Annotated in this window: 47 protein-coding genes; 23 read left to right on the top strand and 24 right to left on the bottom strand. The window is 51.3% G+C overall.

The window, feature by feature from the left end; all coding sequences use genetic code 11:
- The first annotated feature begins 1 nt into the window (after window position 1).
- Window positions 2-1426: a 6-phospho-beta-glucosidase gene (locus OGY33_RS15570; RefSeq protein WP_191238184.1), complete on the top strand. Its 1425-nt coding sequence runs from the start codon at window positions 2-4 to the stop codon at window positions 1424-1426.
- A gap of 172 nt (window positions 1427-1598) precedes the next feature.
- Window positions 1599-1838, top strand: coding sequence for a SymE family type I addiction module toxin (locus OGY33_RS15565; protein WP_008785630.1), 240 nt, complete (start codon window positions 1599-1601; stop codon window positions 1836-1838).
- Window positions 1839-1894: 56 nt separating this feature from the next.
- Here OGY33_RS15565 and hycI read toward each other — a convergent pair whose 3' ends face one another.
- From hycI to hycA, 9 genes are all read right to left on the bottom strand, one after another.
- Window positions 1895-2365: a hydrogenase maturation peptidase HycI gene (gene hycI, locus OGY33_RS15560; protein WP_003037382.1), complete on the bottom strand. Its 471-nt coding sequence runs from the start codon at window positions 2363-2365 to the stop codon at window positions 1895-1897.
- Window positions 2358-2768 carry a formate hydrogenlyase maturation HycH family protein gene (locus tag OGY33_RS15555; RefSeq protein WP_003037385.1) on the bottom strand — a complete coding sequence of 137 codons (411 nt, stop codon included), beginning with the start codon at window positions 2766-2768 and terminating at the stop codon, window positions 2358-2360. The genes hycI and OGY33_RS15555 overlap by 8 nt, the downstream gene beginning before the upstream one ends.
- The gene (gene hycG, locus OGY33_RS15550) at window positions 2765-3532 is read right to left on the bottom strand and encodes a formate hydrogenlyase subunit HycG (protein WP_149607933.1); all 768 of its coding nucleotides are present in this window, start codon (window positions 3530-3532) and stop codon (window positions 2765-2767) included. Before hycG ends, OGY33_RS15555 begins: the two co-directional genes overlap by 4 nt.
- Entirely contained in the window at window positions 3532-4074 is a 543-nt protein-coding gene (gene hycF, locus OGY33_RS15545) for a formate hydrogenlyase subunit HycF (RefSeq protein WP_038633082.1), read from the bottom strand. Before hycF ends, hycG begins: the two co-directional genes overlap by 1 nt.
- Window positions 4075-4083: 9 nt before the next feature.
- Window positions 4084-5793 (bottom strand): formate hydrogenlyase subunit HycE, encoded by a 1710-nt coding sequence (gene hycE / locus OGY33_RS15540; RefSeq protein WP_048215684.1) that lies wholly within the window; start codon window positions 5791-5793, stop codon window positions 4084-4086.
- Between the two features lie 17 nt (window positions 5794-5810).
- Window positions 5811-6734 carry a respiratory chain complex I subunit 1 family protein gene (locus tag OGY33_RS15535; RefSeq protein WP_003825914.1) on the bottom strand — a complete coding sequence of 308 codons (924 nt, stop codon included), beginning with the start codon at window positions 6732-6734 and terminating at the stop codon, window positions 5811-5813.
- A gap of 2 nt (window positions 6735-6736) precedes the next feature.
- Entirely contained in the window at window positions 6737-8563 is a 1827-nt protein-coding gene (gene hycC, locus OGY33_RS15530) for a formate hydrogenlyase subunit 3 (RefSeq protein WP_003825912.1), read from the bottom strand.
- The gene (hycB, locus tag OGY33_RS15525; protein ID WP_003825909.1) at window positions 8560-9171 is read right to left on the bottom strand and encodes a formate hydrogenlyase subunit HycB; all 612 of its coding nucleotides are present in this window, start codon (window positions 9169-9171) and stop codon (window positions 8560-8562) included. Before hycB ends, hycC begins: the two co-directional genes overlap by 4 nt.
- Window positions 9172-9314: 143 nt before the next feature.
- A complete protein-coding gene (gene hycA / locus OGY33_RS15520) occupies window positions 9315-9773 on the bottom strand; it encodes a formate hydrogenlyase regulator HycA (RefSeq protein WP_008785633.1) in 459 nt (152 codons plus the stop codon).
- Window positions 9774-9971: 198 nt separating this feature from the next.
- Here hycA and hypA point away from each other — a divergent pair, with 198 nt between their 5' ends.
- From hypA to OGY33_RS15485, 7 genes are all read left to right on the top strand, one after another.
- Complete coding sequence (gene hypA, locus OGY33_RS15515) at window positions 9972-10343, top strand: hydrogenase maturation nickel metallochaperone HypA (protein WP_008785634.1); 372 nt, start codon at window positions 9972-9974, stop codon at window positions 10341-10343.
- A 103-nt stretch (window positions 10344-10446) separates the two neighbouring features.
- Window positions 10447-11319: a hydrogenase nickel incorporation protein HypB gene (hypB, locus tag OGY33_RS15510; RefSeq protein ID WP_003037409.1), complete on the top strand. Its 873-nt coding sequence runs from the start codon at window positions 10447-10449 to the stop codon at window positions 11317-11319.
- Window positions 11310-11582, top strand: coding sequence for a hydrogenase 3 maturation protein HypC (gene hypC / locus OGY33_RS15505; RefSeq protein WP_191238183.1), 273 nt, complete (start codon window positions 11310-11312; stop codon window positions 11580-11582). Before hypB ends, hypC begins: the two co-directional genes overlap by 10 nt.
- Entirely contained in the window at window positions 11583-12704 is a 1122-nt protein-coding gene (gene hypD / locus OGY33_RS15500; RefSeq protein ID WP_191238182.1) for a hydrogenase formation protein HypD, read from the top strand.
- A complete protein-coding gene (hypE, locus tag OGY33_RS15495) occupies window positions 12701-13711 on the top strand; it encodes a hydrogenase expression/formation protein HypE (protein ID WP_191238181.1) in 1011 nt (336 codons plus the stop codon). The genes hypD and hypE overlap by 4 nt, the downstream gene beginning before the upstream one ends.
- Before the next feature lie 218 nt (window positions 13712-13929).
- Window positions 13930-16008, top strand: coding sequence for a formate hydrogenlyase transcriptional activator FlhA (gene flhA, locus OGY33_RS15490; RefSeq protein WP_032944751.1), 2079 nt, complete (start codon window positions 13930-13932; stop codon window positions 16006-16008).
- Window positions 16009-16052: 44 nt separating this feature from the next.
- Window positions 16053-16481: a TOBE domain-containing protein gene (locus tag OGY33_RS15485; protein ID WP_003825890.1), complete on the top strand. Its 429-nt coding sequence runs from the start codon at window positions 16053-16055 to the stop codon at window positions 16479-16481.
- A 122-nt stretch (window positions 16482-16603) separates the two neighbouring features.
- Here OGY33_RS15485 and OGY33_RS15480 read toward each other — a convergent pair whose 3' ends face one another.
- The 3 genes from OGY33_RS15480 to dcuC all read right to left on the bottom strand — a co-directional run bounded on the left by OGY33_RS15480 (window position 16604) and on the right by dcuC (window position 20148).
- Window positions 16604-16948, bottom strand: a complete 345-nt coding sequence (locus OGY33_RS15480) for a nitrous oxide-stimulated promoter family protein (RefSeq protein WP_003825888.1) — start codon at window positions 16946-16948, stop codon at window positions 16604-16606.
- Window positions 16949-17034: 86 nt separating this feature from the next.
- A complete protein-coding gene (locus OGY33_RS15475) occupies window positions 17035-18729 on the bottom strand; it encodes an NAD-dependent malic enzyme (RefSeq protein WP_048215679.1) in 1695 nt (564 codons plus the stop codon).
- 51 nt (window positions 18730-18780) lie between these two features.
- Window positions 18781-20148: a C4-dicarboxylate transporter DcuC gene (dcuC, locus tag OGY33_RS15470; RefSeq protein ID WP_003825883.1), complete on the bottom strand. Its 1368-nt coding sequence runs from the start codon at window positions 20146-20148 to the stop codon at window positions 18781-18783.
- Between the two features lie 354 nt (window positions 20149-20502).
- Here dcuC and OGY33_RS15465 point away from each other — a divergent pair, with 354 nt between their 5' ends.
- The gene (locus tag OGY33_RS15465; protein ID WP_003825882.1) at window positions 20503-21396 is read left to right on the top strand and encodes a MurR/RpiR family transcriptional regulator; all 894 of its coding nucleotides are present in this window, start codon (window positions 20503-20505) and stop codon (window positions 21394-21396) included.
- Between the two features lie 46 nt (window positions 21397-21442).
- Here the strand turns inward: OGY33_RS15465 and OGY33_RS15460 are convergent, their stop codons facing one another.
- Entirely contained in the window at window positions 21443-22813 is a 1371-nt protein-coding gene (locus OGY33_RS15460; RefSeq protein ID WP_191238180.1) for a class-II fumarase/aspartase family protein, read from the bottom strand.
- A 406-nt stretch (window positions 22814-23219) separates the two neighbouring features.
- Between OGY33_RS15460 and OGY33_RS15455 the strand changes: the two genes are divergently transcribed.
- From OGY33_RS15455 to OGY33_RS15420, 8 genes are all read left to right on the top strand, one after another.
- Window positions 23220-24260 (top strand): porin, encoded by a 1041-nt coding sequence (locus OGY33_RS15455; RefSeq protein WP_032944758.1) that lies wholly within the window; start codon window positions 23220-23222, stop codon window positions 24258-24260.
- Between the two features lie 10 nt (window positions 24261-24270).
- Complete coding sequence (locus OGY33_RS15450) at window positions 24271-25044, top strand: SGNH/GDSL hydrolase family protein (protein ID WP_191238179.1); 774 nt, start codon at window positions 24271-24273, stop codon at window positions 25042-25044.
- Window positions 25045-25226: 182 nt separating this feature from the next.
- Window positions 25227-26144, top strand: a complete 918-nt coding sequence (locus OGY33_RS15445) for a metal ABC transporter substrate-binding protein (protein WP_136392282.1) — start codon at window positions 25227-25229, stop codon at window positions 26142-26144.
- A complete protein-coding gene (sitB, locus tag OGY33_RS15440; RefSeq protein ID WP_003825870.1) occupies window positions 26141-26956 on the top strand; it encodes an iron/manganese ABC transporter ATP-binding protein SitB in 816 nt (271 codons plus the stop codon). Before OGY33_RS15445 ends, sitB begins: the two co-directional genes overlap by 4 nt.
- 2 nt (window positions 26957-26958) lie before the next feature.
- Window positions 26959-27816 carry an iron/manganese ABC transporter permease subunit SitC gene (gene sitC, locus OGY33_RS15435; RefSeq protein WP_008785642.1) on the top strand — a complete coding sequence of 286 codons (858 nt, stop codon included), beginning with the start codon at window positions 26959-26961 and terminating at the stop codon, window positions 27814-27816.
- Entirely contained in the window at window positions 27813-28664 is an 852-nt protein-coding gene (sitD, locus tag OGY33_RS15430) for an iron/manganese ABC transporter permease subunit SitD (protein WP_032944764.1), read from the top strand. The genes sitC and sitD overlap by 4 nt, the downstream gene beginning before the upstream one ends.
- A gap of 163 nt (window positions 28665-28827) precedes the next feature.
- Entirely contained in the window at window positions 28828-29550 is a 723-nt protein-coding gene (locus OGY33_RS15425; RefSeq protein WP_191238178.1) for a cysteine hydrolase family protein, read from the top strand.
- A gap of 94 nt (window positions 29551-29644) precedes the next feature.
- Complete coding sequence (locus OGY33_RS15420; protein WP_048215675.1) at window positions 29645-31267, top strand: serine hydrolase; 1623 nt, start codon at window positions 29645-29647, stop codon at window positions 31265-31267.
- Window positions 31268-31326: 59 nt separating this feature from the next.
- Here the strand turns inward: OGY33_RS15420 and OGY33_RS15415 are convergent, their stop codons facing one another.
- Genes OGY33_RS15415 through OGY33_RS15375 form a run of 9 tightly spaced genes read right to left on the bottom strand, consistent with a single transcriptional unit; the run spans window position 31327 to window position 43068 of the window.
- Window positions 31327-31686, bottom strand: a complete 360-nt coding sequence (locus OGY33_RS15415; protein WP_191238177.1) for a hypothetical protein — start codon at window positions 31684-31686, stop codon at window positions 31327-31329.
- Window positions 31670-32194: a chemotaxis protein CheW gene (locus OGY33_RS15410; protein ID WP_032944769.1), complete on the bottom strand. Its 525-nt coding sequence runs from the start codon at window positions 32192-32194 to the stop codon at window positions 31670-31672. Before OGY33_RS15410 ends, OGY33_RS15415 begins: the two co-directional genes overlap by 17 nt.
- 11 nt (window positions 32195-32205) lie before the next feature.
- On the bottom strand, window positions 32206-33882 hold the full coding sequence (locus OGY33_RS15405) for a diguanylate cyclase (RefSeq protein WP_128316621.1): 1677 nt from the start codon (window positions 33880-33882) through the stop codon (window positions 32206-32208).
- A 17-nt stretch (window positions 33883-33899) separates the two neighbouring features.
- Complete coding sequence (locus OGY33_RS15400; RefSeq protein ID WP_008785648.1) at window positions 33900-34259, bottom strand: response regulator; 360 nt, start codon at window positions 34257-34259, stop codon at window positions 33900-33902.
- 22 nt (window positions 34260-34281) lie between these two features.
- Window positions 34282-36414 (bottom strand): hybrid sensor histidine kinase/response regulator, encoded by a 2133-nt coding sequence (locus OGY33_RS15395; RefSeq protein ID WP_191238176.1) that lies wholly within the window; start codon window positions 36412-36414, stop codon window positions 34282-34284.
- 11 nt (window positions 36415-36425) lie between these two features.
- Entirely contained in the window at window positions 36426-37838 is a 1413-nt protein-coding gene (locus tag OGY33_RS15390) for a CheR family methyltransferase (RefSeq protein WP_032944776.1), read from the bottom strand.
- Window positions 37835-38902, bottom strand: a complete 1068-nt coding sequence (locus tag OGY33_RS15385) for a chemotaxis protein CheB (RefSeq protein ID WP_057068084.1) — start codon at window positions 38900-38902, stop codon at window positions 37835-37837. The genes OGY33_RS15390 and OGY33_RS15385 overlap by 4 nt, the downstream gene beginning before the upstream one ends.
- On the bottom strand, window positions 38899-40989 hold the full coding sequence (locus tag OGY33_RS15380; RefSeq protein ID WP_048215671.1) for a methyl-accepting chemotaxis protein: 2091 nt from the start codon (window positions 40987-40989) through the stop codon (window positions 38899-38901). Before OGY33_RS15380 ends, OGY33_RS15385 begins: the two co-directional genes overlap by 4 nt.
- Window positions 40990-41034: 45 nt before the next feature.
- Window positions 41035-43068: an EAL domain-containing protein gene (locus tag OGY33_RS15375; RefSeq protein WP_240498915.1), complete on the bottom strand. Its 2034-nt coding sequence runs from the start codon at window positions 43066-43068 to the stop codon at window positions 41035-41037.
- Between the two features lie 786 nt (window positions 43069-43854).
- Between OGY33_RS15375 and OGY33_RS15370 the strand changes: the two genes are divergently transcribed.
- Genes OGY33_RS15370 through OGY33_RS15350 form a run of 5 tightly spaced genes read left to right on the top strand, consistent with a single transcriptional unit; the run spans window position 43855 to window position 50488 of the window.
- On the top strand, window positions 43855-46047 hold the full coding sequence (locus OGY33_RS15370) for a putative bifunctional diguanylate cyclase/phosphodiesterase (RefSeq protein ID WP_191238175.1): 2193 nt from the start codon (window positions 43855-43857) through the stop codon (window positions 46045-46047).
- On the top strand, window positions 45950-46972 hold the full coding sequence (locus OGY33_RS15365; RefSeq protein WP_231912258.1) for an amino acid ABC transporter substrate-binding protein: 1023 nt from the start codon (window positions 45950-45952) through the stop codon (window positions 46970-46972). The genes OGY33_RS15370 and OGY33_RS15365 overlap by 98 nt, the downstream gene beginning before the upstream one ends.
- A 7-nt stretch (window positions 46973-46979) precedes the next feature.
- The gene (locus OGY33_RS15360) at window positions 46980-47849 is read left to right on the top strand and encodes a transporter substrate-binding domain-containing protein (RefSeq protein ID WP_286571921.1); all 870 of its coding nucleotides are present in this window, start codon (window positions 46980-46982) and stop codon (window positions 47847-47849) included.
- 2 nt (window positions 47850-47851) lie between these two features.
- The gene (gene lapG, locus OGY33_RS15355; RefSeq protein ID WP_410739370.1) at window positions 47852-48544 is read left to right on the top strand and encodes a cysteine protease LapG; all 693 of its coding nucleotides are present in this window, start codon (window positions 47852-47854) and stop codon (window positions 48542-48544) included.
- Between the two features lie 9 nt (window positions 48545-48553).
- Entirely contained in the window at window positions 48554-50488 is a 1935-nt protein-coding gene (locus OGY33_RS15350) for a bifunctional diguanylate cyclase/phosphodiesterase (protein ID WP_048215666.1), read from the top strand.
- A gap of 77 nt (window positions 50489-50565) precedes the next feature.
- Here OGY33_RS15350 and OGY33_RS15345 read toward each other — a convergent pair whose 3' ends face one another.
- Together OGY33_RS15345 and OGY33_RS15340 are read right to left on the bottom strand one after the other, a co-directional pair.
- Complete coding sequence (locus OGY33_RS15345) at window positions 50566-50841, bottom strand: hypothetical protein (RefSeq protein ID WP_048215665.1); 276 nt, start codon at window positions 50839-50841, stop codon at window positions 50566-50568.
- A 62-nt stretch (window positions 50842-50903) separates the two neighbouring features.
- The gene (locus OGY33_RS15340; protein ID WP_286571867.1) at window positions 50904-57656 is read right to left on the bottom strand and encodes an Ig-like domain-containing protein; all 6753 of its coding nucleotides are present in this window, start codon (window positions 57654-57656) and stop codon (window positions 50904-50906) included.
- Between the last annotated feature and the right edge of the window lie 15 nt (window positions 57657-57671).

Genomic DNA, 57671 nt, shown 5'->3' with positions numbered 1-57671 from the left:
TATGTCTGTTTTTCCGCAAGGATTTTTATGGGGCGGCGCACTGGCCGCCAACCAGTCTGAAGGGGCATACCGGGAAGGCGGCAAAGGGCTGACTACCGTCGATATGATCCCCCACGGCACACACCGCATGCCCGTCAAACTGGGTCAGGAAAAGCGCTTTACGCTGCAGGATGACGAATTTTATCCCAGCCATCAGGCGATCGACTTTTATCATCGCTATAAAGAAGATATCGCGCTGATGGCGGAAATGGGGTTTACGGTTTTTCGTACTTCCATTGCCTGGAGCCGCCTCTACCCTAACGGCGACGAGCTGACGCCGAATGAAGACGGAATCGCGTTTTATCGGGCCGTGTTTGCCGAGTGTAAAAAATACGGTATTGAGCCATTAGTCACGCTGTGTCACTTCGATGTGCCTATGCATCTGGTCACCGAGTACGGCTCCTGGCGTAACCGCAAAATGGTGGAGTTCTTTACCCGCTACGCCCGTACCTGCTTCGAGGCCTTTGACGGTCTGGTGAAGTACTGGCTGACGTTCAACGAAATCAACATTATGCTGCACAGCCCCTTTTCAGGCGCCGGGCTGGTATTTGAAGAAGGTGAAAATCAGGATCAGGTGAAATATCAGTCCGCTCACCACGAACTGATAGCCAGCGCCCTGGCGACTAAAATAGCCCATGAAATTAATCCGCAAAACCAGGTCGGTTGTATGCTGGCTGGCGGTAATTTTTATCCTTACTCGTGTAAGCCGGAAGATGTGTGGACCGCACTGGAAAAAGACCGTGAAAACCTGTTCTTTATTGATGTGCAGGCGCGCGGGGCCTACCCGGCTTACTCTGCCCGCGTGTTTCGCGAAAAAGGCGTGGTAATCGAAAAAGCCCCGGAAGACGACGACATCCTGAAAAACACCGTCGATTTCGTCTCTTTCAGCTATTACGCATCGCGCTGCGCCTCCGCTGAAATGAACACGGGCAATACCTGCGCTGCCAACGTGGTGAAGTCGCTGCGTAATCCGTACATTGCCGCCAGTGAATGGGGCTGGGGAATCGATCCGCTCGGCCTGCGCATCACCATGAATATGATGTATGACCGCTACCAGAAACCGCTGTTTCTGGTGGAAAACGGGCTGGGAGCGAAAGATGAAATCGATGCTAACGGTGAGATCAATGACGACTATCGCATCAGCTATTTACGCGAACATATTCGCGCCATGGCAGACGCGATTGAAGATGGCGTGCCGCTGATGGGTTACACCACCTGGGGCTGTATCGATCTGGTTTCTGCCTCAACCGGTGAGATGAGCAAACGCTACGGTTTTGTCTATGTGGACCGCGATGACGCGGGCAACGGCACGCTGGCACGTACACGCAAGAAATCATTCTGGTGGTACAAAAAAGTCATCGCCAGTAACGGTGCCGATCTGGCATGACGAATCTGCCGGAGGGGGTTACAGCCTTCCGGCAGAAGTGCTTATTTTCATTTCATTTATTACATTCCAGATTTGGAATCGTCCTTCCAGTTTCAGGTTTGCCCTCCCCCTTTTTTACTGGCATTTTATTCAGTAGTTTTTAATCCAGGCCGTTCACCACAAGGAAGCGTGCATGTTTGATAAAAAGGGCAAAACAGCGGTGGCAATCACCAAACCGGTACGTCGCTTGAAAGTCAGCTATGTCAGAAAACGCCATGAAGATCCAAAAACGGGTTATACGCGACGAATCAGTCGTCACGCCTCACTCACGCTGAACGGCGACTGGCTGGAACAAGCTGGATTTCCGACCGGTACAGCAGTGAATGTATCAGTGATGCAGGGGAAATTAATTATTGAGCAGGCAATTGAATGACGAGGATACACTGGGAAAACAGGCCGGATGTCGTTCACATCCGGCACTGATACGGTTTACTCTTCTGGTGCTTCCAGCTCGGAGAATCCACCGTGTCCTTCCCAACCGGCTAATCGCTGATAGACGGTATCAACAGCATCTTTGATCGGCTGTGTCATCGGGTAGTAAAAACCGACGATGTCCGGTTGAATGCCGAGGAAAATTACCTCACCAACATCGTCTTTCAGCTGATCTACCAGGTAGTTCAGCGGCATGTTGTGGGTGGTCATCATGAACATCTCGGCAATGTCATCGGGATCGATAATGCGGATTTCACCGGGGTTCAACCCCATATCGGTGGCATCAACAATCAACAAACGCTGCGGACGCAGTTCACGGATGGCGACAATATCGTTCTCCGGCGCGCTACCGCCGTCGATGACAACCCAGTTGCCTTGAGGATTTGCAGCACACATTTCAGCCAGCAGCGGGCCCGCGCCGTCATCGCCCATCATGCTGTTACCCACACATAATAAAACGTCAGTCACGGTGTCTCCTCACCATCAGATAGATGGCGCTTTCCTGGTGTATGTCGTGCAGCATGCTAAGCATCAGCTTGCTCCACTCCTGCTGCTGAGGAGTCTGCACGGCACGCGCATCATCGAACGCGCGCGCCAGCATTTGTACATGGTTGAAATCGATAACGATCTCGCCGTATTTCGGCACGCCTTCCATTTTCCGGCGGGCTTCGCTTCCCTCTGCAAGGGTAGCAATCCATGCCAAATATTCGTCCCATGGACAAGTTAACGCCGCTTCCAGGCAATCGATGATCCCAAGGTGGTGACCAATCGCCAGGCTGTAATAGACAACCTGCTGCGCCTCAGCGGGCGTCGCATCGTTCTCATCAATAAATTTACGGCTCAGTTGACTGAACACCACCGTTTCACTCATCGGATACGCGCCTCTTCGACAACATGGTTAAGATGCGCGACGATCTCGGTCAGACGCGGATCGTTTTCCGCTTCCAACCAGCGCGCCACTTGATGCTCGCCCTGCCCTAACTGCGTCATATAGTCATCAGCAATCTGGCGACCATAGCGGTATCCCGCCAGACGGCGAGCCTCGCGGTCTACCTTGACGCGCAGCGGCTGAACCATATCCGGATGCAGAATTTCCGCCGGCTGTTCGTCCAGTTCACCCGGCGCACGCGCGTGAATTTTTTGCTCCAGCAGACCCAGCGCCATGGCAAAACCATACAGCGTTGCCGCAGGCGTCGGCGGACAACCTGGAATATACACGTCCACCGGTACGATTTTGTCCGTGCCGCCCCATACGCAGTATAAATCGTGGAAGATACCGCCGCTGTTCCCACAAGCACCGTAAGAGATACAAATTTTCGGATCTGGCGCAGACTGCCAGGCACGCAGCGCCGGAGAGCGCATGGCACGGGTTACCGCGCCGGTAAACAGCAGAATATCCGCATGGCGCGGTGACGGTACGACTTTGATGCCAAAACGTTCGGCATCAAACAGCGGAGAGAGCGTGGCGAAAATTTCGATTTCGCAGCCGTTGCAGCCGCCGCAGTCCACGCGGTAAACATACGCTGAACGCTTGATGCTTTTCAGCAGCGATGCTTTCATGCTGGCAATGGATTCATCCACCGTCATCGGTACCGGAATACCGTTGGCGTCACGTGGGCCTAATAAATTGCTCATCAGCTGGCCTCTTTCATATGGCGAGTCAGTTCAATACGGTCAGACGGCACCAGGCATTTCTGGCGCTTACAATCCGGGCAGGTCTCAAAGCTTTCACGGTGGTTTTCCGCGCGGCTATCACCGTTGTGCTTAAGCAGCGCAATGGCGTAATCAATCTCTTTTTGTACCGCGAACGGGCGGTTACAGACGCGGCAGTTACACAGCGAAAAGCGAGACTGCTGCAGGAAATCTTCTTTCTTCCATACCGCCAGCTCATATTCCTGCGACAGCTTGATCGCCGCCGTCGGGCAAACTTCTTCGCAGCGGGCGCAGAAAATGCAGCGCCCAAGGTTGAACTGCCACGCCAGCTCATTGGTAACCAGATCGGTTTCTACCGTCAGAGCGTTCGACGGGCACGCATTGACACAGGCCGCACAGCCGATGCACTGCTGCGGATTGTGCTCGGGTTTACCGCGGAAATTTTTATCGACCGCAATCGGCTCCAGCGGATACGACGACGTCGGCGCCCCGGTTTTGATGACTTTTTTGATAAAGGTAAACATGGCGATTCCTTATTTCAGCGGCGAGTTTTTACGCTCGATGCTGTAGCGCTCAAGTTCTTTGTACGGCACGACTTTGCTCTTCTTCTTACGCACATCGACCACAGTCATACGGTCAGTACAGGAGTAGCAAGGATCGAGGCTACCGATAATCAGCGGGGCATCGGAAACGGTATTGCCACGCAGCATGTAGCGCAGCGTCGGCCAGTTGGCGTAAGTCGCCGCACGGCAGCGCCAGCGATAGAGTTTCTGGTTATCGCCGGTCATGCTCCAGTGGATGTCATCCCCGCGCGGCGCTTCAGCAAAGCCCAGTGCGAAACGGTGAGGAATATAGGTAAAGCCTTCCACCGCCAGCGGTCCGCCCGGCAGGTTGTCCAGACCAAAGTCGATCATGTTCAGTGCGGTATAGACTTCATTGATACGGACTTTCAGGCGAGAAATAACGTCGCAGCCCTGCTCGCTGTGAACTTCCATCGGCAGCAGGCCATAGCCTACAAACGGGTGATCGGCGCGGGTGTCACGCGCGTGACCGCTGGCGCGAACCATCGGACCGACGTTACTAAAGTCGCGAGCGATTTCTGGATCCAAACGACCAATACCCACGGTACGCTGTTCCATGTTCGGCGTACTGAGCAGCATATCGACCAGTTCCTGCACCTCACGACGCATCTGCTGCGCCAGTTGACGGGTCTGGATCATATCGTCTTTCAGCAGGTCACGACGGATACCGCCGATCAGGTTCATACCGTAAGTTTTACGCGCCCCGGTGAGGATCTCCGCCATCTTCATCGACGTTTCACGCACGCGGAAGAACTGCATAAAGCCGGAGTCAAAACCGGTGAAGTGACAGGCCAGGCCGAGGTTCAGCAGATGCGAGTGCAAACGCTCCACTTCCAGCAGAATGGCGCGGATCATCTGCGCGCGTTCCGGCACCACGATACCCATCGCATTCTCTACGGAGGTGGTATAGGCGGTGCTGTGGGCAAAACCGCAGATGCCGCACACGCGGTCCGACAGGAACGTCACTTCGTTGTAACCCATACGGGTTTCCGCCAGTTTCTCCATGCCGCGGTGGACATAGAACAGACGATAGTCGGCGTCGATGATGTTCTCGCCGTCAACAAACAGGCGGAAGTGACCGGGTTCATCGGAGGTGACGTGCAACGGGCCAATCGGCACCACGTTATTTTTCTTGTCGCCCAGTTCGTTGATGAACTCGTAGGTTTCAGCATCGGTAGTCGGCGCTGGGCGCTGACGATAATCCATGCTGTCTTTACGCAGCGGATAGAGTTCGTCCGGCCAGTCATCCGGTAACACCAGACGGCGCTCATCCGGTAAACCAACCGGGATCAAACCGTACATGTCGCGCACTTCACGCTCGCCCCAGACTGCTGCTGGAACGCGCGGCGTGACGGACGGGAACTCCAGTTTATTGGCATCGACTTCAACGCGGACGGTGATCCAGCACTTGGTGCCCTGCTCCATCGACATCACGTAATAAACGGCGTAATGACCGCACAGCTGACGTTCGTCGTTACCAAACAGCACGGACAACCAGCCACCCTGTTTGTAGTACAGGAACTCAACCACTTCCGGCAGGTAGTTCACCTTGACGGTGATAGTCAGCTGATCTTTAGTCTGCCAGGCTTCATCCAGCACCACGCCCGGAAAGGCCTGATGCAGCGCAGCGAGATATTGTTGACCTAATTTTTCTTCAGACATGCTCAAACTCTCTTAAATCACGCCACCAGCAAGGAGACGAACGCTAAAAACGCAAACCCAAAACCGGCCCAGGTCACGCGTGAAGTGGCGCAAAAACGCAGACGCGCCATGCTGTTTTCGAACAGGGCGATGACCAGCACGCCGAGGACCAGCTTGACGACGGCAATCACCAGCGCCAGCAGCAGTCCACCGGCGGTGAAGGTTTCCATCTGTCCCCACGGCAGGAACACGCCAACGAACATTTGCAGAACGACCAGCTGTTTGAGGCTAATGCCCCACTTCAGCACGGCAAAACCGCTGCCGCTGTATTCAGTCAATGGACCTTCCTGCAGCTCCTGCTCTGCTTCCGCCAGATCGAACGGCAGTTTGCCCATTTCGATAAAGGTGGCGAAAGCACAGGCGCACAGTGCCAGAATCAGCGGGATGCTGCGCGCAGCAGGCCAGTGGTAAATGGTATCGGCGATATTGCTGATATGGGTTGAACCCGCAACCTGTGCCGCTACCCACAGCCCCAGCAGCAGGATAGGTTCAACCAGCACACCGAGCATCGCTTCACGGCTGGCGCCAATGGCGGTAAACGGGCTACCGGTATCCAGTCCCGCGATAGAGAAGAAGAAACGGGCGATGGCGAACAGGTAAATTAAGGTGATCAGATCGCCAAGTTGTGGCAGCGGCGAGCCAACGGTCACTACCGGCAACGCAGTGGCGATAGTCAGCATCACGCCCACCATCACAAACGGCGTCAGGCGGAAAACCCAGCTGGAATCCGCAGGCGCAATGCTCTGACGGCCCAGCAGTTTGATAATGTCGCGGTATTCCTGCAAAACGCCCGGACCGCGGCGATTGTGCAAACGCGCACGCGCCACGCGGGTAACACCGGACAGCAGCGGCGCAACGGCAAACAGCACCAGCGCCTGAATTAACGGATATAAAACACTCATTCTCAGGCTCCTCGAGAAACCACAATCACCACCAGCACCGCCAGCTCAATCAGTGCCAGGCGACGGAACAGCACCGGTGCAGCCGCATTCTGCCAGCCCGGAACCAGTGATACCGGGTTCAGCCATTTACGCAGTTTGAGTACTGGGGCAAAGGCTTCTTTCACCGGCATGGCAAAACCGTGCGCGGTAATCACCATTGACTGCTCGTGATCGTAACCACACACCCATGCCGCACCGCGTGAACGCGACGGCAGACGATTGCCTTTGAAAATGGCCATGATGATGAACGGCAGCAGCGGACACGCGATCAGCAGCAGCGTGATCATTGGCTGAGAAACGGTGGTGTTCGCGGTTTCCAACGGCAGCGGAACGGCGGAGGAGATCATCGGCAGCAGCCACGGCGCAGCAACGCCGCCAATCACGCAGCAGATAGCCAGCGCGACGACGCTCACTCCCATCAGGATTGGCGCGCAGCAGGCATTTTCAGCTTCCTTCGTGCGCGGTGCGCCAAGGAACGTAACGCCATAGACTTTCGCCATACACATCACCGCCAGCGCGCCGGTAATTGCCAGCCCTACCGCCAGCAACGGCCCTAACAGGCTACCGACAAACGCGCCGCTGTTGCCAAGCTTAAAGAAGGATTGGTAGATAACCCACTCACCGGCAAAACCGTTCAGCGGCGGCAGTGCGGCCATCGCCATCAGACCAACCAGCATCGCCAGCGAGATAACCGGCATACGTTTACCGATACCGCCCAGTTTTTCGATATCACGATGACCGGTACGGAACCAGATGCTGCCTGCACCCAGGAACAGAACGCTTTTGAACAGGCTGTGGTTTACCAGGTGGTACAGACCGCCGGTCAAACCCAGCGCAATCAGCGCCGGTTGATTCAGGGAAATTCCGGTCACGCCAGCGCCCAGACCCAGCAGAATAATGCCGATGTTTTCCAGCGTGTGGTACGCCAGCAGGCGCTGGATGTTGTGTTCCATCAGCGCATACAGACCGCCAACAAACGCGGTGATCATGCCCAGCACCAGCAGCGTAATCCCCCACCACAGCGGCGCGTTACCGCCCAGCAGCGACAGGGAGAGAATACCCAGCAGACCAACCTTCATGACGACGGTAGAGAACAGCGCCGCAGCCGGTGCGCTGGCATTGGCGTGTGCCTGTGGCACCCAACCGTGCAGTGGAATAATCCCGGCCAGCAGGCCAAAACCTGCCACACCCAGCAGCCAGATGTCAGACCCGAGCGGCAGCTCCTGGGTGCGCAGGTCTAGCAGACGCAGCTCCAGAGTGCCGTAACGTTGCCACACCAGGTAGCAGGCGACCGCCAGCAGCAGCGTACCAATACGCCCCAGCGCAAACCACAGTTTGCCTTCTTTACTGCATCCGGTAAGGAACACGGCACACAGCGCCATGATTTCCGCCATCACCACCAGCGTACCAAGGTTGCTGGCAACCACCGCACATACCGCCGCGGCCATCAGCAGATTCACCAGCAGGCCGTTAGCTTTCACCTGCGGATGACGATGCCAGTCAATGTTGTACAGGCTGACAAACAGGCCGCACAGGCCCAGTGTAATCAGCCAGATAGCATTCAGCGGAGTAATTTGCAGACTGTGACCAATAAACGGCATCACGCCGCTCACTGCCAGCGCATTAGTCAGAACGGTAAAACCCGCGGCTGCCGTACACAGGCTGCCGACCGCACCGCCAACCCCAGCAATCCAGCCGCTCAGCGATTTATGAAATGAAAACAGAAATGCCAGAACCGCAGCCGCTGTAAACCAGGCCACGCCGCTGTTAATCAGTGAAATTGCGCTCATTTTGCATCCCCACTCTGAGCCTGCTGAAACAAGGTGAGATCGCCGAAATCGGTATTGAAAGTCAGCTCACGCTTACGTTTGCTGGCGCGGGCGATATCCATGTTGCTCACCAGATGCAGGGCTTTGGTCGGACACATGCGCACGCAGGCAGGACCTTGCTCGTCAAAACTACACAGATCGCATTTCACCGCGATGGCACGAACGCCAGGAACCCAGTCCAACAGCGAACTCACGCGAGCAGGCGCTGGCGGAGCCGGAGGCGCTTTTGGCGTATTGGCGTTTGCCGGAATGTGTAGCGGACGGCTACCGGAAAACTCTATCGCGCCAAACGGACAAGCGATCCCGCACAGTTTGCAGCTTACGCACAGGCTTTCGTTCAGCTGTACGGCACCATCAACGCGGTTAATGGCATTAACCGGACACACGGTGGCGCAAGGCGCATCTTCACACTGGTGGCAAAGCTGCGGCGCGGATTCTTTTTCATTTAACATCACTTTCAGGCGCGGCATTGACTGCAGGCCATGCTGGCGATGTGTCTCTGAGCAGGCGGCTTCACAGGTGTGGCAGCCAATACAAAGAGTGGAGTCAGCAATTACAAAACGATTCACCAGGCATTCCTCAGGTGATAGTCATTTTTGACGAAAACATGTCTACCAAATGTCATTTCGACATTTTTCGACATGCCCATTCCCTAAAACGTCGTGACGCAGTATGTAGACCGCACCATGACAAAGTGGGCAGCACCCGAGGCTTAAGCCGGGCTATGTCCCTCAACCAGCTGGCTTAAATTCACCGGCATATTGTTCTCAACCGCGGTGTACAGGCTGTCGTAGACGGTGGCGATTTTTTCGAGATAGTGCTCCAGCACCTGCTCGCGATCGCGGTTGCTAATACGCTCATCGACCTTACCGTCGATAGTCAATTCTGCCTGTGCAATCAGCTGCTTATCATCACCGTCTTTCGTTTCGACGTAGTATTCGATGGTATGGCTGTTAAAGCCGTCCGCCAGCGTGACGTAGATAGTGAAGTGTTCAAAAAGGACGAAGCAAAGATCCTTGTCCGGTGCGCAGCTCATCGCATGATGCAAACGCGCTTTTGACAGGGTGATCCCCTGAACCAGCGAGTTGCAGTAAATACGCCACTGGTCCTGTAGGCGACGATGCCGTTCAGCGATGTAATCGGCTTTTTCGCTTATTTCCCAAATAGTCATGTCAGGTTACCCGTTTAGCAGAGATGAACAGCCTTAAGCACATTTCATGCCAAAATTAAATCACTTAATTTTCATATAGATAAAAAATCAAAGGCGGGTGACGACATGTCATTTCGTCATCGTCGTCATTGTCACGAATGAAAAAAATCAACCTGGCATGCTTATTGCTTTTACTACGGCAACTTCACAGGAGGCGGTATGCACGAAATAACCCTCTGCCAACGGGCACTGGAATTGATTGAACAACAGGCCACGCAACACGGTGCTAAGCGAGTAACTGGGGTCTGGCTCAAAATTGGCGCATTTTCTTGCGTAGAAACCAGCGCTCTCTCCTTTTGTTTTGATCTGGTATGCCGCGGGACCCTTGCAGAAGGTTGTAAACTCCACCTCGAAGAACAAGAAGCCGAATGTTGGTGCGAATCTTGTCAGCAATACGTCACGTTACTGACGCAACGCGTGCGCCGATGTCCGCAATGCAACAGCGATATGCTGAGAATTGTGGCCGATGACGGCTTACAGATTCGACGTATTGAAATAGATGAAACTCCAGCGCCGGATGGCGACGCTTAAGCGTCTTATCCAGCCTACAGAAAGAGCTCGTTTGTAGGCCGGATAAGGCAACGTAGACATCCGGCAACAGATGTATCGCAAGTAAAAAGATCAGGAGTGAGCGATGTGTACGACATGTGGTTGCGCTGAAGGCAACCTATATATAGAGGGTGATGAGCATAATCCCCACTCGGCGTTTCGCAGCGCGCCATTTGCCCCGGCGGCTCGTCCGGCGCTGAATATTACCGGTGTGAAGACCTCAAATTTCACACCGAGCCAGACCGAAGAAGGCGATTTGCACTACGGTCACGGTGAGGCCGGAACCCACGCACCAGGTATGAGCCAACGCCGTATGCTGGAAGTGGAAATTGACGTACTGGACAAAAACAACCGCCTCGCCGAGCGCAACCGTGCCCGCTTTGCGGCCCGTCAGCATCTGGTGCTGAACCTTGTTTCAAGCCCGGGCTCTGGTAAAACTACCCTGCTGACCGAAACGCTGATGAAGCTGAAAGATAGCGTGCCGTGCGCCGTTATCGAAGGTGACCAGCAGACGGTGAACGATGCCGCCCGTATTCGCGCCACAGGCACGCCCGCCATTCAGGTCAACACCGGTAAAGGTTGCCACCTTGACGCACAAATGATTGCTGACGCCGCGCCGCGTTTGCCGCTTGACGATAACGGTATTCTGTTCATTGAAAACGTCGGCAACCTGGTCTGCCCGGCCAGCTTCGACCTCGGCGAGCGCCATAAAGTGGCCGTGCTTTCAGTAACCGAAGGTGAAGACAAACCGCTGAAATACCCGCATATGTTTGCCGCCGCATCGCTGATGCTGCTCAACAAAGTGGATCTACTGCCGTACCTCAATTTTGACGTTGAAAAATGCATTGCCAGCGCCCGGGAAGTGAACCCGGGGATTGAGATTATCCTAATTTCCGCCACCAGTGGTGAAGGGATGGATCAATGGCTCTCCTGGCTGGAGACGCAGCGATGTGCATAGGTGTTCCGGGTCAAATCCGCACCATTGATGGCAACCAGGCCAAAGTCGACGTTTGCGGTATTCAGCGCGACGTCGACCTGACGCTGGTCGGTAGCTGTAATGAACATGGCCAACCGCGTCTCGGCCAGTGGGTACTGGTCCACGTCGGTTTTGCTATGAGCATCATTAATGAAGCTGAAGCGCGCGATACGCTCGACGCGCTGCAAAACATGTTTGACGTTGAGCCGGATGTCGGCGCGTTGCTGTACGGCGAGGAAAAATAAATGCGTTTTGTTGACGAATACCGCGCACCAGAACAGGTGATGCAGTTGATAGAGCACCTGTGTGAACGTGCCGCCCACCTCTCCTACACGGCCGAACGCCCGCTGCGGATCATGGAAGTTTGTGGTGGTCATACCCACGCTATCTTCAAATTCGGGCTAGACCAGTTGCTACCGGAAAACGTGGAGTTTATTCATGGTCCGGGTTGCCCGGTTTGCGTTCTGCCGATGGGCAGAATCGACAGCTGTGTAGAAATTGCCAGCCATCCAGAAGTAATTTTCTGCACCTTTGGCGACGCTATGCGCGTCCCGGGTAAGCAAGGCTCCCTACTGCAAGCCAAGGCGCGTGGTGCGGATATCCGCATCGTCTACTCACCGATGGATGCACTGAAGCTGGCGCAGGAAAACCCAACGCGTAAAGTGGTGTTCTTTGGCCTGGGTTTTGAAACCACAATGCCAACGACCGCTATCACCCTGCAACAGGCAAAGCAGCGTGACGTGCAGAACTTTTACTTTTTCTGCCAGCACATCACGCTTATCCCTACGCTGCGCAGCCTGCTGGAACAGCCGGACAACGGTATCGACGCCTTTTTAGCGCCGGGCCACGTCAGCATGGTGATTGGCACCGACGCCTACAACTTCATTGCTTCAGATTTCCATCGCCCGCTGGTGGTCGCCGGTTTCGAACCGCTTGATCTCCTGCAAGGCGTAGTGATGTTAATTGAGCAGAAAATTGCAGCCCTAAGCCAGGTAGAAAACCAGTACCGCCGCGTGGTACCGGATGCCGGTAACGCGTTAGCGCAACAGGCCATTGCCGAGGTGTTCTGCGTCAATGGTGACAGCGAATGGCGCGGTCTGGGCGTTATCGAATCCTCTGGCGTTCACCTGACGCCGGACTATCATCGCTTTGATGCCGAAGCACATTTCCAGCCAGCGCCGCAGCAGGTATATGACGATCCGCGCGCGCGTTGTGGGGAAGTGCTGACGGGCAGATGTAAACCACATCAGTGCCCGTTATTTGGCAAAACGTGTAACCCGGAGACCGCGTTTGGCGCCCTGATGGTCTCCTCAGAAGGCGCATGTGCCGCCTGGTATCAGTATCGTCAGCAGGAGTGTGAAGCATGAGCAGCGTACAACTCGCCCACGGTAGCGGCGGTCAGGCTATGCAGCAGTTGATCAACAGTCTGTTTATGGAGGCTTTCGCGAATCCGTGGCTGGCGGAACAAGAAGATCAAGCGCGTCTGGAACTGGCACAACTGGTGGCAGAAGGCGACCGTCTGGCGTTTTCAACTGACAGCTACGTTATCGATCCGTTGTTCTTCCCCGGCGGCAATATCGGCAAGCTGGCCATCTGTGGTACGGCTAACGATGTCGCGGTCAGCGGAGCTATTCCACGCTACCTCTCCTGCGGTTTTATCCTCGAAGAGGGTTTGCCGATGGAGACACTGAAAACCGTTGTTAACAGCATGGCAGCAACCGCGCGCGAAGCAGGCATCGCCATCGTGACTGGCGATACCAAAGTCGTGCAGCGTGGTGCAGCAGACAAACTGTTCATTAACACTGCCGGAATGGGGGCAATTCCCGCCAACATTCACTGGGGTGCACAGACTCTCGGCGTGGGTGATGTGCTGCTGGTCAGTGGTTCGCTTGGCGATCACGGCGCAACCATTCTTAATCTGCGCGAGCAATTGGGTCTGGATGGCGAACTGGTCAGCGACTGCGCGGTGTTAACACCTCTTATCCGGACGCTGCGTGATATTCCTGGCGTGAAGGCGCTGCGTGACGCCACCCGTGGCGGCGTGAATGCGGTGACGCATGAGTTTGCCGCATCATGTGGATTTGGTATTGAGCTGTCTGAAGCGGCCCTGCCCGTGAAGCCTGCGGTGCGTGGCGTTTGCGAGCTGCTGGGTCTGGATGCGCTCAACTTTGCTAACGAAGGCAAACTGGTGATTGCCGTTGAACGCCAGGCCGCTGAAACCGTGCTTGCCGCGCTGCGCGCGCATCCGTTAGGGTGCGATGCTGCAATGATTGGTGAAGTGGTCGAACGCAAAGGTGTTCGTCTTGCCGGACTCTACGGCGTGAAACGAACCCTCGATTTACCACACGCCGAACCATTACCTCGTATATGCTAGCAGCCGGTTGGCAGCATGCTGTAGGCCGGATAAGACGCATTTGCGTCACTATCCGGCATTAACGCTGCATAACGCCTGATGGCGCTTTGCTTATCAGGCCTACGGATTGCGTGACCAGCGAGTTTGCGGTCAGCCATCCGGCAATAATTTACGACTTATACCTATAATTCATTTACCGTTTTCGCACCGTTCTGCGGTGCTTTCCCTGGAAAAGCAATATGTCGTATACACCGATGAGTGACCTCGGACAGCAAGGCCTGTTCGATATTACTCGTACATTATTACAGCAGCCCGATCTCCCGTCTCTTAGCGAGGCGCTTTCGCAGCTGGTCAAGCGTTCAGCGCTGGCCGACTGCGCGGCTATTGTCTTATGGCAGGCACAAACGCAACGTGCGCGTTATTTTGCAACGCGTGAAAATGGTAAACCCATCGATTATGAAGACGAAACGGTGCTGGCACATGGTCCGGTACGCCGCATTTTGTCTCGCCCTGATGCGTTGCACTGCAACTATCATGAGTTTACGGAAACATGGCCACAATTGGCTTCAGGTGGACTATATTCTGAATTTGGCCACTACTGCCTGCTGCCACTGGCGGCAGATGGGCGCATCTTTGGCGGTTGCGAATTCATCCGTAACGAAGACCGTCCGTGGAGTGAAAAAGAATATAACCGTCTACAGACCTTCACTCAGATAGTCGGCGTCGTTGCTGAACAAATTCAAAGCAGAGTCAGCAACAACGTCGATTACGATCTGCTGTGTCGTGAGCGTGACAACTTTCGCATCCTGGTCGCCATCACCAATGCCGTGCTCTCCCGACTGGATATTGATGAGCTGGTCAGCGAAGTCGCCAAAGAGATCCACCACTACTTCGACATCGATGCCATCAGCATCGTGTTACGCAGCGATCGCAAAAATAAACTCAGTATCTATTCCACTCACTATCTGGATGAACATCATCCGGCACACGAACAGAGTGAAGTGGACGAAGCGGGAACGCTCTCTGAACGGGTCTTCAAAAGCAAAGAGATGCTGCTGATCAACCTGAGCGAACGTGACATCCTTGCCCCTTACGAACGCATGCTGTTCGAAACCTGGGGCAACCAGCTACAAACCTTGTGTCTGCTACCGCTGATGTCCGGCAATACTATGCTCGGCGTACTCAAGCTGGCACAGTGCGAAGAGAAAGTTTTCACTACCGCCAACCTCAAGCTATTGCGCCAGATTGCCGAGCGTGTGGCAATTGCCGTGGATAACGCGCTAGCCTACCAGGAAATTCACCGCCTGAAGGAACGTCTGGTCGATGAAAACCTGGCGTTGACTGAACAACTCAACAACGTAGAGAGTGAGTTCGGCGAAATCATTGGTCGCAGCGAAGCGATGTACAGCGTACTCAAGCAGGTCGAAATGGTGGCGCAAAGCGACAGCACCGTCTTGATTCTGGGTGAGACCGGAACGGGTAAAGAGCTGATCGCACGAGCCATTCACAACCTGAGCGGACGTAACGCCCGCCGGATGGTGAAGATGAACTGCGCGGCAATGCCTGCCGGATTACTGGAAAGCGATCTGTTTGGTCATGAGCGTGGCGCGTTTACCGGTGCCAGCACGCAGCGGATTGGTCGTTTCGAGCTGGCAGATAAAAGTTCGCTGTTCCTCGATGAAGTGGGCGATATGCCGCTGGAGCTTCAGCCTAAGCTACTGCGGGTTCTGCAAGAGCAGGAATTTGAACGTCTGGGCAGTAATAAGCTGATCCAGACCGATGTCCGTTTGATCGCCGCCACCAACCGCGATCTGAAGAAGATGGTTGCCGATCGCGAATTTCGTAACGATCTGTATTACCGACTGAACGTCTTCCCGATCCATCTGCCGCCGCTGCGTGAGCGCCCGGAAGATATTCCGCTGCTGGTAAAAGCCTTCACCTTTAAAATTGCTCGTCGGATGGGACGCAATATCGACAGTATTCCCGCCGAGGCTCTGCGCACGCTGAGCTGTATGGAATGGCCGGGTAACGTGCGTGAGCTGGAAAACGTGGTAGAACGTGCGGTTCTGCTTACCCGGGGCAACGTGCTGCAACTATCCCTTCCGGATATTGCCCCTTTGACGCCGTCTACGCCTCCGGTGGCAACCGAAGTCGCGCAGGACGGTGAAGATGAATACCAGTTGATTATGCGCGTACTGAAAGAAACCAACGGGGTGGTTGCCGGTCCCAAAGGCGCGGCACAAAGGCTGGGGCTGAAACGTACAACGTTACTCTCACGCATGAAGAGATTAGGCATTGATAAGGATGCACTGGTTTAGCCAGTGTGGCTATACTGGGTGATATCTCAACGAAAGGAGGCAGTATGGCGGTATCAGCACGTAATCAATTAACCGGTACGGTGAGCGCAGTCGCTACGGGCGCAGTGAATGATGAAGTTGAACTGACGCTGGCTGGCGGCGCAAAACTGGTCGCGATTGTAACCCATAGCAGCCAGCAGGCGCTGGGTCTGGCGAAAGGGAAAGAAGCAATTGCCCTGATTAAAGCGCCATGGGTGACGCTGGCAACTGAAGACTGTGGTCTGAAGTTCTCTGCCCGCAACCAGTTTGCTGGCAGTGTTTCCCAGGTCACAGAAGGCGCAGTCAACGCCACGGTACATATCAAAACTGACGCAGGCTTCGAGATTGTTGCCGTCGTCACCAACGAAAGTCAGCAAGAGATGAAACTGAGTCAGGGAAGCCGTGTTGTTGCGCTGATCAAAGCCTCAGCTATTCTGATTGCCACCAAAGCGTAGTCGCCATTCATCACCACATGGCTAAGTTGCCCGATGGCGCAATGCGCATCGGGCCTACGCGACAGATGCACTTATTCTCGTAGGCCAGATAAGGCGCAGCCGCCATCCGGCGCACAGCGACCTTATTTTTTCCGCTGGTACTTCTCGGGTAACTCCGGCACTGGGCGTTTGTCATCAATCAGGTGACGTACGGTCAGAATCGGGTGACGCCAGAGCATTCTCGGCCCAGCCCAACGCATAATTTGCTTCATCTCTTCGCGTTTAGCAGGTTGATAACAGTGCACAGGACACTGTTTACAGGCCGGTTTTTCCTCACCAAATACGCACTTGTCGAGGCGTTTTTGCGCATAGGCAAATAACGCATCGTAATGCCCCGGCTCGTCTGAAGCCTGCGGACACTGGCTCTCGTAGAGCGAAATCATTCTCTGGATCGTCATTTTTTCACGTGCAATGCGTTTGCCGGACATGATGCCTCCACAATTAAGTTGCATAAATAATACACCTTAATCATGAAGGCAACCAAGACCCGAGTACCACTTACTCGTCACAACGGCTAAATTGCCCTGCGTTTATAAGGACGGTAGTGTGGTAACCAAAAGTTATCTTTTATGCTTTGCAACAGCGCGTCGTCGCTCATCTTCTCTGCCACGCCCGACAGCTGCGCTGCCTTACCGACCTCAAAGGCAATGCTGCGGGTCACCTCACAGATTGTCTCAATCTCCGGCAACAGAGCACCTTCCCCGTTACGCACCAACGGGGAAGCATCGGCTAGCGCACGGCTTGCCGCCATCAGCATAGCCTCTGTTACGCGTGTCGCACCACTGGCGATAGCCCCCAGACCGATGGCCGGGAAAACATACACGTTATTACACTGCGCCACCGGAATGGAGCGTCCATTAAATTCAATCACACCGCAGGGACTACCGGTCGCGATAATGGCCTGTCCCTCGGTCCAGCGAATGATATCTTCTGGTCGCGCTTCCATTCTCGAAGTGGGATTCGACAACGGCATAACGATCGGGCGGCCGCAGTATTGGTACATCGTGCTAATGACCTCCTGCGAGAACAATCCAGCCTGACCCGACACACCCAGCATCACCGTGGGTTTGGCATTGTGGATAACCTCCAGTAGCGACGGTGCCAGCCCCTCAAACTGCCAGTCAGATACGGCCTCGGGAGACTGCGCCAGCGGTTGCTGGAAATCAGCTAAGGCATTATTGGTGGTCATCACCAGACCGTCGCGATCCACCATAAAAATGGTCCGTCTGGCTTCGGCCTCGCTCATTCCTTCACTGATGCGGCAGGCAATAATATGCCGGGCGATCCCACATCCTGCAGCCCCCGCCCCCACAATTACGATTGATTGCTGACGGAAGTCACGACCGCTGCCTCGGCAGGCCGCAACCAGAGTCGCCAGAGCCACCGACGCCGTGCCCTGAATGTCATCGTTAAAACAGCACATCTCATCGCGATAACGGTCCAGCAGCGGCACCGCAGTATGCTGGGCAAAATCTTCAAACTGCAGCAGAACGTTAGGCCAGCGCCGTTTTACGGCGGCAATAAACATTCCAATAAATGCGAAATAGTCTTCACCAGTTATGCGCGGATGACGCCAGCCGATATAGCGCGGATCGTCCAGCAGTCGCGCATTATTCGTGCCGACATCCAGTAAAATAGGTAGCGTATTCGCCGGATTTACCCCGCCACAGACGGTATAGAGCGACAGTTTCCCGATAGGAATCCCCATACCGCCAACGCCCTGGTCACCTAGCCCCAGAATGCGCTCACCATCAGTGACGACGATGACCTTGATATCGTGCCGTGGAATATCATGCAAAATATCGTCAATACGATCGCGATCGGGCCAGGAGATAAAGACACCGCGTGCACGACGATATATCCACGAGAATTTTTCACAGGCGGCCCCGACTACCGGGGTATAAACGATGGGCAGCATCTCTGGAAGATGCTTTTTCAACAGGTAATAAAATAACGTTTCGTTAGTATCCTGGATATTACGCAAGTAAATATGTCGAGCGTTGTGGGATTCAGCCTCAAGATATTGTTGATACGCCCGTTCGGCTTGTTCATCAATATTCTCAATGGCACAAGGCAGTAGCCCACTCAGGTTAAAGTCATACCTTTCTTGCTGCGTGAAGCTGCTTCCCTTGTTTAATAACGGAGATTCAAGCAGTAACTTCCCCGTAAACGGGACGTATAAAACATCGTTTGTCACGTTGCCATCCATAAATTACAACCAGATAAAAAATAAGAGCCTGCATTAGCAGGCTCCAGGGATTCAAATCAGGACATAGTTGGCAACCAGCATCGCCGCGATACCGGCCAGCGCTGGAAGCAGCGTTCTTCTGACGATCATAAACGGTGAACATTCTCCTGCTTTACTCACCGCAATAATGATTCCAGCCACTGGGGACATTGAGCGCCCCATTCCCGCCATTAACTGCATAGGCAGGATCATATTGACTGCACTCTCACCAAATTTTGCTGCAATGGAGGGGGCCAGGCCGGAGAAGGAGAAAAAGGCGGCAACGCCAGAGCCCGTCAGGACGGCGGTTACACCCACCAGTGCGGTCATCACCAGGGTCATGCTGGTAAAGCCCAGTCCTGCGTTTTGCACTGACTGTAACAGGTAGTCCACCGCACCAATTTTCTGCAGCCCCTGGGCATAGATATCCGCACACACCAGCAAGGAAACGATGCTGGTAAACATGCTGCCCATCCCTTTGAAAAAGACCTGTATCCCTTTGCAGCAGCTTTTGAAATCTCGGGTAGCCACCAGTTCAAAGAAAAATGCGACGACAGCGCCAAGGATCATCGCCGTGACCACGTCTATTTTGATGGACTTGATAACCAAAGGGCTAAAGACCAGCACCAGTACGACAGGCAGGACGGGTAACAGCGCGTAAATAGCGGGTACCTTTCGGCCTTCTTCTTCCGCTTGCGCCACGCTTTGCGCCCCCGGTACGAAGCCATCTTTTTTGTCGAAATACTTCGCGGTAAAGTAAATCACCACCGCAACGGCCAGCATCACCACCACCGCCACCGGCATCTGGTAATGCGCAAAGTAGATCGCGCTTTCCATGCCAGCATGTTTAGCCGCCAGATTCGCAGTACCTACCGCGGGCCCTAGATCCATAAACGCGCACAGACCAATCATCGCGGCCGCAGAGGCTTTACTGACCCCCAGACGAACCAGAACCGGGAAGAATGTCACCAGCAGCAACATCGCCAGTCCCGCCGCACTTGAAATTGCCACATGCAGAAGCTGTGCGCAGATATACCCCAGCGCAAGGATCAGGTAAGGCGCTTTAATCACCTGCAGCGGTCGAATGCACATATTGACCATCGCATTCGACGCTTTAATGTGATCCATATAGCTGGCAAATCCACCCGCAGCCATGATGATAAGACCAATACCTGCAATTTGTGTGGTGAGCGATTCTTTTGCAAAGCTAAAGATATCCAACCAGGTTGACCCCGTGGATTTTGCTTTATCGTAGAGAATGCTGTTTTCAGGATAAAACAGTACGGTAATGGTCAATAATGCCAGTCCAGCGAGTAATAAAACAGTTTGCGGCTGATAATTTTTCACAATTAACCATGCAGCAATAACTGTTATCACTATTGCTATAATAAACGCTGTCATAATAACAATTCCTATGCCATACAAATCGGGTAGGGTTACCTGTCATATCATCATAGCTTATATAGGATAGTAAAAAATCACTCCCATATATAAGCAGCTATAATATGTACGTAAATTTATCGTATTACATACTCAAATATTGAGATTTAATTGTAATGGGTTGTGTGGTTGTAAAATACGGGAAAGGTGTTTTCCCACCTCTTTTTGTGAGTAAGATCGCAACTACATCTGAATGTAGTCGCAGACCTCAGAAAAGGCTGGATGCGGGTTTCCAACATATTCATTCTATGATTGACGTCGAAAGTGTATTACCCTATAACAACGTTGATATACAATAGTCATCGGGTGTTATCCATGTACAAAAAAAACACGTTAAGTCTGGATGAGTATAACTTACTTACTCTTAATATGGGTGATCTAACTGAATCTGAGTGCCGACTCAATGAGTACATTAATAAACACTTCAATGAACTTCCCTATCATGGCATTGTTGACCTCTCGCAAAATGCGATGGTAAGCAAAGCAACCATTGGCCGATTTTTAAATAAGATTGGGTTTACGGGTTACGCCGCTTTTCGCAAAGCATTAGACATTACGCTGTCAAAAAATAAAATATCCGCACCTTTTGAGAAAAACATCAAACTACGTAACAATCCCAGCATTACCACTGAAAGTATCGTTACTGATTTCACCCATAAAGTATCAGAATTATTTAATCAATTTAAAAATAATATCGACATTGAAAGCCTTAATGCGTTTATCGATCTAGTACTGAACAATCAACGTCATATTTATGTCGTCGGTCCGTCATCATCTCATGCAATGGCAACGCATTTTTGTACACTGTTAAAGTACTTTCGCAGTGACATCACCCTTTTACCGACGGACATCAGCGAACTCCCCAAATGTCTCATCAATATTGAGGAAGAGGATGTCCTGATTGTGTTCTCCTACTATCGATTTAATCGGGTTGCCCTCAATATTGCAAAGTGGTTCAGAAAAAAGAACGCCGTCGTGGTACTGGTTACCAACTCAGAAGCGAACCCTTACGGTAAATTTTGCGATCTGCAGTTTGTTCTTCCCAGCGACGTACAGTCCATTTTTCAAAGCCGTATACTCGGCTTCTTTTTTATCGAACTCATATTGCATCTGGCTTATGAGAAAGGAGATAACGAGGGGAATTTTGCACAACTGGAAGAGTTATTTGTCTTTTTCGAAACGTTTTCTGCATCAGCACACAACACTTAGCACCGCCAGCCGCCAGGAGAGTTATCCCTCCCGGCAGCAAGACAAATCAGGCAATCTCTACCGTTTTCACGCGCTCGAACTCAGCTAAAGTTTCAGCGATTAGCGCGTCGTTAGCCCCGATATATGACAGCGGCTCGCAGGCGGCGGTAATTTCCTCTACAGACAATGATGCGCGGATTTCCGGGCTAGCCTGCACGATCTCCATGAAGCTGTGCTCTCCAGTTGCATGCTTTAGCAGGTTTTTCACTAAGTTATAGGCGGACTCTCTGCCGATTTTGGCGGCAAGTCTCATCGTCAGTGATTCCGACATAATAAAGTGCTTTGAGCAATCGAAATTAGCACGCATCTTCTCTTCATTAATGATGAGATGCGAAAGCAGATTCTTTGCGCGTGTCAGGCTGGTCGATAAAGCATTTGAGGCCTCCGGGAGGATTGTCCAGTTTAATACCCTCATTGAGGCGGCTCGCACATCCTGTTGATCCAGCATTGCTGGGGCGCCAGACGCATACATCCATCCCATCCTTGCCAGCGTTTGCATCATGTTACTGGCGCGCGGATTAACCTTGTGCGGCATCGTGCTCGACCCTCCACCACCTTCTCCCTCAAGCACTTCAGCAATCGGCGTGCGTCCCATTGTTTCGACATCGTTGGCCAGACGACATAACGTGCCGTGAACAAGGGCAAAAAACTGCACAACTTCAACAACCGCATCCTGGCTGGCATTATTAATGCCGCAGGGTACGTTCAGACCCAGTGCCAACATCAGTCGTTCACGTGTTTCCATTCCCTGCTCTCCTACGGAGGCCAAATTACCTACCGCGCCGCCAAAGAGCCCGGTTACAGCTCGCGAGTACAGCTGCTGAAGTCTTATCAGATGGCGGTTAATCTCTGCCAGATAACTGCAAACATGCAGCCCCCACGTTGTCGCAGAAGCATCCACTGAATTGGTGCGTGCAACCATCACCGTTCGGGTATGACGTATTGCCATCGCTTTCATTGCCTCGCCAACATCGAGCAATTGCTCGCGCAGCAGCTGCAACGTTTGTTGCAGTCTCATCGCCATGCCAGAGTCCAGCAGATCCTGGGTAGTACATCCCCAGTGCAAAAACTGACTTACTAAAGGTGTACCGCAAGCAGAGATCTGATCGATCAGCGGTTTTATCGCCATACCAACCGTCTGTGTTTCCTGTGCAAGGGCCGGCCAATCTATCCGTATTTCCCTGCACGTTTTTTCAATTTCGACGGCGGCTTGCTCAGGGATAATCCCCTGCTCACCTTGCACTCGAGCGACAGTTGCCTCAAATCGCAACCAACACCGCAGCAGATTGTCGTCAGACCATATTTCCCGCATCCGACCTTGGGTGAACAATGAAGAATAAAGATCAGAATCAAATACCGTTGTTTGCTTACCGAACATACAGCGCCTCTCCGGCCAATGAATGCATCATAATCGAAAATGTGATTAATCAATTTTGCAGGATCTGTTTTCCAGATTATAGGGGAAAATAGTATTCCCACCCAAAAAACGGCCATGAGAATACAATATTCCCATTTTCGTTTTTTCCACCAAGTAGAAATGAGATGTACTTCACAGTAATTTGTGAATTACATTCCAAGCAGGCGTAATATTTCAGCAGAAATGCGCATTAAATATAAGAACCATTAATACAATAGTGAAATTAGTGATATTTATGCGTGAATAATCACATTTCATTACGAGAAAAAATAATTCCCATACCGCTGACACTCCTTTTCCACAAACAATTACCTCGCTGTGAACTTTATTTTATGGTCAGGAAACTAATGCTGGTTTGAGGGATGACATGAAGCTAAAAAATTATTCACTAATATTACTTATGGGTATGAGTTCCTCGGCGTTCGCCTTAAACGTCTATAATAAGGATGGCAATACTCTGGATATCTATGGCCGCGTTGAGGGAAAAATAGCAAGTGGTCAGAATTCATTTGCTGGCAGTGAAAGCCGAAGCGATCTGGGTGGCCGTGTAGGTATTTACCTCACCCGAGATCTGGATCTTCTGCCAGATACCAAAATCGTGGGTCGACTGGAATGGCAGGTGCGTACCGAAAAAAATGATAACAATACCGGTGAAAGCGATATGGAGGCCCGTTATTCCTATGTCGGTCTCTCAAATAAAACATGGGGTGAACTGATCACCGGGAGAACCAAAAATCCGTTGTATCAGGTAATGAAAATGACCGATAAGTACAAAAATTTCACCCCTAATATCTATAGCTATGGCATTACAACCATTGATGATTCATACCAGTTCAACCGCCAGGACGGCACCGTACAGTGGAACGCCAAATTTGCTGGCAATGAGATTCAACTGGCGTGGGTTTCTGGGAATGGCAACAGCGATAACGAAGCCCTGGATTACGGCGCGATGGCCAGCTATCGCAAGTCTTTCAAATTTGGTGATTTTAGAATTACACCCGCACTCGCGGCCAGTCGTTACAAACGACAGGATGGCGTAGTGACCACCGATGGGCGTAATCAAAACGATCAAATTATGGGAGGATTACAACTCAGTTATAAAGCCTATGAAGTCGCGGTAACCGCATTGCGTACTTCTATTTCTCGCGATAACAAAAGCGATAATAATTATAAAGGGATGGATTCACTCATTTCCTACAACTTTGGCACCGTCAAAGTTCTCACCGGATATAGTTTTTTAAATGAAGATGGTAAAGATATTGCTGAAAAAGAAGACTGGCGTGCTGAGGCGCAATTAACATTGGCTGAGGATACGTGGTTATCATTTACTTACGATAAAGAATTCGCCAGTAAGAACAAAAAAACCAATGATGATGCGCTCATCGTTGGACTCCGTTACGACTTCTAAGAGATAATCGATGAAAAAGATAACTTTGCTTGCCGCAGCAACGGTCATGGCACTGAGTAGTATCTGCGCTCACGCTGATACGTTATTAGCGCCTTCCGCACATGCTAAAATGGATGGCGAGAATAAAATCGTCGCGCTTTATGGTAACTCGTTCACGTTCTATAACAATAATATCAATACCCGATTACGGGATTTGACGCAGTCTTTACTGCCTGACCATGCCAAAGGCTATAAATATCGGGGGATCACGATTTCCAGCGGTCATTTAGGCTGGCAAATTGAGAATATGCGCTACCAGAACACGTTACAGAAATGGGATGTAGTGGTATTACAGGGGAACTCCACAGAAACAATTTCAAAGAAAGAAAGTACCCGGAAAAATTTCGTTGACTCTGCAACCCAAATGGCTGAGATGGCGCATAAAGCAGGTGCAAAAGTTGTCTATTTCATGACCTGGCCGAAGAAAGCTAAACCCGAAGATAGCCAAAAGCTGGCGGATGCTTATATCTCCATTGCGCAAAAAACGGGGGGATATGTGGCTCCGGTAGGTCTCGCTTTCGAGAAAGCGCGCAAGACCCATCCGGAAATTAACTTGTATTATCATGATGGTGTACACCCTTCTATTTCTGGTACATATCTCGCCGCTTGCGTATTCTTCGCCACCCTGTACAACCAGTCTCCTGTCGGCGGCGCGCTTCCTGTTGATACGGACATGACCCCTGCCACCGCCAAAGCGTTACAACAGGTAGCATGGGAAACCGTTACTGAGTTCCAAAAGTCATAATCACCGGGTTATTCATCCCCAACACGCCGGCAATCGTGCTGGCGTAAATTACATTATCCCCCGTCTATTCCTTAGCAACCTACGCAAATAAGAATTATTTTCATTTGTTTATGCCATGTGCTATATAACATAGCAAAGGCTATATTCGATGATAAATTAACCACCTTGTTGCGAGGGATACTATGCCGCATCTGCCCCATCTGAAGTCATTTCTCCTTGCCAGCGTGTTAACAGCGCTGACGCTGTCACCCGCCTGGGCGAAAGAAAAATTCAAAGTGGTAACCACCTTTACGGTGATTGCCGATATGGCAAGCAATGTAGCAGGTGACGCGGCGGACGTTAGTTCTATCACCAAACCGGGGGCTGAAATTCACGAATATCAACCAACCCCAGGCGATATCAAACGGGCGCAAGGCGCACAGCTTATTCTCTCCAACGGTCTAAACCTCGAACTATGGTTTGCCCGCTTCTACCAAAATTTGTCCGGCGTACCTGAAGTGATGGTCTCAAACGGCGTGCAGCCAATGGGCATCAGCGAAGGGCCGTACAACGGTAAACCAAACCCGCATGCCTGGATGTCAGCGGAGAACGCGCTTATCTACGTGGATAACATTCGTGATGCGCTGATCAAATACGATCCGGACAATGCCGCAACCTACCAGAATAATGCGCAGAATTATAAAGCGAAAATCCAGCAGACTCTGGCCCCACTTCATACAGAACTGGCAAAGCTCCCTGCTGATAAACGCTGGCTGGTCACCAGCGAAGGCGCATTCTCTTATTTAGCTCGTGATAACAATCTCAAGGAGCTGTATCTGTGGCCGATCAATGCCGATCAGCAGGGTACGCCCAAGCAGGTACGCAAGGTTATCGATGCCATCAGAGCGCATCATATCCCAACGGTATTTAGCGAAAGCACCGTGTCCGACAAACCAGCGCGTCAGGTTGCCCGTGAGTCTGGCGCGCATTACGGCGGCGTGCTGTATGTCGATTCGCTCAGCACTGCCGATGGTCCGGTACCGACCTATCTGGATTTACTGCGCGTCACCACGCAAACCATTGTTAACGGCATCAACAAGGGTCTGGAGAGCCAACCATGAGTCACTCTGCGATTACCGTAAATCAGGTTACGGTGACGTATCGCAACGGTCATACCGCATTGCGGGACGCCACTTTTCAGGTTCCGGGCGGCTCAATTGCCGCGCTGGTCGGCGTAAACGGTTCGGGAAAATCAACGCTTTTTAAAGCGCTGATGGGTTTTGTCCGCCTGGCGCAGGGGGAAATCTCAATTCTGCAACAGCCGGTAAATAAGGCGCTCAAACAGAATCTGATCGCCTATGTCCCCCAGTCAGAAGAGGTGGACTGGTCGTTTCCGGTACTGGTGGAAGATGTGGTAATGATGGGACGCTTTGGCCATATGGGCTGGCTGCGTCGACCAAAACAAATTGACCACGCCTGCGTAGATGCGGCGCTGGCGCGAGTTGATATGCTGGATTATCGCCATCGTCAGATAGGTGAACTGTCCGGTGGGCAGAAAAAGCGTGTTTTTCTGGCAAGGGCCATTGCACAGGACGGACAGGTTATTTTACTGGATGAACCCTTTACCGGCGTGGATGTAAAAACCGAGGCCCGGATCATCGACCTGCTGCGTGAACTGCGTGATGAGGGTCGAACCATGCTGGTCTCTACCCATAATTTGGGATCCGTCACCGAGTTTTGTGATTACACGGTGATGATTAAGGGCACGGTGCTGGCAAGTGGACCCACCGAAACCACCTTTACCCCCGAAAATCTCGAACTGGCATTCAGCGGCGTACTGCGTCACGTTGCGCTGAGCGGCGGTGAGCAACATGTGATTACCGATGATGAACGCCCGTTTATTTCGCGACGCACGGCAAACGAGGGGGAATAACCATGAACTGGCTAACGGAGCCGTTTGGCTACCAGTACATGCTCAACGCCATGTGGGTCTCGGCGATGGTCGGTGGCCTGTGTGCGTTTCTCTCCTGCTATCTGATGCTCAAAGGCTGGTCGCTGATTGGCGATGCGCTGTCGCACTCTATCGTGCCGGGCGTGGCAGGCGCTTATATGTTAGGGCTTCCCTTCGCGCTTGGCGCATTCCTTTCCGGCGGACTGGCGGCGGGCAGTATGCTGTTTCTTAATCAACGTTCGCGCCTGAAGGAAGATGCGATTATCGGACTGATTTTTTCGTCTTTTTTCGGTATCGGGCTGTTTATGGTGTCGCTCAATCCGATGTCGGTGAACATTCAGACCATCATTCTCGGCAACGTGCTGGCGATTGCGCCAGAAGATATTCTACAACTGGCCATCATCGGGGTTATTTCGCTAACCATCCTGTTTTTGAAGTGGAAAGATCTGATGGTGGTTTTTTTTGATGAAAACCACGCGCGCTCTATCGGTCTGAATCCGGGCCGGTTGAAGCTGTTATTTTTTACGCTGCTCTCCGTTTCCACGGTCGCCGCGCTGCAAACCGTCGGCGCATTTCTGGTGATTTGCCTGGTGGTTACGCCCGGTGCAACGGCCTGGCTGCTGACCGATCGTTTTCCACGCCTGCTCACTATCGCCGTAGCTATTGGCAGCCTGACCAGCTTTTTCGGCGCCTGGCTGAGCTACTGGCTGGACGGTGCAACCGGCGGAATTATTGTCGTTCTGCAAACGCTGCTGTTCCTGCTGGCATTTGTCTTCGCGCCAAAACACGGTCTGCTGGCGAATCGCCGCCGCGCCCGTCTGGTGAACAAGGAGTCAGTATGATCTTAACAACGCTGCTGGAACCCTTTCAGTTTGGTTTTATGGTCAATGCGCTGGTCATCTCCACCATTGTCGCCGTGCCCTGCGCGCTGCTGTCTGTATTTTTAGTACTCAAAGGCTGGGCGCTGATGGGCGATGCAATGAGCCACGCGGTTTTCCCGGGAATTGTACTGGCGTGGATTGCGGGCATCCCACTGGCAATTGGCGCATTTATCGCCGGGCTGTTCTGTGCGGTGGCGACGGGTTATCTCGACGATAACAGCCGCATCAAACGCGATACCCTGATGGGAATCGTCTTTTCCGGCATGTTTGGCGCAGGGCTGGTGCTGTACGTCTCTATCCAGTCAGAGGTCCATCTCGATCATATTCTGTTCGGCGACATGCTGGGCGTATCGTTCAGCGACATCATACAAACCGCGGTTATTACGCTTGGGATAGCGCTTATTATTGGGCTTAAGTGGAAAGATCTGCTTCTGCATGCGTTCGACCCGCATCAGGCAAAGGCCAGTGGGCTTAACACAGCACTGCTACATTACGGCCTGCTGTGCATGATCGCCCTGACGATTGTCGCCACGCTAAAATCAGTAGGGATTATTTTGTCGATCTCCTTACTGATTGCGCCTGGCGCCATTGCTATTTTAATGACGCGGAAATTTTCCCACGCCTTGTGGCTGGCGGTGATTATGTCGGTCGTTACCTCGTTTATGGGCGTGTACCTGTCTTTTTTCATCGACAGTGCACCGGCCCCCACCATCGTCGTACTATTTTCACTACTGTTTGTGATGACCTTTATTTATTCCACCCTGCGCGATCGTCGTTTAGAACGGCGACGCCAGCAATACGACCTCTGACGGAGTGGGCAGTGATATGCCCACTATCGTTATTAGAATACGTAATGACAATATTCCCAGCGTCCTGAACAAATGCCCCGTTCTGAAACCATGCCATATTTACCAGCGCTATTTAATAATCAGATAGTCACTATCACATTAGATAAAAATACAGGTAAATTTTATGAGCAAGATGAGCATGTCAGAAATCTATTCTGAACCAGAGGCCTATGGCTTACCACGCAAAGGTATAACACTTAATAATAAGGAAGCTGCGTTGGTGGTAGTCGATCCACAGATCGATTTTTTAAGTCCTCAGGGTATTGGCTGGGAGGTTTTTAAAGACAGCATTATTGAAAATAATACTGTAGAAAATCTCGAGACGTTGTTCAAAATGGCAAAAGAAGCACAAATGCCTGTTTTTATTTCTCCACATTATTACTTTCCGCACGACCATAAATGGCAATCTACCGCTCCGGGAGAAACATTTATGCACGGCACTGGAATGTTCAATCGTAAAGGTCCACTGACGATGGAGAATTTTGAAAATTCCGGCGCAGACTTTTTATCGCAGTTTAAGCCATATATTTATGATGGCGAAACGGTCATTGCCTCACCGCATAAGATTTTCGGACCAGAAACCAACGACCTGGTACTGCAATTAAGAAAACGCGGTGTCTCACAGGTCATTCTCGCCGGTATGGCTGCCAATCTGTGTATTGAATCCCATATGCGTGAATTGATTGAGCAAGGTTTTGAAGTTGTCGTCGTTAAAGATGCGACAGCGGGTCCGCGCATTCCGGAAGGTGACGGTTATCTCGCCGCTCTAACCAACTACCGCATCATTGCCAATGATTTATGGGACACCGACACCACGGTTGAAAAGGTAAAGGCAGCAGCTAAGTAATAGCTATGAGTACGGTTACCGAGGGTAATTGTATGTACAACATCGCTCATCCATTAGCCATCAAAATAAATTTCATTAAGCGCGGAGCTTTTCCATGAATCTTAAGTTAAAGGTTATTTCGGCATGTATTTTACTTTCCATGTCAGTTTCAGCTACTCAGGTGTTGGCCGCTGCCAATACAAATGAGACTACTTACTTAGTTAACCGTGGTGATCCACAATTAAAGGTCAACGGCAAATATATCGATCAGATCATTGCCGAGGTAATGGCGAAAAATAATCTGCCGGGTTTATCCATGGCGATTGTTCAGGCGCCTTATATTCCGCGCTCAGCGGGATACGGTCTGGCAACGGCAGCCAATGATGAGCTTGCTTCCACCAAAACCATGTGGGGAATTGGCCCTATCACGCAGGCTTTTACTGCAGTCGCAGTAATGCAACTGGTAGAGCAAGGCAAATTGGATCTGAATACTCCTGTGAGTGTTTATTTGCCTGGCCTGCCGGAAAGCTGGCATAACATTACGATTCTGGAATTAATGCAGCACTCATCCGGGATCCCTGATTTCAGATCTTTCGGCTATAAACAAGAGCAAAAATATACACCTGCGCAGCTGGTGGATCTTGTTAAAGATAAACCGCTCGAATTTAAAAATGGCACGGACATCAACTCCAGCGCAACTGACTTTATCCTGTTAGGAATGGCTATCGAGAAAGTCAGCGGAATGAGTTACGTAGACTTCGTCAACAAATACCAAATTGCGCCGTTAGGTCTGCAAAGCACCATGTTCGCAAAAGACATGCCAACGAAAGCATTCCTTGATCGCCCGACGCCTGATAAGCAACATAATCAGCATTCGAAATTTAAGTCAGAAATTGACTGGATCAACCCTGTTGAGCCTGCAACAGGTTACGTCGCAGCGGGTGACAAACTGGCGCCTGTCAGCGCGATCGCCACTGATAATCTGTTCGCCTACGGTGGTCTGTGGTCGTCAGCGGAAGACATCAGTAAGTGGGATATCGGTCTTGCCGGCAGCACGCTGGTTAAAGACAAAAAGCTACGCGACATTATCTATAGCCCGGCAAAACTGAAAAATGGCAAAGTCGTGCCTGCCATGGCCGGCTGGGAATTTACCCGCCATCCTGGTTTTCTGGAAATCAAAGGAACCACAGGTGGCTTTAGTGCCTATCTGAGCCGCTTTACCGCCGGTGATGAACTGGTTTGCGTGACAATGCTGACCAATAAAGAAGGCGTAGACATGACTCAGGTGGCTCGTGATATCGCTGAAGCCTATAAAATCGGGCTGGGTTCTGGGTTAAATTCAGAGAAGATCAAAAACCAGGAAAGTAAATTCTCTGTCGATGAGACGGTCTCCCGACTGAAAGCCATTCTGAAAAGCGAAGGCGTTCCGGTATTCACTGAAATTGATCACGAGAAAAATGCCGAGGGCGCGGGAATGAACCTGAGGCCAACGAAAGTCCTGGTATTTGGTAACCCTAAAGTCGGCACAAAACTGATGCAGGATAAACAGGGTGTCGCGCTGGATCTGCCGTTACGTGTCTCCGTATGGCAGGATAAGATCGGGCGAGTTTGGGTCGGTTATGAAAACCTGGATGACGTAGCAAAAACCTACGATCTTCAGGACAAGCAGACCATTGATAAGATTGACAACTTTATGACTAAGCTGGTCAGTCGGGCTGTTGATGCTTATATCCAGTAACGGGATATAGCACTCCCAGTCTTCTCATGCTGCGGGACCGTTAAAGCTCCCGCAGCGTGTCAGCGCCAGCTTAATAGCGGGCTAAACGCCTCGCGGCCCACCAGGGCACGAAGCGCAGGCAGATGACAGTTACGCGCCAGAAGCGGAGGTACGGCAAAAATAATGTCGCCGGAGAGCATCACATTCTCAAGTTGTCCCCACAGGTACCAGCCAGTTTCAACGCCACTGTCCGGGACGCATAAATGCAAATGCCATCCCTCCTGCGGCTCATCAGCAATCCCCAGCCATTGGCTAAATCGGGGGATTTCAGGCACAACCTGAGTCACTAACGAACACACACCAACCTGGTTTGCCGGTATATACAACGTTAGCGCTCCCAAAGTAATACGTACCGCCGCCAGATTAGTGGGAGCCGTCATAACCGCTGGTCTCCTGATAACGCTCAAAGACCAGATTCAGATCGAGCAGCGTGTACCAGGTTTCCATCACGTTAACCACCCCCACAGCGATGCTTTGTAACGCCGGGGGCAACGAATCTCCTGGCAAATGAATCTGGCTTTCGGCGACTTCCAACACATCAATCAGTTTATCTATCAGGATCCCACTTTGCATTTTCTCGGCGCATCCAATCAAAATAGTGCGCTTACCTGCCGAATTGACGGTAGGTTTATCGATCAGGCTGTCCAGTCTCATTACCGATTCCACCCGTCCACGATAGTTGATGACCCCTTCAAGCATTGGCGCGCAACAGGGAACCCAGGAGATCGGGCGCTCAGCAAGGATCTCTTTAATTTGCGCCCCATAGAAGGCAAAATTTTTACCCGCCAGTTGAAATAACACCAGCGTACGCTGGGGTTCATCAACGTTTTCACACTCCGGTTTTTCACCATGGTTCAGCGCAAGAATCTGCTCCAGCTGTTGGCTCATATTGACTCCTTTTACTCGGCAATGCAGAAAGTATTACGGCCATTTTGTTTCGCGGCATACAGCGCCTGATCGGCGCGTTCGCGTAGCGTTTCAATCCGATCGCCAAACTGCCACTGGGCAATACCCGCGCTGAAGGTACTGTGAAAACTGGCGTCGTTAACGGAAAATGTGACCTGCTCGTAATCCCTGCGCAATCGTTCGACCACGCGTGCGGCCTTGTCACTGCTGGTGTTGGGCATAATGATGACAAACTCTTCACCACCGTAACGGCCAACGATATCGGTGCTGCGTAATCGATGGGAGAACAACTGCGAAATACCGACAATTACCTGGTCACCGACCGCATGACCGTAGGTATCGTTAACGCTTTTGAAGCGATCCAGGTCCACCATTACCATACAAAATGGGTTGCCGCTGTAGTTCGACTCGGCAATCGCGCTTTTGAGAAAATGGGTGGTCGTTGAGTGGTTATATAACCCGCTCAGACTGTCCTGCGACATGCGGGCACGCAGGACGCGCATTCTTTCCGCGCGGATCGATACAGCGCGGATCAGCTCCTCAGGGTCGCTCTGTTTGAGGATAAAATCCTCCGCGCCGATGCTCATTGCTCCTAACTGCGCATGCTTGTTGGTCTCGCTGGAGAGATAGGCGATAGGCAGGCCAATATGCTGCGGTATTTGGCGAATCAGTTTTGTCAGTTCCTCACCGCTGAACTCCGGCATGTGATAATCCATCAACACCAGATCGATCGGCTGCGCATTCAGTACATGCAGTAGATAGTGAGGTTTTTCCAGCACATGCACTTCCATGCCCGCCATGCGCAGCATCTCCGCGTTGTATTCCGCCACCGCGGGTTCGTCATCAATCAACAATACCTGGTAAGGCTTTTTCAGCGACGGTTGAGTCAGGCGATGAAGTTCCTGGACTAAATCGGTGATAGACGCAGGTTTTACGTAGTAGCCATCGCAGCCAGATTTGATGGCGTTGACGCGGGCATTGAAATCGCTATGACACGAGAGGAACAGCACAGGGAAAGGTTTGCCCACTTTTTGTTTCAAATCCGACATTGCCAGCGGTCCACCGTAGGCGTTGTCCGGAAAGCTAACATCCATAATCACCACGGCGGGCGGTTGCGACAATACGGCCTGAGTGAAATCCTGCGTGTTCGCGAACACATGGCAGGTAAAACCAAAACAGCGCAGTTGGGTCGCGAGCAGCTCGACCTGGTCAATATCATCATCACACAGGTAGATAGGCTTACTGGCCCGCCGAACATATCCCTCTTCCGGGCGCTGCGCGGTGATCGGTAATGTGAACTCCGTATCGCTGATACGATGTTCAAGATTGAGCTGCTCCTGGGTCAGGGTGTACAACCACCTGATGATTCGTCGCAGCTCATCGTAATGCAATGTGCTTTGCTCTATTTCCGGCTCTGTTAGTAAACGCTCACCTTCTGCTGAGGCATTCGCCAGCGGGCTAAAGCCAAAGGACCCTGCCGAACCGTGAATACTGTGCAGCAGGATATGTAGCTGTTTGCGACAGGCTTCGCTAGGCTCTGCGACCAGTTGAACGAGTAATCTTTCCGCTTGTGCCAGCATGTCGGGAATTCGGCGTAGAAACCCCTGCCGCAAACGCGCTATTTTTTCCTGCGCTGCCGCCATCGCTATATGCTTATTTTCTTGTTTCATCAAACACGTAGGCTTATTCAGTTAATCGCAGATGGTTGCAGTAGCGCATTGACAGCAGCCCCCAGATTTTCCGCGAGGTTTTCATCTTTTTTCACCCAACGGTCGTACAGAGCGTCGCTGCCCGTTACTTCATTGGCACTTAGTAAAATAAAAGGCTTAGCCCAATCCTGAGCGCGTAACAGCGCCAGCAAATCCAAACCACTGATCTCTGGCATATGCAGATCGCTAATCACCAGGTCGATGTTGTTATCCGAGTCCAGGCACGCCAGGGCGGAAATCGCGCTTTCCACAATCACCACATCGTAGCCGTCCATTTGCAAAAATATGGATGCCAGTTCAGCCGCAAAAAGATCATCATCAACTAATAAAATTCGCATTTTCTCTCTCGATTTTGCGCCATCAGCACAAAAGCATTTTTAATGTTTTTATCAAACTGTCCTGCTCGAAATCGCCCTTGGCGATGTAGGCATCCGCACCCACCTGAATCCCCCGTCGCCGGTCTTCTTCCTTCGCGCGGGACGTCACGATGATGATTGGCGTATGCTGGTAGTTTTTCTCCCCACGCAACGATTTGGTGAAGGTGAAACCATCCATAAACGGCATTTCGACATCCGTCAGTACGGCATCAAACTGGGTCAGCTTCGCTTTTTGCAGCCCCGACAGCCCGTCTTCTGCCAGAGTCACCTGATAGCCGTGCGCTTCCAGCACGTTCTTTTCTATCTCACGGGTATTCAGTGAGTCATCGACCACCAGCACATGCCATGCATCCTGCGCTACGCTCGTGGCTGGCGCTGGTGTACTGGTTTGCCGTGATTGTTGCGCTATCGCCATCAGCGCGGGAACGTGCAGGATGCTGACCAGTTGGTTATCCGGTGTTTGTACCATCCCGGAGACCAGCGACTGCTGTTGCATATGCTTCGGTAACGGTTTGATCATCATCTTGCGTTCATCGAGCAGCTTATCCACCTGCAGCGCCATTTTGCTGTACTGGTTCTGCACCACGATTAATCGCTGTCCAGGCGTTGAAAAGCTGCTCTGGCGTTCATGAATGCCCAGCAAGCTACCTACGCAAACCACCGGGATAAACTCGTTATGCAAGATAATGGCAGGACGTCCGGCGATATCGCTGATCCCCTGTGTCGTGCATTCCACCACCTCAACCACATACTGCGCAGCCAGTCCAAACAGGTGCCCCTGCTCTTCAAATTGCAGAATCCGCATCATGGTTAACGAAACAGGCAAACGCAGGTTAAAGCTGGTTCCGACTCCCGGACGGCTATAAACCTGCAAATCGCCTTGCAGGTCGGTCACCACCGTTTTGCGCACCACATCAAGACCAACGCCGCGACCAGAAAGCTCGGAGACTATCTTGCTGGTCGAAAAGCCGGGATGAAAAATCAGCTCATTACATTCTTGCTCGGAGAGCTGCCCGACCATTGAAGCGGGAACAAGACCTTTACTGACCGCCTTCGCGCTGATGGCCTCATAGTTCAGACCACGGCCATCATCTTCGATACGCAGTAGTATCCCGCTGCCGTCCTGCTGGGTGGTGATGGTAATCGTGCCGCGAGTGGATTTACCGAGCGCCAGACGTTCGTCGATCTCACCAATCCCGTGATCGACGGCATTACGCAGTAGATGAGTCAGCGACTCCGAAAGCCGATCAATGAGCTGGCGGTCGATTTCCACTTCTCCGCCAACAAAGCGGCACACCACCTGCTTGTTCAGTGTGGAAGCCAGTTCGCTGACCTGCAGCGAAATGGGTTCAAACAACGTTGAAAGTGGCAGCATACGGATCCGCGCCGCCACATCGTATAGTTCAAACATCTGTAAATGCTGGAGCTGAACGCTTTCTTTTAACTGGGCGCTAAAGTCGTGGATCTGCTGGCGAAGCTGTTCAGCGCTTAATCCCGGTAACCGTGGTACCAGTTGACTCAGGTTTTGTATCTGTTGTTCCAGGCGATCATGTCCGGCGAGCACCTCCCCCAGAATGTCGATCAGTCCATCGAGCTTGTTCAGCTTTACCCGAACGAAATCCGCCTGCTTAATTCCGGCATCCATGCTGGAAGGTGTCGCAGGCGCAGGGACTACCGGTTTTTCTGTTGCCCCGGCAGTTTCAACAGCCAGCGTGATATCCTCTCCCCGACTGGCGCGGGCAAGACGTTCGCACAGCCCGGCATCCGCCGGTGGCAACTGATTATCCCCTTCGCTGACAAAAAGCTGGGTAAGCTGACCAGAAAGATATTCCACAGACTCATGGATTAGATTGCCCAGCGCCCTGTCCGGCGTCAGTTTGTTATCACGTAGTTCACTCAATACATCTTCAAGATGATGCGTGACATCGGCAATACTTTGCAGCTTCAGCATCCGCGCACCCCCTTTCAGGGTATGCGCAGCGCGAAACATCTCACCTATCCAGGCGTCGGTATGTTCATCAGCGGAGAGGAGAAACGCCCCTTCGCTGATCGTCTGCAAATGACCTCTCCCTTCATCAATAAAGCGCAGAACGAATTTTTTCAGATCGATAGCCATAATCGCTCTTATTAGCCACTTTGATGGGCGAATTGCGCCAGTTGATGTTCACACAGGAAACGAAACGTATTGCCAGGAAATACCATTGGCAAACGCAGACGACAAACCGATGACGGATTGTTTATCTCGTCGTTCAGTAACTGCATCACCACACGATAAGTCCGTTGAGCAGGCTGGTATAACTCGCTTTGCCGGTACATTTCAGCCAGATAATAGTGCGCAGGCCAGTAGCCGGGTTCCTGATAAACCACCTGCTTGAACCAGGCGATGGCCTGCTGGGTCTGGTGTTGCCACATCATCGCCAGGCCGAGCAGCATTTTGGCCTCTGCCGACCACTCATCCTGGGCGAGGATCTGCTGTGCGTTTCCGGCTGTTTGAGAAAATTCACGCTGCTCGAGGGCAATAACGCCCTGGATCAAAAGCGCATCCTGATTACGGGGATCGTCACGTAACACACAGGCGATACACTTTTCAGCTTCAGAAAAACATTTTTCATCCAGGCTGGCGCGTGCTTTCTTCAGCCAGTCATTACTCTGCTGCGCCGTGGGCACCAGAGGAACCTGTTCAACCACCGCTCTCGACTGCGGAATGCGCACCGCAACTCTGGGGACAGGCACAACCCTTGCCGCTTCACGATGGTGGCAAAAATAGAAAATCCCCTCTTCCTGCTCCAGCTTCAGAATGTCGAAATTGTTAGCCAGCGTTTCCGCATTGCCAAAAAATAAGGCTCCCTGTGGTTGCAACATCTTCAGCAAATTACCGTGCAGCTCGCGACGCGTTGGCGTATCAAAATAGATGGACACATTGCGCAGCAAAATGATGTCCACTTCCGGCAGTAACTGTTCTTTTATAATGTTGGTGCGATGGAAGGAGACCTTCTCACGGATCTCATCATGCAGCCGGTAGAGGTTTCCCGAGCGGGTAAAGTAGCGTTGCTGAATACTCGGGTCGACGCCGCGAAACGAGTAGCTTGAATAGCAGGCGTTGCGGGCTTTTGCCAGGATTGCCGGGTCAATATCACAGCCGTAAATTTCGATGCGCTGGGCCATCCCGCCGAGGTATTTCTCATGCAGCTTGATCGCCAACGAGTAGGCTTCCTCTCCGGAAGAGCATCCGGCACTCAGAATACGCACCGGGCCGCTGCGCTGTTGCAACAGACGCGGGATCCATTTATCGCAGATTAAATCCAGCGTATCGCTTTCACGGAAAAAATAGGTTTCGTTAATCGTAATCAGCGTGATGAAACTATCAAACTCATTCTGCGAGCTACGCAGTTGTTCATAGTATTCATAGTAATCATTGATTTTTCGCTCGGCCATTCGCCGACCCAGCGCCGTTTTCAGCAATGCTTCCATGGCGTTATCGAAGTGCAAACCGACCCGTTCTTTGATCAGGCGAGCATAGTCAGGAAGATTAGGGATCATGGCAATTTACTCTCAACATGCCCGTGGCAAGCCATCGAAAGCAGTACCGCAGCAAGACCATCCAGGGGGATCGTGCGGTGTATCAGTTGCTTGTCGATCGCGTTCTTATTCATACCGAATACCACCGAACTTTCTTCGTCCTGCGCCAGCGTTGTTCCGCCACGGCGGACAATAAGCTCAATGCCGCGGCAGCCATCGCTGCCCATGCCGGTCATAATCAGTCCGACGGCTTTTTCGCGAAACACCTCAGCCACCGACTCCAGCAACAGGTTGCAACTGGGATGGTAAACGTCGCTTTCCTGTCTTGGGATCGCCGCTAAACGCTGGTTGCTTTTGACGATCAGGTGCTGCTCCGGCGGCAATATATACACATACCCCGCTTCCACCCGATCGTCCTCCTGCGCCAGTCGCACCTTCAGATCGGTCACGCTATCCAGCCAATGCACCATATTTTTCGCGAAGCCATCGGCAATATGTTGGGCAATAAGTACCGGGCACGGGAACGTACCGGGCAGCTTCTGTAACAGTTTACTGAGCGCCTGCGGCCCGCCCGTCGAGCAGGCAATCGCCAGCACAAAAGGCCAGTCCTGTGGCGTTTTTACAACGTCTATCATCGGTCGTACAGTGGGGATTACCGGTTCGCCTGGATAGCGTAATCCCTTGATATGTCGAATGACTTTCACACCGACCAATAATTCTACTTTACGATGCAAAGCATCCGTTGAGAGTGGTGAATCACTGCTATGGTGCAACACCGCCAACGCACCACGGGAAATGTAGTCATCATCCCATTGATTCTCTGGACAAAATCTCATGACAAGGATCGGGATTGCGCTGGTTGCCATGATCGTTTCCACGATTTCGACGTTATCGGCGCCCGAAATATCCAGCGTCAGAATCAGCAGGTCAGGCATCAGCTGTTGCAACAGTCGGATCGCCTGCCTGCGATGGGCTGCTTGCCCTACCACCTTAATGTGCGGGTGATCCTCCAGTTGCCTGACCAGCTCATTACGCGATGCGCTGCCCAGGTCGAGGATCAGTACCCGAATGTTGCTGCTATTCATGCATCTGTTTCCGTCAGTGTGAATGAGGACGAAGCCTCTTTCAGCGCTTTCGACAGTTGTGTCATATCCTGACTGACAACCAGAATGTCTTTGATAGATTGCGAGGTATAGTTACTGGCAACAACTATCTCACGCAGCGCCATGACCACCTGATTACTCGCCGTTTTCTGTTGCTGTGTTGAAAGCGATATTTGCAGCGCAGCCGTCGAGGTTTGCTCGGCCGTAACAACGATATCGTTCAGATGCTCGGCACTGACTTTACAGGCTATTGCGCCCGCTTTAATGCTCTCGCCGCCTTTTTCCGCGTTCAGCACCAGACGATTAATCGCGTTTTGGATCTCGCTGATCTTATTTTCAATTTCAACCGTCGATTCCGTCACCGAATCCGCCAGACGGCGGATTTCAGCCGCCACAACCGAGAAACGCTTACCGGCTTCCCCGGCGCTGGCAGCTTCGAGCGCTGCATTAAAGGCGATAAGTTTCGTCTGATCCGCGACGCTGTTAATGATCACCATCACGCGACTGATTTCCGTCGACTTACTACCGAGCATCATGATTTCACGCATGTTTTGCTGATTGTCGGTATCAATATCCGTCATACGCATCAGCAATTGCGACATCGACTCGGAGCCTTTATTGCAATCCTCGAGCGTCTGGTTGGCAATATCCACAACCGCCCGTGAGTGTTCAGCTATCTGTGTCGATGAGGCAGACAGCTCTTCCATGGTGGAGGTAATTTCAGCTACTGAAGATGAGGTTTCCACGCTGGTTGATGCCTGCCCATCGACCGCTTCGGTAATATGCAAAGATGCCTGATGTACCGAATTTGCATGAGAAACCATACCGCCTACCAACGAGTGCAGACGCTGACGCATCATCTCCACTGCACTCAGCAATTCGCCGATCTCATCGTGGTGATCGACCTGAACATCCACCGTTAAGTCGCCTTCGGCAATGGTTTGTGCAATCCCCAGGACACGGTTTAAGCGCCGGGAAATCAGGAAACGGCTGGCCACAGCAATCAGCAGTAAAATGATGGGCAGCAGCAGCGCGGTGAACAGCAGCAGACCGTTACGCACCAGATTGCTGCTCTTGGCGACATCATCAACATAGTTGGTGGTGGCGATTATCCAGTTAATCCCTTCAACGTATTCATAAACGGCAACTTTGGTCTTCGGCAATGCGCCATAACCGCTCACCCAGTTGTAGTAAGTGATGCCATTCTTGTGTTCGAGCATGTCGGCAAACAGCTTAAAACCATTAGCATCGGTAATATTAATTGCCTGCTGGTTGCTCAACGAGGGATGGACCAGCATACGACCTGGTTCAAATCCGGCATCCAGCACATAGGCGTAGCCATCTTTACCAATATGCACATTCAACAAACGCTGAATGATTGGTTGCAAACTCTGTTTGACGTCGAAACCCACCGCGACGGCCCCCACGACCTGACCATATTTGTCGGCAATCGGTTCGTAGTGACTAATAAACTGTTTACCGAACAGTGTGACCACACCGGAAAAGGGTTTATTTTTCAAAAGCAGCGGCAATGCCGGATTATCATGCCCTAGCGCTGTTGCTGTTGCCGTATTGCCTGAACTCGCCAGTAACGTACTGCTGACACGCACAAATTGCTCGCCTTGCAGAATAAACGTACTGGCAAATACGCTGGTTAACTCGGTGAAATGTGAGTTAGTATTCGGGTTGCTCAGCACCGTTTTTAATTCAGTAGAGTCCATATAACGCAGCGGTTTATTGGCAACGTTTTGATAATTATTAATATAAACATTGCTGTAATGTTCCGCATCGCGAGTCACGCGCTGAAACTCGTTAGAAATACTGTTGTGGAATATCCGCGTGTTGGTTTTAATCATCTCCAGCGCATTGACCTGCAATTCTCTGGAAAGATAAGACGATAATATAAAAGAGGCGCCAATCAGCAACGTTGCGATACAAACAACCAAAATCATACCGAGCTTCATCGCCACACCGGGATGGATGTTGTGCAGCCAGGACAATAGTCGAGCGCGCGGTCCCTCACTGGTGGTATTCGCCGTTCGATTTTTTACTTTAATAATGTCACTCATGATTTTTATTCTCTACCTGAGAAGAAATTACTCTTTTTTTGGTCATCAGGAGCTAGCGCCCTGTGATTCGAGCGTGAACAGCGGCGTAGGTTTGCCAATGTGATATCCCTGTAACCAGCCCACATTCATTTTTTCCAGACAGGCCTGAATAGTGGCGTTCTCGACAAATTCAGCGACCACCTGCATTTTTTTCATTTCAGCAACGCGGCAGAATGACTCAACGATGTAGTAACTAATTTCACTTTCGGTGATCCGTCGAATAAAAGAGCCATCTATTTTCAGGATATCTGCTTCGATATTCATCAAGCGCGCATGACTCGCAAACCCGGTGCCAAAGTCATCAATTGCCACCCGACATCCCAGCTGACGTATTAAACGTAGCGTTTCCACGGTTTGTTCTTTGTCTGATAACGTATCTGCTTCCGTTATTTCAAAAATAATCCGCTGTGGCTCCACCGCGTAGTCGTGCAGGAGTTGGGTGATCTTCGTAACAATATTTGAACGACACACCGTTACTGGTGCCAGGTTAATAGAAAAACAACGCTGCGGGTGGCTACGCATAAATTTGAGGGTGTTTTCGATAACCCAGAGATCGATATCCGGTGCCAGCCCCGCATCATGAGCAACCGGCAGGAAACTGTTCGGTGGAATAAATTCTCCCCGTTCGTTAAGCATACGGATCAATATTTCATGATACGGCGCTTCACCGTGGGTACTGACTATTGGCTGTGCCATCAGGACAAACGCATTGTTATCCAGCGCATTTTGCAGCGCAGTGCGAATTTCCGTTTTATCAACAATGTGGTTGCCAAGGATCCGGCTATGCTGCGCCTCAAGGTTTTCCGGCCTGCCGTTGGTGAGTGATAAACCCGCCACCATGCCCAGTTTCCCCACCAGCTGATAAATGTCATCACTCAGATCGTTAATCAGGCAATAGCCCAAACCACTGCGAAAACCCAACCGATGGTTGTTGTAAAAGAGACGAAAACTGTTGGCGGCCTGATACAGATCGCATAGCCGCTCCCAGGTGCCATTTTCCAGCCGGATGAGCAGATCATAACCCGCGTGGTAATAGACTTTCTCGCTTTTCACCAGATGTCTGCGCAAATGCTCAGCAAGGATCTTCTGGTAGCGGGCGCGGAAATGAAAACCATAGCGACGCGAAAAAAGCTCCAGCTCGGGGATCTGTATCAGACATACGGTCGCGCGTTCAGTGGTAAATAGCTCCGTCTTCAGCGCCCGTAAATTTGCCATGCCTGTCATCGGGTCAGTCAGCCCCAGCAGCAGCGCCTGGTTAAAACGCTGACGGGTAAATTTTGCCAGTACCCCCATGATCACAATGGTGAGTGAAAAGACAAAGATCAACGTCGAAACCAGCGCCTGATGCAGCATGAAGTTAACATTGCTGGCGATATAGCTGTCGTTATGTTTGCCTAAGATGATTAATACGATCGTCCACACCAGCATTGTGAACAAGTGGCCAATCTTGATTGCTCCCCACAACATCAACGGAAATAACAGGATCAGGCTATAGATAGAGAAAAAAACATCCAAATTATCCGGTGATGTTAAGAAGAACATCAGAAAAAACAGCAAGATGCACCAGGATATAACGCCGTAGACGCCGACATTGCCTTTACACTGTTCGGCAATGGCCCGCATAAAGGTCAGCAGGAAAGACGGTCGACGAATGATGCGGTAAATCTTGTAAAATAAAGGGATCCCCGTCAGGCAACCGTTGATGATCCCCTGAATACGTACCAGCATGCCCAGACTCAACGCCGGAATGTTATCCACATCGGGGCGTTGTCCGTGGGCGACAAACATTGCAAAGAGTTTGCTGAACACCAGATACAGCAGGACGTTGTAGCCACAAAGCCAGAGCAGACGATTAAAGCTAATTTTGATGCGACCAAAGCTAACGCAGCTGCGTCTGCCGGTGAATTTGCGGTACGCGGCATAACTTAAGGTCGACGCGATGATCAGGCACAACGCATCTACCCGTTCATTTTGCGGACCGACCACAAACATGACCGTCAGGAACAGAAGAAATCCCGGCAACACCCGAAAACCAAACAAGACCAATGCGGCAGAAAATACGGCTAGCTTGAGATCGTAAACTGTTAAAATAGTATTATTGAGAATGCTATAACCGTTAAGATATTGTGCCAGCGGGTAAAAAAGGCCAGGTAAGACAAGTGGCAGGCACCATTCCCGAATGTTTTTTATCGTGTTTGAATTTATTATTGCGTCCAAATCAATTTATCCGCTATGCACTATACCAATAGGACTTTAATCCAGACTCGAATGTCACAAACAAATCCTTTTGGGTCAGCCGATGAACCATAGCAAAATTGTCAACATTGACCGCGCACTGAGAAAATAAAATAAGGTTCTATAATGAAGAGAGCATATTATTCATATCAAATAAGGAAATAAATACCCATTTATAGACAAAAATGGACATCCGGTGGGGATGAAATCACTAAAGCGCTTGTCAGAAGAACAGCTAATTCATTGATGTTTATTAAAAAATAAAAAGCCTTTGTCAGTTTCCCAACACCTCCAACCAGTACGTATAAAAAACCTTCTCAGGCGCCATGAATGTCAACATTAATATCCTGAAAGGGGCATTCAGAAAATGTATTTTTATGTACACTTTTGCCTATTGACGAAAAGATCTGCGTTATCTATATTCGCATACCGTTATTTTTGTCATTACTCACCATGGTTCAATGTTAGTTATTTGTTACGTCATTACGTTTCACATCTTTCATCTACTTATTTGCAACAATAATATTCCATCAAGTAATAACAGAAATTAATTTTAGCACCGAATAATCTTTTCAGGAATTAACATAATCCGTGGCAAAGTCTCTGTTTTCCCTTAAAGCAATAAAAGGGTGGCAACATTCAATCACTGGCAAAATAACGCAATTCTTGCTGGCGGGTATCGTTATTGCGTTTAGTGCTGGCGCGTTTACCAACTGGAGCCTGATAGATAACTTTTCTTATCAGCAGTGGGTGCAACGGGCTGAGGCGAATGCACAGATTATGACCTACATCATCCGCAACGTGTATACCACCGTTTCGGTCGAAACCAGCGATGCAGGGCAGATATCCCGCATTGTCTCCGACAGACAGATTGGTGACACCGACTCTATTATGCAAACCGGTTATAACCCGGTTGACGTTCTGGCACTGGCTTCAGTACAGACCCATAGCCCTACATGGTTGTTTCTGTATACGCCGGAGAAAGGGTTTGTTGGCATCAACAACAAGTCAGAAGAGGGTGATGGGATCATCTCTTTCCCCGGTCGTCTGCCGCGCGATGTGCTGGGTAACTACTATGTTGGCTTCGCCCAGATTAATGGCGAAGAGTGCTTTATCAGCGCCGTCCCTATTCTGACGCCTTCAGGTGAGATCCTCGGTAGCCTGATAAGCAGCATCGGTAAAAAAAGCGATCTCTACGCCACCTACGATGCGATGCTGAAAAAGAGCAGTATCATTTTTGTCCTGATTTTGCTGGTAACGCTGGCGCTGGTCACGATGTTTATGCGCCGTTTATTCCGTCCGGTTCCGCTGCTAATTAACTCCCTTACCCGCATCGCCCATGAAGAGACGGACTGTATAACGCCCTATCTCGATCAGGACGATGAGATTGGACATCTGGCCGGGGCGATTGAAAAATTGCGCGTCGCCATGAAAGAACGCGGCTATCTGCAACGTATGCATGAAATGTCGCAAAAGATGGAGCATATGGCCCATCATGATTCGCTGACCGGATTGCCCAACCGCGTATCGTTTGGCCTGGCTTTAGATAAGCGCGTCAGTGAACTTCATCAGGAGGACAGAGCGTTCAACCTGCTGTTGATTGACCTCGACAACTTCAAGCCGGTGAACGACACCTTTGGCCATAAAGCGGGCGATGAACTGTTAATCAGCGTTGCCCAGCGCCTGCAGCTTTTGCTGGGCCCCAACGATATCGTGGCGCGTCTGGGCGGTGATGAATTCGCCATTTTGCAACATGTCGATGACAACGCCATCAAAGAAGCACATCGCCTGGCGAAGCGAATCATCCGCGCGCTGAGCACCCCGTTTACCTGGAGCACGCATACTTTTTCCATCAGCTGCAGTATCGGTATTACCACCGCGCCCAGGCAGGGCAATAATAGCTCTACGCTCATGATTAATGCCGACCTTGCCATGTACGCGTCTAAACATCACGGCCGGGGTTGCTTCCATTTCTTCGAAGACGGCATGGTGATGATGCAAACTCACAGCCTGTTTATTAATCAGGAAATTATCGATGGTATTGATAACAAGGAGTTCGAACTTCATTACCAGCCAATCATCAATCTGGAAGATGAAAGCGTGTATGGCTACGAATCACTGATCCGCTGGAATCATCCAACTAAAGGACTGATTTACCCTGATTATTTTATCAACATTGCCGAGAACTCCGGTCTGATCGTGCGTTTGGGCGAATGGATTATTCGTCAGTCCTGTGAAGCCGCTGCCAAATGGCCGGAACGTATCAGGGTAGCCGTCAATATATCGGCCTACCAGCTGCACAGTCCAGGACTGGTTGACGTGATCAAAGATGCGTTACGCATCAGTCAACTTGCAGCCGAACGTCTTGAAATAGAAATTACCGAATCCGAAAAGCTGGATAAGTCGATTGCCTTACCCGTGCTGCAAGAGATCCGCTCTCTGGGTATTGAAATTGCGATGGATGATTTAGGCACCGGCTACGCGGCACTGGATTATCTGCTGATCTATCCTTTCACTCGCATCAAGATAGCGCGCACGCTGGTCGATAAACTGCAGCAGGATAATGCCAGTCAGTATTTGATTGTGATGCTGATTCAGTTTGCCCATAAGTACAATATGTCGGTCACCGCTGAAGGGGTAGAAACCGCGCAGCAACGCGACATTCTGCGCGACATTGAGTGCCAGAATGTTCAGGGCTATTTCTTTAGCTATCCGCTGCGCGAGCGTGAAGTGCTTTCCGCATTTACTAAAGAGGCCATTGAAGAAGGACTGTGCAATGTCTGACTTCTTTCGCCCGGTAAAGCGCATGCTGACGATTTTTGCCCTGTTAATAGTTTCAGCAACGCCATGCTTAGCAGGCTCTGCCCTGCCGTTGCACACGCTGGAGCAGATCGCCAGCAAGAAAAGCATTACCCTTGGTTATCAGGATGATGCGTTTCCTTTCTCCTGGCAGAATGGCAACGTACCAGCCGGCTATTCCATTGATATTTGCAACAGTATCGTCAGCGCACTCAAGACAAAACTTCAGCTTAAAAATCTGAAGGTCGAGTGGGTAAAAGCTAACTCGGCATCGCAATTTGTCCTGATTAAAAATCACATGGCAGACATCATGTGTATCCCGGCCTTTTATTCGAAAAGTCGCCACAGCGTTAGCGAGTTCTCGCTGCCGTTTTATTTTTCAAGTACCCGTTTCGTCATGCGTAAAAATGAGAGCAACGACAATCTGACAGAACTTTCTGGACATAGCGTACTGGTAAAAAGCGGCACGATTTACGTTGAACAGTTGCAAAAAGTGAATACTGCCAATGACCTGGATATTAATATTCAACTCGATACCAACAATATTACCGCATTCAATGAACTGAAGAGTGGTGAGTATTCTGCACTGATCTCCAGTACGGTTCTACTCAAAGGGATGATCGCGCAAACACAAAATCCTGAAGACTATAAACTTTCCGATATTGCGCTCAGCGCCCCGTTGCCGGCCGGCTTGTTACTCCCGTTACACGATAAAGAATTTAAAGAATTTGTTGATGACACGCTCTCTTCCCTGATGACCAGCAACGAATTTACTGCGCTGTACAATAAATGGTTTCAGTCACCGATTCCGCCGAAGGCCATTAATTTAAACATTCCCATGTCAGATAACCTGAAAGCATTAACGTCTGCTAAAAAGAAGATCAGTTTTGATTATGAAAAATATAATTAATCGTGAGATGACAAGGGTGAAGCGTACAGCGCAATGGCTGTTTTTACTGGCAGGCATCGGTATCACCCCCGCGCTGATGGCGCAACAGAACGCTGCGACACTCGATCATATTCAGAACAGCAGCGTGCTCAACGTGGGTTACCGCCAGCTGCCGCCGTTTTCTTTTACTGACCACAATGGCAAAGTCACGGGTTATACCATTGCGGTATGCAACATGATTGCCGATAAATTGCGCCAGTATCTGAAGCTCAACAATTTAACCGTTCATTACATTCCCGTGAATTTTGCCGAACGTTTCTCCGCATTAAACTCGCGTAAAATAGATATGGACTGTGGCGTAAATACCAATGCGCCGGAGCGGACCGCCAGCGTGTCGTTTTCTGAAAACTATTACACCGCAAAAATGCGCATCATCTCTTTACGTAAAAATAATATACGGTCAATTTCCGATCTTAAAGGTCGCACGGTGAGTCTGACCGGAAGCTCAAAAGATTTGCTGGAATTTAATAAAGCCAACAGAGAGCAACATCTTAATATTTCAACGATTACCAGCACCACCATTAAGGGCGCATTTGAGAAGATGGCGCATAATGAATCCGCCGCTTTCTTTATTGATGATATTCTGGCCTGGCCGCTAATTAATCATAGCGAGCAACCTGAACTGTTCAGCGTCTCTTCTGAGAGCATCGGTAATGATATGCACTATGCCATTATGATGAGGAAAAACGATCAGCAGTTTGTGACGTTTGTTGACAGTACGCTGAAAGATTTTTTTGCCTCGCCGGCCAACGTGCAATTACGTAAAAAGTGGTTGTCTCCCTGGTCCTGCGAAAAGCTGAAAAACCCGTCACCGGGCAGTTGTCAGCATAGCCATTGAACATTATCCGCCGCTGCTTAGGCCACCGCCTGCTGCGCCTGTGGAAAATCCCCGGGGCGCTGCTGCTATTGCTGTCAGTCCATTCGCTGCGCGCGGCCTGGGATTTTGCCAATATTCAACAAAAATCCGATGCGCTTTATGGCCCGGCAACGCCAGAAGCGCAGCAACGGATCCACGCCTGGCAACAGCTTCTGCTCCAGTTGCGTAATGCTGACGAGCAAACGCAATTACGCGCTGTAAATCAATTCTTTAACGATAAGATCCGCTATACCGAAGACATTGATGTCTGGCATAACGTCGATTACTGGGCAACCCCTATCGAGTCGCTGCGCAAGGGTGAGGCAGATTGTGAAGACTACGCGATCGCCAAATATTTCACCCTCCGCCAGTTGGGAGTATCAGAAGACAAACTTCGCATCACCTATGTTAAAGCCCTGCGTTTAAACCGCGCACACATGGTGCTGACCTGGTACGCCACCCCTGAGGCGATTCCTCTGGTACTCGACAGTCTGACCAGCACTATTTCTCCTGCGACGCAGCGCATGGATCTATTACCCGTCTACTCCTTTAACAACACCGGCCTTTGGCTTCCCGGCAATCAAAACAATAAACGCGTTGGGGACAGCAAGAGGCTTTCTCGCTGGCAGCAAGTTTTCACCAAAATGCGGGAAGAAGGCTTCCCGATGGATAAATAGGAATCGCCCGTGTCTCTTTTTAAACAGTTACTTCTGGCAATCTCTCTCTTTATGATGGTTGTGTTCAGCGGCAATTTTATTGTGACGCTGGAGAGTTCTCGCAATCAGTCCAATAACCAACTCCTTTCACATGCCCAGGATGCCGCAACGGCGCTAGGCGTTTCGCTAACGCCCAACGTCAACGACCCGGCAATGATCGAGCTGATGGTCAGTTCCATTTTCGATAGTGGTTACTACAAAAAAATCCGCATTGTCGATCTGGCGAACGGCAAAATAATGCTTGAGCGCAGTGCGGCAGCGTCAATTCCCAACGTCCCGGCCTGGTTCGTCGATCTGGTGGATGTTACCCCGCAAACCGGTGAAGCAACGATTATGCGCGGCTGGCAGCAGGCAGCTCGCGTGGAAGTGACCAGCGATCCTATCTTTGCCGTGCAGCGTCTGTGGGACAATACCTTAGGCAACCTGCTGTGGATGCTGTCCTGTAGCCTCGCCAGCTTAATCGCCGGTATTCTGCTGCTGCGCAAACTGCTGCGCCCACTCAATTACATGGCAAAACAATCCGAAGCTATTACTCGTCGCGAGTTTCTGACGCTCCACGAGTTACCCAAAACGCCGGAATTACGCCGCGTTGTAGGCGCCATGAATTTAATGGCCGCGAAGCTTAAATCGTTATTTGAAGAACAAGCTATCTATAGCGAGCGCCTGCATAATGAAGCTTATCTCGACAGCCAAACCGGAATTGCCAATCGCCGGGCTTTCGATATGCAGCTCCAGGCGCGGCTAAGCGATGCCGATACCGCACCGGGATATCTGATGCTGGTCCGCGTTCAGGATTTAGGCGGTCTGAATCAGCGCTTTGGCGGACCGCATACTGATAAGCTGTTGCTCAACATCGCCAACCTGCTGAACGCGCACAGAGAAAAGTATGCCCCTCTCGACAGCACGCTTGCCCGCATTCGCGGCGGTGAGTTCGCCCTACTCTGCCCTGGCGTCACACATGGTGAGATGTTGGATTTGTGCAATTCGCTGTGCCAAAAACTGACAGCCTTTTACGCCACCGGAATGTCAGACCAACAGCCGGTGGCCTATACCAGCATGGTGCCGTTTAACGCCGGAGATAATGCTCAATCATTGCTGATCCAGGCCGATCGCCTGCTGGTTGAAGCGGAAACACACACCGACCATCAGGTGGTTCCCACCACTGAAGTTCCTGCGAGTACAGAAGATCAGCATTTGTGGTTTGTGCGTCTGGAGCATGCACTGGAAAATCAGCAGTTCCAGCTGGTTTATCAGCCGGTAGTCGATTGCCGCCAGCCGGACAAAATCCTGCATTACAAGGTGCTGTCGCGCATTTTTGATGAGCAGGGTAACGCCATTACCGCGGGACGGTTCCTGCCCTGGATCCACCGCTTTGGCTGGAGTCATCGCCTCGATAAAGCCATGTTGAAACTGACATTGAACCAGTTGAAAACCGCGCCCGGAAAATTGGCGTTGAGTATCTCCGGCAGTTCTGTCGCCAGTGCGGCCGCCACTGCTGAGCTACTCACCCCGCTGCGCTATTCACCGAAATTAGCCAGTCAGTTGATTCTGGAACTGGATGAAAATCAGTTACCCGGTCCCCATCAGATGGCGGCATTTGTTAAAACCGTCGGTCAGCATCGCTGCTCGCTGGGTCTGCAACACTTCGGCAGCCGTTTCGATATGATTGGTCATCTGTCGCAGTGGGGACTGGCTTATCTGAAAATCGACAGCAGCTATATCCGCAATATTAATGAAGAAAACGATAAACGGTTATTTATTGAAGTGTTATCCAACGCCACGCGCAGTATTGATTTGCCGCTCATTGCTGAACGTGTTGAAACGAAAGGTGAGCTTATGGTGCTGCAAGAATTAGGGATTGATGGTGCAATGGGGCAATTATTAGGTGAGCCCGCGCCATTGTGATAAAACTGGCGTCTTGATACGCCTTTGTATAGCCGGATGGCGCTGCGCTTATCCGGCCTACAAACTGCCTGCATCAGCTAAAATATACGTTCATCGTTACCAAGCAGCTGTTCTAACCCGCCAAGTTCCTGGCGCGCGTTTGCGCGATTCATTAATTTAACCTGCGCCATCGGTGGAAGATCGGTAATGGCAATCACGCCTTTACGAATCAACAGGTTAATCAGGTCGTCGAGCACGCGAACCATCTCCAGGTCGCTTTTTTGCAGCATCGCTAAAGCCTGCTGATTGTCATTTTCAGGACTTTTTGCCACGCCTTCTGCCTGCACGTTTGCAGCAGATGAATCAGAATTCATATCAGTGCCTTTTCATTTTGCACGATGCTGCTGCCCTGTTCACACAGGGCAGCAGGCAATCGTTAGTGAGTGTGGTTTTGATCGGGTTTAGCAATCAGGTGATCCAACGAGTAGGTCGGAGAATGCAGATCGCCGCTTGTCGGAGTCGACAGCGCAGTATCAATGCCATGCGCCACTTTCGCCGGACTGGCGATCAGGTGATGATCGCCGCTGCTTTGAATGTACTTCGCAATATCCACGCCTTCATGCAGTTCACGGGCCAGATCGCTGAGATCGACTTTTTCAAGCACCCCCTTCGCCTTATCGTCAGCGCTGAGTACCGCTGTCGTCTGGCCGTGTCCGGTCGCAGCTGGTGCGTAAGACAGAGATAATGCGTTGTCATCGAACAGGTTGTGCAGCGCATGTTGCATCGCAGCATGATTTCCTTTATCCACCGTATGCCCTTTCACTGGCGCGGGATCGTCCATCGTCACGTTCAACGTTTGGCTATAAGGCGTAATATTACCGTGGTTATCATGCGCCTCGACCAATACGTTCACGCGGTTATGGCCTGCCCGGAATGCGGAAGTCTCAACCTCAATATCATAGGTCAACCCATTATTGCCCTGATGAAGAATGGCATCGTACTGATGACCATTTACCAGTGCTTTAATATGCTCACCATCATGCACATCACCGCTCACGCTGCCGGTAATATGCGTGACGGCGTCCTGTGATTCCGCACGTGAAATATGGTTATCCCCGGTAACCTTATCGACGATAAGCGTGGCGTCTGCCTGCTGATCAACCGAATAGCTGTGGGAAGTTGTCTGTGAATATGGGTTGCCCGGCGTATCATGACCTTTAACCTCAACCGAAAATGTGGTGTTCACTTCCATGATATGACTGTCCACATCTACGTGATAAACCCGATCGCCATTGCTCAACGTGTCTACCGAACCGCTAAATTCCTGACCGCCAATTTTTAATTTGATCGAATCCCACACATCCACATCACCGCCAAGAGGCCCGGTTACCCTCACCGTCGCTCCCTGGAGTTCCTGATGATTCAGGACGTTATCTTGGGTGACATTATCAATACCCATCGTTCCCACAGCGGTTCTGTCGATGGTAATGGTCTTATCGATATCGACCTTATCGCGGTTACCGGCGTCGTCATGGGCGATAACGTGAGCAAGGATCTTTTGATCGTGAATCAGGTCAATCGTACTGGCATCCACGCTAAATACCTTCTGACCACCGCTATTTTTCACATCAGCAACCAGATCTTTACCATTAACGGTGATGGTCACCTGATCGCCAACATCCACGTCCCCGGTCACATAACCGCTGATGGTGGTTTTCGCATGCTGAGTTTCCTCGTTATTCAGCACATCATCGACTGACACCTTATCCAGCACGATGCTGGCATCAACCTGCGTATCGATAGTGACCGTTTTGTCGTTTACGGCATGCATTGGGTTCAACGCCGAATCCTGCCCTTCTACGCTGACGTGAATATTCGGGTCATTTTGCAGCCCGACCGTACTCACCATCGCTTTGTAGCCCAGTTGCCCGTTCATATGCGGCAGCTCAATGACACGCGTATGTACTGTGACGCCATCGACGAGAATGGCGACTTTATCACCGAGATGCACGTCGCCATCCACCGTACCACTCACCTCTACGCTTCCTGCTTTTACCTCATCGGCATTGATAACATCGTCACCACCAACGGTATTGATGGTAATGCTGCCGCTTGCCGTTTTATCAATCGAATAGCCCTGCGTGAAACTGGCTGGCTGTACATTGCCGTGATCGTCATATCCTAAGACTGTCGCGACAATAGCGTGATCGGCCAACAGGTCTTTGGTGTAGATATCAACGGAGTAGCGATGATTATTGTCGACAGTCGCCGCATAAGGGTTTCCGTTAACCGTCAGAGTCACCTTATCGCCGGGGTGCACATCTCCGGATACCGACCCCGTTACTGTCATCTTAGGTTGCAGCGATTCCCGCGCGTTCAGCACATTGTCACCGGCAATGTTATCTATCGTCACGCCAGCATTAGCGCTCAGATCGACCACGACATTGCTGCTGGCAGAGGCACTCCCCAGGTTACCATGATCATCCGTCGCCAATACCGTCGCGACAATATGTGGATCATTGTGCAGATCGTTGATACTGACCTTCGTCGACCAGGCCTGGTGACCATGTTTATCATCATGCACGACCGCAGTTAGCGTATTGCCATTGACCTGCAGACTCACCACGCTGCCGTCATGGATCCCTTCACCGCTTACCGTGCCGCTGATGGTTGTTTTACCGCTTTGCGCCTCGGCAGCATTGATAACATCATCACCAGCAACCTTATCCATCGTTATCTGCAGCGGGTTATCCGTATCGACAGTGATGGTTTTCTGCACCGAATCTGTCGCTGTTCCCGCCTTGATGGAGACATCAAACGTTGGGTGCGCCTGCAGTTCATTCGTTGGCACATCCACTTCGTATGCCAGCTGTCCCGGCATCGTCGGGATAGTCATGACGTGCCCGGAGTACTGCACATGATTGATGGTAACAATCACTTCGTCCCCGGCCTGAACGTCGCCGCTGACCAGACCACGAATTGCTGTCGTTCCTTTTTGCGCTTCATCGTGGTTGAGAACGTCATCGCCCGCCACTTGATCAACGGTGAGATGCACGGTCGGTTGGTGAGGTTGTGTGGTTCCGGTGCCCGGTGTTGTCGGCGGGTTGTGCATACCATAAGGAGTGTTGGCTGGAATAGCGATATTGCCTAACCACGGAAGGTCAATAAACTTATGTTCTACCGCAGTTGCTGTATTGCCATGATCATCATGTGTGGTGATGGATACCGTGATATTACCGTCATCATGCCAGCCCCCTGAAACAACATTAAACGTGTAACCCAGCTTTCCATCCGGCAGAGTGATCACATTTGTTTGCAGTTGGCTACCGCCGACATCGACCGTAACCACATCGCCAGACTGTGCATCTGGAGCAACATGTCCCGTTACCGTGACGAATTCGGGGCGGCTTCCGGGATCCAAGGCTTGGTTGCCCTCGGAAACAGCAGAATCAATCGTTATCCCGGCATCAGCAACGGTATCAACCAGCACCGGCATATCATCGTACCCACGCGCGATGTTACCTGCGTCGTCTTTTGCCGTCACTTCAGCATGAATATTCGGATCCATGAGCAGATCTAAGGTCGAAACCTTTGTACTGAATACATGCTGACCGTTTTGATTTTCCACCCGCGCAAAATAGGTCTGATGGTTGATGGTCAGTTCAACCATATCACCGATTTTGACATCCCCGCCTACCGTCCCCGTAACCGTCGTTTGCTGCTTCAGGGCCTCGTCATGGTTAATCACCGCATCACCGCTATCGGTAACAATCGGATCAATATGCACAATCGCGTCAATCTTTTCATCAATGACCACGGTACTGTGCGCATCTGCCGTCGCGTTATTACCCGCCGCATCGGTAGTGGTGATTGTTGCAGTAATATGCGGATCGTTTTGCAGCCAATGCGTATCCACCTTGATGGAGTAACCCAACGTTCCCAGATTCGGCAGGTCCACCACTATAGCATCAACCATATGGCCACCAATATTCAGGTGCACCACATCATCAATTTTCGCATCGCCACCGACTGTACCACTGACAACTGTCGTCTTTTGCCCCAATTCAATCTTATTCAATACATCATCGCCCGTTACCGGATCGATAGTGATAGAGGCCTTCGCGTCAGCGTCCAGCGTAACGGTATGATGCGCTGTAATTTGTGCATGGTTCAGGGCATCGTCCGTGATATCCATGGTGACGTCGATATGCGGATCGGCAACCAGATCGGCCGTAGCAACGGGTACGTGGAAACCCATCTGATGATTGCCACGATCTTCCACCACCCCGGCATAGTTGTGGCCGTTGATGGTCATGGTGAATGAATCGCCCGGATGAACTTCACCGCTCACCGTACCGCTCACTATCGTATAGCCATGCATTTGCTCAGCGAGGTTCAGCGTATTATCCGGCGTCACGGCATCAATGGTTATCTGCGCATCGACACGGGTATCGATAATAACGGTGGTTTCTGCATTGGCCGTGGCTGGGTTGCCCGCACCATCGGTAGTGCTCACCGTCGCGGTTAAATGCGGATCGGAGATCAGATCTGCGGTGCTGACTTTAATGCTGTAGCCGAGAACCCCGCCCCCCACATCGTGCACTTTCCCTGTAAGAACGTGACCATTAACGGTGAGGTAAACGACGTCATTTACGTGAACATCCCCTGCCACTTTCCCGGTTATCCAGGTGAATGGCTGTTTTGATTCATCGCCATTGACCATGTTATCGCCAGTAACGGGATCGATCGTCAGCATTGCCTTAGCATGTAAATCAACCACCAGATCGTGCGATATCTCCGCTTTCTGGAAATTATGCACATTATCTTCGCCGACTACGCGGGCCACGATATGCGGGTCTTTGACCAGATCGCGGCTCAGAACGTCCAGCTTATATCCCAGCGCATTATTATGTTCCGGGAGTCGCTGAACAGTTGTGTCGTAAGTATGGCCGTTGACGATAACCTGAACTTTAGTCCCTACATGCACATCGCCCGAAACCGTCCCCATGATCTCAGTGAGGTGTTTCGCAGCTTCTGCGCCGTTCAGCTTGTCATCGCCCGCCACCGTATCAACGGTGATTTTAGCCGCGGCATGGTTATCAATATGTACATCATGGGTTGCGGTGGTAATGACCTCATTTTCCACCGCATCGTGGGAGATAACCGTGACACTCACGGTCACATTTTTATCCTGGTTGCCTTTGTTATCGCTGAACGCCGTTGAGTTGACCGGGACCTGATAGCCTAAATGACCGCCTCCAAGATCAATCACCTTGCCGTTAAACGTCTGGTGATTGATTTCTACGATCACCGCATCGCCAATCTGCGCGTCACCGCCCACCTTACCGCTGATGAGCTGCATCGGCGTATCCAGCTCAAGATGGTTAAGTTTGTCGTCATCAGTGACGCTATCAATAGTGACGGTACTTTGCGCCTGGGTATCCAGCGTAACGGTTCGATGCTCCATCGCCACCGCCTTGTTGCCCGCAGCATCGTGACTGACCAGCGTCACCATCACGTCGTTGCTGCCTTCCTGCAACACACCTGTTGGAACAAACACTTCGTAGCGCAGAACGCCGTGATCGTTAACCACCGTGCCGCTAAAGTCCTGTGTTTGCCCCTGTACGTGGACGGTAACCACATCGCCCGCTTTGGCATCCAGGCCTTTCGCGATACCGCTAATCAGCGTCGGCATGCGGCTTTCAATGGCGTTAACCACATCATCCGACGCGACTACATCCGTCGTCACCACGTTTTTGGCAAAGTTATCAATATGAACTTTATGGCTATCGGTAGCGATGGCAAGGTTACCCGCCGCATCATGAGAGGTGACAGTGACGTGCACATCGACATCCGTCAACACATGGACGCTATTGTTCGCAAAGGCCGATGAGTCCACATCAATGCTGTAACCCAGATGCCCGTTACCAAGGTCAATGACCCGGCTATCGTACTGATGACCATTAACTTCGAGTTGAATGGGATCGCCGATCTTCGCATCTTCACCATCAACGATGCCGGTAATGCGCTGTGTCGCCGCGGACAGTTCCTGGTAATTGATAACATTGTCTGTAGCAATGTTATCTAACGAGATGGTGTTTTGCGCATGAGTATCAAGAGTGATAATACGGTGCGACTCACTGGTCACTTCATTGCCCAGCGCGTCATGGCTGACCAGCGTCGCGACCACCGCGTTCTTTCCTTCATGCAAGGTTCCATGCGGCAGAACCACTTCATAGCGTAACTGACCGTTATCGTTGATCACCTTGCCGTCAAAGTCTTGTCCACGAACCCTGATATTTACCGCATCCCCCTCCCGGGCATCACCACCGGCTACGATGCTAATAATCGTCGGCATCCGGTTTTCATTGGCGTTCACCACATTGTCCGTCGCCACTGCGTCAATCTTAATGGTGTTTTCCGCGTAGTTATCGATATGAACTTTATGGGAATCAGTCGCGATCGCCAGGTTTCCCGCTGCGTCATGAGATGTGACCATCGCGGTAATTTTCACATTCGCCAGCACATGGCCGCTGTTATCAGCAAATGCTGAAGAATCTACATCGATGCTATAACCCAGCTTACCGCGGCCAAAATCAATCACCTTACCGCTGTACTGATGGCCATTTATCTCCAGTAAGACAGGATCGTTGACCTTCGCATCCTCACCGCCAACAAAACCGGTAATGGTCTGTTTAGCCGCAAGTAGCTCTTGGTAATTCAATGTGTTATCGGCAGTGACATCATGTATACGGACAGTATTATGTGCCTGAGTGTCCAACGTGATGGCGTGATGCGCCAGAGTGGTCACTTCATTACCCACCGCATCGTGGCTGATCAGCGTCACCACCACCGCATTTTTACCTTCCTGCAGCGTACCGACCGGCACCGCCACTTCGTAGCGCAGTTCGCCATTTATGTTGACGACTTTGCCGGTAAAGTCTTGCCCCTGTACACTAACGGTCACCGGATCGTTGACGGACGCATCGCCGCCAACGGCACCGCTGATCAGCGTGGTCATGCGGTTTTCAATAGCATTCACCACATCCTCCGTCGCTACCGTGTCGATGCTGAGCTGGTTAGTGGCGAAGTTATCAATGTGTACGTCGTGGCTGCTGGTGGCGATCGCCAGGTTGCCCGCCGCATCGTGGGAGGTGACGCTGACATGGACCGTCGCCTCTTTCAGCACATGACCGACGTTGTC

The sequence above is a fragment of the Citrobacter sp. Cpo032 genome (assembly GCF_030332975.1).
Lineage (GTDB): Bacteria > Pseudomonadota > Gammaproteobacteria > Enterobacterales > Enterobacteriaceae > Citrobacter > Citrobacter portucalensis.
The sequence above is the reverse complement of the archived record's forward strand: the minus strand, read 5'-3'. Positions and strand labels throughout refer to the sequence as shown.

Coding starts and splice junctions, on each gene's coding strand:
- hypC (WP_191238183.1), top strand. CDS start 11,310: ATGTGCATAGGTGTTCCGGGTCAAATCCGCACCATTGATGGCAACCAG.
- OGY33_RS15425 (WP_191238178.1), top strand. CDS start 28,828: ATGAGCAAGATGAGCATGTCAGAAATCTATTCTGAACCAGAGGCCTAT.
- sitB (WP_003825870.1), top strand. CDS start 26,141: ATGAGTCACTCTGCGATTACCGTAAATCAGGTTACGGTGACGTATCGC.
- hycE (WP_048215684.1), bottom strand. CDS start 5,793: ATGTCTGAAGAAAAATTAGGTCAACAATATCTCGCTGCGCTGCATCAG.
- OGY33_RS15535 (WP_003825914.1), bottom strand. CDS start 6,734: ATGAGTGTTTTATATCCGTTAATTCAGGCGCTGGTGCTGTTTGCCGTT.
- OGY33_RS15415 (WP_191238177.1), bottom strand. CDS start 31,686: ATGACGGCTCCCACTAATCTGGCGGCGGTACGTATTACTTTGGGAGCG.
- OGY33_RS15450 (WP_191238179.1), top strand. CDS start 24,271: ATGAAAAAGATAACTTTGCTTGCCGCAGCAACGGTCATGGCACTGAGT.
- flhA (WP_032944751.1), top strand. CDS start 13,930: ATGTCGTATACACCGATGAGTGACCTCGGACAGCAAGGCCTGTTCGAT.
- OGY33_RS15380 (WP_048215671.1), bottom strand. CDS start 40,989: ATGAGTGACATTATTAAAGTAAAAAATCGAACGGCGAATACCACCAGT.
- OGY33_RS15465 (WP_003825882.1), top strand. CDS start 20,503: ATGTACAAAAAAAACACGTTAAGTCTGGATGAGTATAACTTACTTACT.
- OGY33_RS15345 (WP_048215665.1), bottom strand. CDS start 50,841: ATGAATTCTGATTCATCTGCTGCAAACGTGCAGGCAGAAGGCGTGGCA.
- OGY33_RS15420 (WP_048215675.1), top strand. CDS start 29,645: ATGAATCTTAAGTTAAAGGTTATTTCGGCATGTATTTTACTTTCCATG.
- hycA (WP_008785633.1), bottom strand. CDS start 9,773: ATGACTATTTGGGAAATAAGCGAAAAAGCCGATTACATCGCTGAACGG.
- OGY33_RS15570 (WP_191238184.1), top strand. CDS start 2: ATGTCTGTTTTTCCGCAAGGATTTTTATGGGGCGGCGCACTGGCCGCC.
- OGY33_RS15395 (WP_191238176.1), bottom strand. CDS start 36,414: ATGGCTATCGATCTGAAAAAATTCGTTCTGCGCTTTATTGATGAAGGG.
- OGY33_RS15480 (WP_003825888.1), bottom strand. CDS start 16,948: ATGTCCGGCAAACGCATTGCACGTGAAAAAATGACGATCCAGAGAATG.
- hypD (WP_191238182.1), top strand. CDS start 11,583: ATGCGTTTTGTTGACGAATACCGCGCACCAGAACAGGTGATGCAGTTG.
- dcuC (WP_003825883.1), bottom strand. CDS start 20,148: ATGACAGCGTTTATTATAGCAATAGTGATAACAGTTATTGCTGCATGG.
- OGY33_RS15555 (WP_003037385.1), bottom strand. CDS start 2,768: ATGAGTGAAACGGTGGTGTTCAGTCAACTGAGCCGTAAATTTATTGAT.
- sitC (WP_008785642.1), top strand. CDS start 26,959: ATGAACTGGCTAACGGAGCCGTTTGGCTACCAGTACATGCTCAACGCC.
- OGY33_RS15360 (WP_286571921.1), top strand. CDS start 46,980: ATGACAAGGGTGAAGCGTACAGCGCAATGGCTGTTTTTACTGGCAGGC.
- hycF (WP_038633082.1), bottom strand. CDS start 4,074: ATGTTTACCTTTATCAAAAAAGTCATCAAAACCGGGGCGCCGACGTCG.
- OGY33_RS15400 (WP_008785648.1), bottom strand. CDS start 34,259: ATGCGAATTTTATTAGTTGATGATGATCTTTTTGCGGCTGAACTGGCA.
- OGY33_RS15565 (WP_008785630.1), top strand. CDS start 1,599: ATGTTTGATAAAAAGGGCAAAACAGCGGTGGCAATCACCAAACCGGTA.
- hypA (WP_008785634.1), top strand. CDS start 9,972: ATGCACGAAATAACCCTCTGCCAACGGGCACTGGAATTGATTGAACAA.
- OGY33_RS15410 (WP_032944769.1), bottom strand. CDS start 32,194: ATGAGCCAACAGCTGGAGCAGATTCTTGCGCTGAACCATGGTGAAAAA.
- OGY33_RS15365 (WP_231912258.1), top strand. CDS start 45,950: ATGTTCAGGGCTATTTCTTTAGCTATCCGCTGCGCGAGCGTGAAGTGC.
- OGY33_RS15385 (WP_057068084.1), bottom strand. CDS start 38,902: ATGAATAGCAGCAACATTCGGGTACTGATCCTCGACCTGGGCAGCGCA.
- OGY33_RS15455 (WP_032944758.1), top strand. CDS start 23,220: ATGAAGCTAAAAAATTATTCACTAATATTACTTATGGGTATGAGTTCC.
- hypE (WP_191238181.1), top strand. CDS start 12,701: ATGAGCAGCGTACAACTCGCCCACGGTAGCGGCGGTCAGGCTATGCAG.
- OGY33_RS15485 (WP_003825890.1), top strand. CDS start 16,053: ATGGCGGTATCAGCACGTAATCAATTAACCGGTACGGTGAGCGCAGTC.
- OGY33_RS15390 (WP_032944776.1), bottom strand. CDS start 37,838: ATGATCCCTAATCTTCCTGACTATGCTCGCCTGATCAAAGAACGGGTC.
- OGY33_RS15445 (WP_136392282.1), top strand. CDS start 25,227: ATGCCGCATCTGCCCCATCTGAAGTCATTTCTCCTTGCCAGCGTGTTA.
- hycC (WP_003825912.1), bottom strand. CDS start 8,563: ATGAGCGCAATTTCACTGATTAACAGCGGCGTGGCCTGGTTTACAGCG.
- sitD (WP_032944764.1), top strand. CDS start 27,813: ATGATCTTAACAACGCTGCTGGAACCCTTTCAGTTTGGTTTTATGGTC.
- OGY33_RS15405 (WP_128316621.1), bottom strand. CDS start 33,882: ATGAAACAAGAAAATAAGCATATAGCGATGGCGGCAGCGCAGGAAAAA.
- OGY33_RS15475 (WP_048215679.1), bottom strand. CDS start 18,729: ATGGATGGCAACGTGACAAACGATGTTTTATACGTCCCGTTTACGGGG.
- hycG (WP_149607933.1), bottom strand. CDS start 3,532: ATGAGCAATTTATTAGGCCCACGTGACGCCAACGGTATTCCGGTACCG.
- OGY33_RS15460 (WP_191238180.1), bottom strand. CDS start 22,813: ATGTTCGGTAAGCAAACAACGGTATTTGATTCTGATCTTTATTCTTCA.
- hypB (WP_003037409.1), top strand. CDS start 10,447: ATGTGTACGACATGTGGTTGCGCTGAAGGCAACCTATATATAGAGGGT.